Source organism: Faecalicoccus sp. LCP19S3_E2, from assembly GCF_052121255.1.
Classification (GTDB): Bacteria; Bacillota_I; Bacilli_A; order Erysipelotrichales; family Erysipelotrichaceae; genus Faecalicoccus.
Genome location: NZ_JBQKEP010000006.1, coordinates 57,672 through 115,342, shown reverse-complemented (window position 1 = coordinate 115,342; position 57,671 = coordinate 57,672). Strand labels below are relative to the sequence as shown.

Genomic DNA, 57,671 nt, shown 5'->3' with positions numbered 1-57,671 from the left:
TACGGTTCGAGAACTCAGACCAAGCCTAGGGGCCGGCTTTATCGTTGCCTTGACCGGTAAAGTATTGACCATGCCAGGACTCCCAAAACATCCAAGTGCATTAGATATGGATATTGATAAAAACGGAAAGGTTACAGGTCTTTTCTAAAAAAAGTAAGTCAAGAGAGTGCAAGGAGAGCGTATATATCGTATGATATGCGCTCTTTTTATTTGTTTAAAGCATTAAAAGTGAAAAAAGAATTGTACCCCCCTAGATTATGTTAAAATATGTGTAAATGATGGTACATTCGTTGCCATAGCTTGTGCCACGTTAAAAAAGACCCTATAAATATAAGTGTATAACTTATTTTTTATTTAATAATCACATAATCTAGGGGGAGCGATCTCGATTTCATATATAAATAAAGAAAGGATGGTTTTATGCTAAAGCATGTAAGGCGAGGAGCTGCATTGATTTTATCCATGGCAATGTTTATACAGTTAGGCATAGGCAATAACTATATTACGTTTGCCAGTGAAGAATCACAGACTCCAGAACAAACCCAGGAAGAAAGTGGAACGACCACACCAGAAACGACTGGGGAAGTGCCGGAAGAATCCAGTGATGATTCAACAGGTACACAAGAAAGTACAGAGCCAACACCGGAAACAGGAAATAACGAAGGAACGGTTCCTGATAATGTGGCAGCAAGTACTTTAGTAGTGCAATTTGTGAATGAGGACAAGACAAACATTGATGTGAATCAATATCCGGATAGAGAAATTGCATTAACAGGGTTGTATGTGAATAATCCTTATCAATTGGAATTTAATGATCATCAGATCAATACAGAAATCGAAGGATATACACTTTCAAAGATTGTAGATGCCAATGATGCACAGAAAGAATATCCTTTAACAACAATGGAACAAGGATATGTTGATATTACTCTGTCACAAAATATAACTAAATTACAACTGGTTTATACAAAGAACCCGGAACCAGTACAACAACCGGATAATAGTCAGACAGAAACAGTAAAAGAAGAAACTGAATCTGAAGAAGTTTCAATGCCAGAACAAGTTCTTTCTGCAGTAGCTAGCGATGGGGCAACAATTACAATCATGGCTCCAGAAGGATCTGTTCCTGAAAATTCTACAGTTGTTGCGGAACCAGTAGAAAATGATAGTGTTGCGCAAAGTATTGAAGATGCTCTTAATGAAGAGGACAAAACATTAAATGAATACAAAGCTTATGATATTACTATCCTAGATAAAGATGGAAATGAAATTCAACCAGAAAAAGATGTACAAGTTTCCATTACAGGTGTAACAGTTTCAGGAGAAGAAAAAGCAGTATTTCATATTGATGATTCTAATAAAGTAGAAAAAGTTTCAGATACTAGTGTTGGACAAACGACTTTATTTAATGCGGAAAGTTTCTCGATATATGTAGTAGCTGGCTTAAATGAAGGTATTAGTGAAAGAACTATTTCAACCAGTACAAAAGAAATACGTGTAGGTGAAACTATTAGGCTAACAACAGATCAAGATTCAAGTCGATATGACCATAAATGGACTATTAGTGATGCATCAGCACCTATTAACAACCGAGTTGTCAGCCTTTCCAACGAAAGTAGAAATGGTGTAACTGTAACTGGTAAAACAGAGGGCGTTGTTACTGTTACACATGAATGGGGACGTAATTTCTTTGGATGGCGCAAAGAAGGTTCTGAAACAATAACAATTAGAGTAAGCGGCGTGGTCGAAGGGAACAATCAATCATATACAGTCTATGTTTATAGTTTAATTCCAGGGAAAGACATTGATTCTGGCGAAGCACCAGATTTAATTTGGAATGGAATGGGAAAAGAAACGGTCACAGGAGTACTGTCACCTGATAGTTATGCAAACGCATCGATTATACCATCAGGAACGTATACTTATACACCGCCTGCAACTTATCCAAATATTGAGGTAAATGGAAAAACTTATACATATGATCAAGAAGGAACAACAATTAACACATATTCCATTGAAATTATTAGATTGGTTACTGCTGGAGGAGCAAATCCAGGAAATAATGGATATAACGACAGTGTAGAAGAGAATATTCCTACGTTTCATTTAGATACAAGAATTGTCTTACATGATGAAGAAAGAATGCAGGTAGGTTTCCATATTAAAGCACCTGGACAAAATGAATTTGTTGTAGACGAAGAAACAAACAGATATTATGATGTTGGAACATCAGAATCTGATATTACAAAACCTGAGGTTGAAGAAAACGTCACACTAGCTGATGGAACACAATGGAAATTCGATGGATGGTACAAGAATGAAGACTGTACAATACCTGCAAATTTTGACGGAACACTAACTCAAAATCAAGACTACTATGGAAAATATGTTCAAGTAGGAGAATATAAGGTACAGTACAATGATAGGAACGAACTTTACAATTTTGGAGATGGTACAGAAAATCCTGAAATAGTAAATATTAATGATGGTTATGTAGTTAAAGGCAGTGATGCTATACATGATCAAAGTAATAAACATATTCTTGTCGGTTGGATTACAGAAGATGGATTAAAAAAATTTGGGTTTGGTAATGGAAATATAGTAATCAATAAAAAGGCTCTTTATGATCAGGTTTTAGAATCAAGTCATTTTAGAGCATTTGGAGAGACCTATAAAGACAATGTCAAAAATGGGAAAACTATTAATCTTTATGCTATATGGGCACTGGAAAGCATTGTTCAAGCTAAAATAACTGTTGTATATCATGGAAATGGAAATACAGGTGGTAGTGCTCCTACAGATAATCAAACATATTATGCAGACCAGATTGTTACTTTAAAGGGAAAAGCTGATCTTGAGAAAACTGGATATACCTTTAAAGGATGGTCATTACTAGAAAATGGAGAAGTCATTGATGGAAATACAATTGATTTGTCCAAAATACAGTCAATACAAGAAGGCGCACAAATATTAAATCTCTATGCACAGTGGACACCGGCCGAAGGTACAGCATATAAGGTAGAACACTATAAAGTCAATGCGGAAGGCACAAGTGCCACATTGTTCGACACCGAAAATCTGACGGGAACTACGGAACAATCAGTGAGCGCAACACCGCAAACGATTAACGGTTATACCTATAAGGCTGATTTTGATCAGAACGGTATGAAGACCGTAGCTAGTGGCACGATCGTTGGTGATGGAAGTCTTGTCTTGAAACTGTACTATACACCAAATGATGATCAACTGAAGTATGATGCCAATGGTGGAGAAGGAACAATGGAACCGACCGAAGGCAAAGTCGATCAGGAAGTTACAGTAGCCGAGAACACATTCACAAGAAAAGGTTACAATTTCGCAGGTTGGAAGACAGCTGACGGAACGAACTATGATGAAGGATCGACCTATAAGTTGACAGCGAACGATGATATTCTCTGTGCACAGTGGACACGTGATTTATCAACTGTCACTGTCACACCATACGAGGGTGCTTATGATGGTAAAGGTCATAATGTAACGGTTAATGGTACTATTGATGGTGACCAGGTAGAATATTCTATTGATGGTACGAACTATACTGATAACTTATCATTTGTTGATGTAACAGATGGTGAACAGAAAGTTTATATTCGTGTAACAAATGGAGATCAAAGTACAGTTGCAGAAAGCTATGTATTAATTACACCAGCTCCTGTTACTGTTAAGAGTGGTTCTGCTAAGAAGGTTTATGACGGAACTCCATTAACAAATACCAAAGACACTACAATTACTGGTTTAGTAAATGGAGAAAAGGTCACATTAACAACTACAGGAACTATTACTAATGTTGGTTCAGTTTCAAATACAGTAACTGTAGATTGGGGTAATGTAAAAGAAACTAACTATACTGTGGATTATAATCTTGGTACATTGACGGTAAAAGCTCAAAGTATCGATCCTAGTGATCCATCCTATTTAAATGTAAAAGTTAATAAACCTGAAAATAAGGTTTATGATGGTAAGGATCATAAATGGATTCCAGAAGTTACATTAGAAGATGGTACTCCATTAGTTGAAGGTACAGATTATACAGTTACTTACAGCACTGAAAACTTTAAAGATGTTCAGAAAATTAAAGTAACAATTGAAGGTACTGGAAACTATAGTGGAACAGTAACACGTAAATACAGAATCACACGTAAACCAATCACTGTTACTACAGACAGTGCAATCAAGGTTTATGATGGTAATGCATTAACTGCTGATGGACGTGTTGAAGGTATCGTTGATGGTGAAACGTATGGATTTGTAATTACGGGTACACAAACCGAAGTTGGTTCATCTAAAAATACATACAAGATTGAATGGACAGGTTCAGCTAAAGAAGGTAATTACAAGATTGATGAAGATTTAGGTACATTAACTGTTGTTCCACAATCTATTGATCCAGAGGATCCAACAAAACCGGAAGATCCTGATCAACCAGTTTATGCAGGTATTACAGTAAATAAACCAGAAAACAAAGTTTATGATGGTCAAGAACATAAATGGACACCAACTGTAACTTTATCAAATGGAACTGTATTAGATCCTGAAAACTATGAAGTTTCTTATGATACAGAAGACTTTGTAAATGTTACTGGTAAGATTACTGTTACGATTACTGGTACTGGAAATTATGCAGGTACAGTAACGCGTGAATACCAGATCACACCACGTGCTATAACAATCACTTCTGCTGATGATACTAAAGTTTATGATGGCACTCCATTAACAAATGGAAATGTATCAGTAACTCAAGGAAGCCTTGTATCTGAAGAAGATATCACATTCAAGGCAACTGGATCACAAACAGAAGTAGGAAGCAGCGCTAATACGATTGAAGTGACTTATGCCAATGAGCAGATGGAAAAGAACTATGAAGTTATATTGGATGAAGGAACTTTAACAGTAACCGAGAAACCAGCTGGTTCAGATTCTGATGAAGATTCTGAAAGTACAGATGGTGAAGATACCGCAACATCTACAAACGTAGGTATCTTCGCATCACTGGCTACTAGTGCTTTAGCTGGACTGGGAATCTTAGCTGCATTAAAGAAAAGAAGAAAAGACTAATCACTTCTTTGAATGAGGATGAGAGCTAAATGCTTTCATCCTTTTTTATAAGGTGATTATGAATAAATGTAAAATTAAGTCATTAAATTATTGAATATTGTAAGCGCTTGTGCTATTTTATGTATGTAGACATGTTACTAGTTCGACTAGGCATTAGCTCAATGAAGACATTGGGCTTTTTTTATTTCTTGGTAATATGTGTTGACTACCTATTCAGAAAGGAGAATATATGAAATGCAAAGATTTTATAGTTCTTAAAGCTTTGAACCATAATGCTCTATTATGTGAAGCTGTGCAAACAAAAAAACAATATGTCTTTTTTGGAAAAGGAATTGGGTTTAAAAAAGGAGAAGGTGATGAATTTAAATATACAGATAATGTAAAAGAATCTTTGTTAGTTTTATCTTCAGAAGAATCGCTTCAATATAATCATTTAATTAATATGGTGGATAATAAAAAACTTGTAGATTTAGTACAAGATTTAGTCTATGAGGCTAATAAATTCTTTGATGGAAAAGTAAATGCTAAATTGAATCTTACTTTGTTAGATCATTTGAATTTTGCGTTAGAAAGACAAAAAAATAAGATTGTTATGAATTATCCATTTTTAAATGAACTGCAATTTATATATCCTAAAGAATATAAATTTTCGCTAAAAGCATTTAATTATTTAAATGACCAATTAAAGGGAACAGCATATTTCGAAGATGCTGAATTAGGTTTTCTTGTGTTGCATATTCATGCAGCTATAACAGATACTAAAGTTTCTAAGGTGTTATTAAATAATGAGATTTTATATGAAGCTACTAAAATCATAGAAGATTCTGTAGATGATCATATTGATAGAAAATCTATTTATTATGCACGTTTCACCAAACATTTAGAATATGCGATTCAACGATATAAGAATGGAATACAACTACAAAATATTCTTTTAGATAACATTAAAGACACATGTAAAACAGAGTATGAAATTGCACACAGAATCAATTCATTATTGAAAAGGAGATATAGAATTGATCTAGATGAAAATGAAATAGGCTATCTTACTCTACACATTTATTATTTAAGAAATAGAAAAAACCAATATTGAACAAATAATATTGGAGGAAATTATGAAGGAAAAATTACAACAGTTTGGGAAAGCAATGCTTGTACCGATTAGTTTGATTGCTTTGTCTGGATTGTTTTTAGGCCTTGGTGGTGCTCTGACAACAGAGCTAACGATGACATCTCTTGGAGTAAATTGGGATTGGTATTCAACTTCTTTCCTATTTGACTTTTTCTCGGTTATTAAAGGATTAGGAAGCGTTATCATTGGCAACCTTGGGCCATTATATGCTGTAGGTTGTGCGTTTTCATTATCGCGAAAAGAAAAAGGATGGGCAGCATTTTCAGCACTAATTTGTTATTTTGCAATGCTAAATACTATGCAGATTTTGTTAAATGCCCAAGGGATGGCTGCTAATAATACCAGTGTTGACGCACTGACAGCTTCCGGATTGACAGCTATTGAAGCAAGTAAAATTGCAGGCTTATACACAACCAATCTTGGCTTTTTCTGTTATAACAGTGGAGTGTTTGGAGGTATTGTTGTAGGGTGCTTAGTTGCTTGGATAACATCTAAATTTTATAATACAAAATTACCGACTGTATTATCTTTCTTTGCGGGTACACGAACTGTACCAATTATTTCATTAGTATCAGGTGGAGTTTTAGGAATTCTGTTCTTTTATATTTGGCCAACCATCGGAGGATTCTTTACGAATATAGCTGGATTTGTTTCAGAATCTGGTTTAGTAGGGACATTTGTATACCGATTTATAGATGAATGCTTAGTTCCTTTTGGTATGCATCCTATTCTATCAACACCTATGAGATGGACTGAATTAGGTGGAGTTTCTATGGTTGATGGAGTTAGGGTTGTCGGAAATTCAGCTATCCAATTGGCACAACTTGCTAGTCCAGAACCTGGCAAGCTTCTAGTACGTGCCTTTATGGGAGGAGCAGGAATCATTAATTTTGCGTTATATCCTGGCGAGGCATTAGCAATGTACCATTGTGCGAAGAAAGAAAATAAAAAGAAAGTGGCAGGCTTACTAATTCCTACTATTGTTTCGACAACTTGTTTCGGAGTTACTGAACCAATTCTGTTTACATTCTTGTTTACTGCTCCATGGTTATATTTCTGTGTTCATGCACCTTTAGCAGCTCTGGGAGAAGTCGCTTGTGAATTTTTCAAAATTTCAATTTTTCAAGGAAATATTAAAGACTGGATTCCTTGCTTCTTGCGTCCAGAAAAAATTTATATTTTACCATATTTATGGTTAATGCCAATTTTCTTTATTGCTGCATACGTACTATTTAGGTTTTTTATTCTCAAATTTAATGTTCCTACCCCAGGTAGAGAAGATGATGTCGATGAAGAAGATATTCATTTGATTTCAAAAGATGAATACAACCAAAAAATAGCTGAAAAGAAGGCGCAGGATTCTATTAATCTTGAAGGCAATGCTGATAATGGAGATAGTGAAGATATTCAGTTGGCGAAGGGTATTGTCCAAGCGTTAGGTGGAAAATCAAATATTTTAGATGTTGATAACTGTATTTCACGATTACGGATAGTAGTTAAAAATGGAAGTTTGGTAGCTCCTGATGATGTTTTCAAAAAGCAATTAAAAGCTCTGGGGGTTGTACATATGGGAGAAAAAGCAATTCAAATTATCTATGGCCCAGCTGTCGCAGGTGTAGCAGCTGATGTTCATGACGTTTTGGGAATATAAATATGGAAATAGAAGGATTTTTTACTAATGATAGAACACAAGTTATCCATCATACATTTCCTGTATTTCAAAAAAAATCTATTCATATTGAGATTTTAGAAGGTGTTTTTGAACACATTTTAATTATCGTAAAGGATCCATCTCATAAAATTCGCGCGGTTTTGACATTTAAGTCAAGAATTAAGTCTAATGTTATAACTGCTGGGGAACGAGAAAGTTCAAATAGCACTGTACCAGGCATACTTGAAAATGGTATATGGAGTTTAGATATTGTAAGAACTTACCAAGTTTCAGGAGATTATAAAATCGCCATAAATTTTGATATGGGGACTTATTCATCTGAATCTTTTAATCCAATGGCACAGAAAATGGAAATTATAAAAGACCGGAGAATAGGATGGTTTAAAGGGGATCTACATATGCATAGCTATTATACAGATGGACGAGCGTCATTTGAAGAAATAGATAAAGCATGTAAATCTCAAAATCTTGATTTTATTGCAGTGACCGACCATTCAATATTCACAACTAAGTACTTAGAATGCTCATATTTGGTCATCCCGGGGACTGAAATCACCTGGGATGATTCAGGGCATTACAATTGTTGGGGACTAAATCAATTTATAGATTATGGATATTATTTAAACAAAGGGAAAGACTTTGATTCATCTCTAGACTTAATGTTTAGTGATCTATCATCAAAAGACTTAATTTTAAGTCAAAATCATCCATTTCCGTTTGGATGGTCATTAAACCATAACTTTAATTTATCAAATATAGACACTATTGAAGTAATAAATGCACCTCATTTATTTCCAGGAGAGGTAGACAATAAAAAAGCAATTTGTTTATTTGATTACTTATGGCAGAATCATATTTTGCTATATGCGGTAGGAGGAAGTGATGCTCATAAGAAAAATTACTTCGACGAATATCCTATTGGAATCCCAACTACAAAAGTGTATTGCGAAGGTCTTTCTATTCGGAATCTACTAAATGGGATTAAAAGAGGTAACAGTTTTATTGAATGTAATATGGACTTTGAAATTAATTATAAAACTGGAAAAAAATTTAAAGATACTGTCTTGCCGGGAGATCTCATTTCAGGTGAAGTTTTGATTCAAGCGAGAGCCAAACAAAAAGTAACATGGAGAATCATAAAAAATGGAAAAATTTTCCTGTCAAAAGAATCAAAATTTATTTCTGAAAAGATTGTTGTTAAAAAAGACGAATACTATAGATTACAGGCAGATGTAGAAGATGAAATAGTTTTATTTGTAAACCCAATACATAATATTGAGCATTCAAATAAGAATGTAATGTTTCAGGACATCTTAAAACAATTTTATAAGGTGGTGGACAGTTGGCATACATAACAAGTTTTCAAGTTGAATTATTATCCAGAGTGGTTTTGGCTGCTGTCTGTGGGGCTTGTATTGGATACGAGCGAAGAAACCATTATAAGCCTGCGGGTGTAAAAACACATATGATTGTTGGTTTCTCATCTGCCTTAATAATGATAGTCTCAAAATATGGATTTGACGATTCCAATAATTTTGATGCAGCTCGGGTAGCTGCACAAGTGGTTTCGGGAATAGGTTTTATTGGAGCTGGTATTATTTTTAAAAAAGATATGAGCGTACAGGGACTGACAACAGCAGCTGGAATTTTAGGAACATCGGGGGTTGGTTTGTCTTTAGGATCTGGCATGTATACAATCGGGATTTTAGGCACAGCAATTTATATGATACTTTGTCAATTAGTACAGAATATTGATAAATTTCAAAATGGCATCCAAGACTCTTATAACTTATATTTCGATTCGAGTATCTCTATGAATGAGGCAATTAACTTTTGTAAAAATATAAAGATTGTTGCTTATTCTATAGCTCTTTTAGACAAAAATCAGGTTAGATTAGAAGTATCTCTGGTGTTTGACAATAAAAAGCAGGAACAATTTTGGGAAGAATACATAATGTCTTCAAGAAAAGTATATAAGATTGATAAATATTAAATCTGAAAGGAATAATTACATATGAAAAAAATCAAAATAAAAGGTTGGAAGAATGGAAAGCAGATTTGGATTGAGCCAAGCAATTTGTTTTTAGGATCCGCTGATTTTCTTCGTCCGGATAATATGGATCAAGTTCATGCGATGTATGATGAATTTTTAAAAAAAGGTGGTAATGCGATTGATACAGCAGAACATTATAGATGGGCTGAACCTGCAATCGGAAAGTGGATTGAGGAAACAGGTCGACGAGATGAATTAATTATCTTTACAAAGGGCTGCCATCCAAAAAGAGAAGCAAGGGATGTAAAACGTGTTAATGCCAAATGTATTCGAGAAGATATTGAGCATAGTTTGGAAACAATGCATGTAGATCATGTAGAATTATTTGCTTTACATCGCGACGATGAAAGTGTATCAGTGAAAGAAATCATGGATGAATTGAATCATCAAATTGAGATTGGACATATTTATGCTGCCGGTGTTTCTAACTGGAAATTAGATCGAATTAAGGAAGCGAATAATTATGCCAAAGAAAATGGGTTGCATCCTATAACATTTAATTCACCAAATCTGAGTTTGGCAAAACCTATGCATCCTCGTTGGCCGGGCTGCGTATCCGCAGATGAAGAAATGGTCAATTGGCACAAAGAAAATGATATTGCTTTACTTTCATGGTCTAGTCAAGCTGGGGGGTTCTTTTCCGGGCGTTTTACTCGAGATCATTGTGATGATGAGGAAATCCGTGATTGCTTCTATAATGATGAAAACTGGGAACGCTATGATAGATGTATTGAATTAGCCAATAAAAAACAAAAAAGTCCGATTCAGATAGCTTTAGCCTGGGTATTGAATCAACCATTTAATATTGCGGCTGTAATCGGGCCGGAAAAATTAGAAGAATTAGATAGTTCGATAGAAGGTAGTGAAATCATTCTTTCTCAGGATGAAGTTAAATATTTAAATTTAGAGGTGGATCATTATGAGTAAGCTGATTTGTCAGCTTTATGGATTTCGTAATGAAATAGCGAAAGATCCATATGATTGTTTTAAAAAGATACATGAAATAGGTTTTGACCAAGTACAGTTAGATGGAATGAGAGGACATTCCCCACAAGTGATTAAAGATGCTTTGGATAAAGCAGGATTAACTGTCAGCAGCATGCATATAAAACATCAAAGATTTATAAATGATGTGGATGGAATCATGGAAGAAGGAGATTTATTTCAATGTAAAGAAGTTTATTTGAAATACATTGAAGATGAATTTCAAGTGGAATATGGTTATAAGTTTACAAAATATGCTTTGATGAAAGCTGCGAAAGTTTTGATTGAACATGGATATGAAGTAGGCTTTCATTCTCCGGAGTATGATTTTAATACCGTAGTTGATGGAAAGAAAGTTATGGATTATATCTGTGAAGAAAATCAGGGAATTCAAATTCATCCCGAACCTGATACGTATTGGTTAGGTGTTGCAGGAGTTGATCCACTAGCTTACTGTAAACAGTATGCAGGTCGCATTTTAACATTGCACATGAAAGATATTGATACATCAAAAGACTTGATGGATATGCATGAAAACTTAAGAGAGTGTGGCAAAGGAAATGTTGACTTCCGCTCTTTAATGAAATGGGGCCTGGAAAACAATGTTCGATCATTTGCGATAGAGCAAGATTATTCCAAAATTGGAATGTACGAAAGTATGAAGCAATCCTATGAATATTTAAGGAAAATAGAAAAAGAATTAACAGCTGAGGCGGTGAGATAATGTTTTCTTTTTTAAAAAAAGAATCTGGGATTGAAGTTAAAGCACCTGTAAACGGAGAGATTTTTCCTATTGAATCAGTGAATGATCCTGTCTTTTCGGAAAAAATGATGGGAGATGGAATTGCTATAAAGTATGCAGGAGGCGATGTTGTAGCGCCTGTCACTGGTAAGATTACTTCTGTGATCTTACCAAGCTGTCATGCTTTTGGTATTCGTTGTGAAAATGGTTTAGATGTTTTGGTGCATGTTGGTTTAGATGTAGTAAAGCTTAAAGGAGAAGGTTTTCAGCTTTTAAAAAAGAAGGGTGAAATGGTTCATCAAGGAGAAGCCGTTATTAAAGTGGATTATGACCTGTTAAAAGATAAAGGATTGGATTTGATTACTCCTATTGTAATTACGAATTCTAATGAGTTTTTATTGAATCAAAAAGCACAGGGACAGGCTGAATCAGGTAGAACAAATTTGTTTGTTGCGCAGAAGAAATAGAGGATAAAAATGAAAATTGTTGTTGAAAAAGATTATGAATCCATGAGTAAAGCGGTTGCTGATCATATCATTGAAACGATTAAGAAAAAACCGAATGCATTGATTGAACTTCCTGGTGGAGATACACCATTAGGAATATTTAAAGAATTAGTGAACGCTTCAAAAACAAGAAATGTTGATTTTTCAAAATGTTTCTTTGTATCACTTGATGAATGGGAAAATCTTGGATATGAAACTAAAGGAAGTTGTAAGCAGACATTATTTGATTATTTATATAAGCAGCTTCCTATTGATTTAGAAAAACAAGTTTGCTTTTTTGATGGTAAAGCCGATTTAGAAAAAGAATGTCAAAGGGTGGATCAGTTTATTTTTGATCATGGAAATCTAGATTTAGCGGTATTGGGTATCGGTATGAACGGTCATGTTGGCTTTAATGAACCGGGTGTCGATGAGAATCAATATTGCACGATTGTACCATTGGATGCTGTTACACAATCTGTTTCTATCAAATATTTTGGTGAACAACTTAATGTTGCACATGGCATTACTTTAGGTTTTAAACATTTTTTAAATGCGAAAGAAGTAATATTGATTGCAGATTCAGAAAGAAAAGCAGATATAGTACAGAAAGTAATTGAAGGACCTTTAAAAAATGAAGTTCCGGCAAGTCTAATACGTAAAGTAAAAAACAGTACCATTTATTTAGATAGACAAGCTTCGAAAAAATTAAAACATCAAAGCCTGGAAGCAGGTTACTGATTCATGCAGGCCTAAGCTCAGTGATTCTTTCATTGGGCTTTTTCTACAGTTGGGAGGAAATATGAAATATTTAAATATAGATGATAAGAGATCATTAGATCTAGTTTGTCTTGGGCGATTGACGATTGATTTGAATCCAATATCTAGTGAAGGGTTTAAACCTTTAAAAGATGTCCATAAATTTGAAAAGTATGTGGGTGGTTCACCGGCAAACATTGCATGTGGAATTACACGTCATGGTCTTAAAGCTGGATTTATTGGAAGAGTGTCTGATGATCAATTTGGAGATTTTGTAGTGGAATATTTTCAAAAACAAGGAATTGATACGTCTCAAATTAAAAGATGTCAACATGGAGAAAAATTAGGATTGACGTTTACGGAAATGCTTTCTAGTACGCAAAGTAGCATTTTAATGTATAGAAATCAGGCAGCTGATCTTCAACTCTGCGTGGATGATATTTCCGAAGAGTATATTGCTTCGGCAAAAGCATTATTGATTAGTGGAACATCTTTGGCTGCATCGCCAAGCCGAGAAGCGGCATTAAAAGCGGTTATGTTAGCCAAAAAGACAAAAACACCTATTATATTCGATATTGATTATCGGGAGTATAATTGGTCATCTAAAGATGAAATCTCCATTTATTATTCTATGGTTGCCAAAGAAGCTGATATTATCATGGGATCTAGAGAAGAATTTGATTTAACAGAAAGGTTGATTCAAATAGGAAATACAGATCATCAAAGTGCAGAATATTGGTTACATCAAAATGCAAAAGTTGTTGTTATTAAACATGGCAAAAAGGGGTCCAATGCTTATTTGACAAATGGTGAATCTCATGCGATAAAGCCTTTTCCAGTAAATTCTCGTAAAGGATTTGGTGGAGGCGATGGGTATGCTTCAGCTTTCTTATATGGTGTATTTAAAGAATGGAATCTTTTAAAATGCTTAGAATATGCAAGTGCCCAGGCTAGTATGATGGTTCGTTCGAATAATTGTTCTGTTGATTTACCAACAATTGAAGAAGTAAAGTCTTTTATTCTGGAAGAAAAAAGAAAATACGGGGAAGATGTTGTAGATTGTAAGGAGAATGAATTATGCCAAGATTGACAGTTGCACAAGCAATAGTAAAGTTTTTAGATAATCAATATGTTGAACTTGATGGAATTCAATATAAATATGTGGAACGATTTTTTACCATTTTTGGACATGGCATTGCTGTTGGGCTGGGAGAGGCCTTAAGTCGCTCCAATCACTCGATTAAAGTCATGCAAGGACGTAATGAACAGGGTATGTGTCATGTTGCTATAGGGTATGCTAAACAAAAAAATAGATTAGGTATAATTCCGTGTGCCTCCAGTATTGGTCCCGGAGCTGCTAATATGGTCACTGCAGCAGCTACTGCAACAGTGAATCATATTCCTCTATTGTTGTTTCCGGCAGATACATTTGCTTCTAGACAACCGGATCCGGTTCTTCAGCAGTTAGAGTGTCCACAGGATCTTAGCATTACCACAAATGATGCTTTTAAGCCGGTATGTCGATATTGGGATCGTATATCTCGTCCGGAGCAGTTGATGACAGCGATGATTCATGCTATGCGAGTTTTAACAGATCCTAGAGATACGGGTGCAGTTTGTATTTCATTGCCACAGGATTGTGAAGGGGAAGTATATGATTACCCAGAGTATTTTTTTCAAAAAAGAATACATAGAATAACTCGTCAAGCTGCTGTTCAAGAAGAGTTGCAAGATGTGATAAATGCTATACTCAAATCAAAGTATCCTCTTGTGATTGTTGGTGGTGGAGTTCGCTATTCTTTTGCGGGAAAGGCAGTAGAGGATTTTTGTCAAAGCTTTAAAATTCCATTTGGAGAAACGCAGGCAGGAAAAAGCACATGCCATAGTAATCATAAATATTGCTTGGGAGGTATAGGTGTTACAGGAACATCCGCTGCTAATCAGTTGGCGCAAAAATCAGATTGTATTATTGCCTTGGGAACAAGATTATCAGACTTTACTACATCTAGTAAGTGGCTATTTCAAAACCCAGATGTTCAGATTGTAAATATAAATATCAATCGGTTTGATGCTGTGAAAATGGACGCAAAATATGCCATTGGCGATATTAAAGTGGTAGTTGAACAGTTAAGTGAAGCCTTAAAAGAAAAGAATTATCAAAGTATGTATGATTTTGAAATAGAGAGGGCAAAAAAGGAATGGGAAATAGAAGTTCAAAAATTAAAGAATTATAATTACAATGCCTATTTTGAGCCATTGATTAAAGACAGAGATCCTCGTACTATTCACGAATTTGTCCAATTGACAAAAGGAGTATTGACTCAAACATCTGCTATTTTAAAAATTCGTGATGAGATAGATTCAGATGCTGTTTTAATAACAGCAGGAGGCTCTTTACCAAGTTGTTTACAAAGATTATGGACAACAGATGCAAGAGATTCCTATCATGCTGAATATGGGTATTCTTGTATGGGCTACGAGTCGGCCGCAGTTTTAGGAGCAAAATTAGCTTCTCCATCTAAGGAAGTTTACACATTGGTTGGGGATGGTTCTTTCCAAATGCTTCATAGTGAAATCGCAACAGCTGTTCAGGAACAAGTTAAAGTGAATATTCTTGTTTTTGATAATTGTGGATTTGGATGTATTAATAATTTGGAAATGACCCATGGTATAGACTCTATTGCAACCGAATTTCGTTATCGTAATGGGCAACAGTTATCTGGAGATTTGATTCCTGTAGATTATGCGAAAATTGGCGAGGCTTTTGGTTTTAAAACATACACGGTACATAATCTGGACGAATTGGAATTGGCCTTAAGAGATGCAAAGAAACAAAAATCATCGGTTTTAATGGATCTTAAGGTTTTACCGAAGACGATGACAGATGGTTATGATGCTTGGTGGAATGTGGGTTTGGCTCAATATTCTGAAAAAAGAGAAGTAGTGGAATGTTGGGAAAATGATGTAAAAAAAGGTAGAGAACAGGCTAGAAAGTATTAGGAGGTTTTTGATGAAAGTATTTGGCTATCCAACATTTGATAGTAATGGCGAAATGATATTGACAACATACGAAAATGAATATTCACATATGAAAATGGATATTCGTGTATATAAATTGAAAGCAGGAGAGAGAAGAAAATTTGGAACAGATTTTGAAGAAGTCGCAGTACTATTATTGAAAGGAAAAGGTTGCTTTTTGATTGAAGGGAAACGATATTCTATTTCTAGGAAAAGTGTTTTCTTGGAAGGCCCATATGCAGCACATATCGCAAAGGATAATGAGATAGAAGTGATGGCTGAGTCTGAAATGGAAATACTAGTGCAAAAGACAAAAAATGATAAGAGATTTTCTTCTAAAGTGTATACACCTAAAGATATTGTATGGGCCTATTCATCTAAAGGTAAGTTCGGTAATGTGGCGAACCGTAGAGTTAATACTATTTTTGATTATGACAAAGAACCTGACAGTAACATGGTATTAGGTGAAGTGTTAAATGATCCCGGAAATTGGTCAGGATATCTTCCACATAGGCATAAACAACCCGAATGTTATTATTTCTTGTTTGATCATCCAGAGGGGTTTGGGGCCAGTTTTGTAGGAGATCAAGTATTTAAAAGTGTAAATCATAGCTTTTCGGCTATTCCTGGAGGAGAGCTGCATCCGCAAGTTTCAGCTCCGGGATATCAAATGTATACATGTTGGATGATTCGGCATTTGGATGGAAATCCTTGGCTTCAAACGGATCGATGTGAAGATGAGGCATTTACTTGGCTACATGATTCTTATTATGATGAAACTACAAACTCATTTCAGAAGGAGGAATAACTATGGCACGAGAATTTATTGTACCGGCAAGGATTATTTCGGGGCATCACGCATTGGAAGAGGCTTGTATTCAATTGGGGCATAAGGCGTTGATTGTAACCGATCCTATGATGGTTCAATTGGGAAATATAGAAGTACTTATAAAAAAATTGAAACAAGACCAAATATTATATACAGTATTTGATCAGATTACCGGAGAGCCTACGGATATGATGATTGAGGCAGGAGTACAGTTTTATAAGGATAATCATTGTGATTTTTTAATTGCGTTGGGAGGTGGTAGCGCAATTGATTCAATGAAAGCAATTGGGGCTATGGTTACAAATAAAGGGAAGATTACGGATTACTTGTATAATGAAATTAAAGAAAACACACCTCCTATGATTGCGATCCCTACAACAGCAGGAACAGGATCGGAGGCAACACAGTTTACGATTATTACGGACACAAAGAATGATATAAAAATGCTTCTTCGAGGGAAGACCTTAATTCCTGATTTAGCAATTATCGATGCTCGATTCTCAATGACGGCTCCTAAAAAGGTTACAGCCGCAACAGGATTGGATGCGCTTTGTCATGCTTTGGAGTCTTATACTTCAAAATTGGCGCAACCCTTATCTATGTCATTTAGTATCTCAGCTTTAAAACGAATTTTTGAATATCTTCCTGTTGCTTATCAAAATGGAACAAATATTGAAGCTAGAGAACAAATGTCACTAGCCGCTTTAGAAGCAGGAATTGCTTTCAACAATTCTTCAGTAACCTTAATTCACGGTATGTCTAGGCCTATTGGAGCTTTATACCATATTCCTCATGGTTTGAGTAATGCAATACTTTTGGAAAAGTGTATGCAGTTTGCGATATGTGGTGCTTATCAACGCTTTGGTGATTTGGCAAAAGAAATTGGTATTGCTTCATCTATGGATTCAGATCAGAAAGCGGCTGAGAATTTGTTGAACAAGGTAAAGGAACTGGTTTCTTTATGTGAAATTCCAAGCTTGCGTGATTACGGAGTATCACCGGACAATTTTTTTAAAAATATTCCCAAGATGGCAGAAGATGCAATGAATAGTGGATCACCGGCAAACACATTAAGAGATTGTACGATTCAAGACATTGAGGCGTTATATCATCAAATCATAAATGATTAGAATTCATATAGAATCTATTGAAAATTAGGTTCCGGTATGTCAAAATAGTAATAACAAGCATGTTACTACTTTGTAGGCATTAGCTCAGCTCATTTTTGAGTTGGGCTTTTTAACATTTAGGAGGTTGTGTAATGAATTTTAGACAAAGTTTAAATGGAACTTTGGATTCCAATAGAACAATTAACAGATATGATAAACTGAATCAGAAGACAAAAGCTATTAGAAAACAATGCTGGAAAAGATTGCTGTATTCTTTATTTTTAGGAAGTTTCTTAACTATTTTTTTTAACTTCATTACCTCAGTGGTAGGTTATGGAGATGCTATGAGAAGCTTAGCATGTACAGTTATACAATATATTTTAATTATTTTTATCAATAACTTGATGTTTTCTTCTTTTATGAGTTGCATAAGCCAAAAATGTAAAGAATCAGTTTTTATCCATTATATTCACTTTTTAGTTCCACAGTTGGTTTGTGGATTAATTTTAACAGTAATTCAAATCATCATTACAAATTTATTAAGTACATTTGCTTTTTTTGATTCCCACATTTACATAGTAATCTCCTTGATTATATCCTTATATTTTACTTTGATGAACGCAATGGTCTCCTATCAAATTTTTAAGGAAGAAAAATCAATATCAACGATTCTAAAAAAAGCTTTTCAAATTTTAAAAAACTATTGGAAGGAACTATTTCTTTTGTCTTTAATGTTTATCACGTGGTCTTTTTTTGCGAATATTATAGTGTCCCAATTAATTTATGAAGTAATGCAAAGTGTGAATTTTACTGGTAATGTGTTTCATGTACTTCTTTATCTTCATGAATATTCTCTATTATCAATTGTTGTTTTGTTTTATATAATTAACTTTTTATTTGGAGGCTTTTTGGAAATTAAGGTGTTGTTGGCAGCTGCTTTTTTAGTAAATAATAGTGATTAGTGTTTAGATATTAGTTTGTAATCCTTTTTAAGCAATCGAACATAAAGATAATTTCCAAGTTTAGTCAATCTACGCATTTAATTAAGGTGCGATTTAAAGGTTGACTTTATCTCTTAATTAAATAGAATCTAAATTGAGTCAGATTGTGCTGTTAATAGCTAATATTTGCGAAAATGATAAATTAAAATGGAGTTTCATAATATGGAATATGTAACTGAAAAAATAATACGATATGTGTTATCACAAAATGAATTTAAAACAGCCAAACAAATAGCTGCCAATATAAATGTATCTGAAAGCTCAGTAAAACATAATATAGCAGAGGCAAAAATGATTCTTTCAAAAGTCGGTGGCAAATTATTATCAGTTCCGGGTAAGGGCTTTATTCTTGAGAGTAGTTCATCCGATATAGAAATACTAAAAGATGAAGTGTTTAAATTAATTAATCAATCCGATTCTTACGTATATAGGCAAAATTATATTTTGAACATTCTTTTTATGAAAAAGTCCAATTACACAATCCAAATTTTCGCTGATGATCTAGGTGTAAGTAGAAATACGATACTATATGATTTAGAATCTATTGAAAAGTGGTTAGACTTTTATAACATTAAATTAATGCGAGTGCGAAATTTTGGCTTAACAGTAGAAGGCGATGAGTTTGACATTCGCGAAGCTATTATGGATAGCAATAAGCAATTAATGGAATTTACAAGTATTGATATAGATAGACCTGACAATTTTGATTTACGCATATCCAAAACTTTTTTTAATTATTTTAGTAAATTTTATTCAGATTCAAATTTGTATAATTTACAAAATTTATTAAAGAAAGCAGAAGAAAGACTAAACACACATTTTGCAGATGCATCGTTTATTCAATTAATCGAATATTTAGCAATTTTAAAGCGAAGAGTGAACGAAGGAAACATTATTGTCAAAAAAAATATACTTAGTAAGTATAAAAGTAGTTATGTAGAATATTCAGTTGCAAAAGATTTAATATATACTTTATTTCCTATTACAGATAAATTTTTAACTATGGAAATTCATTGTCTTGCCATACAATTTACCTTATACGGCTGTTATGATAGGGCGAGCCGTGGAGTTTATGAAGAAGAATATTATATTGGTTTAGCAGTTACATTATTAAAAAACATACAAAATGTTGCGCAAATTGAAATGTCTTTGACAGATGATATGATTACAAATATTGCTAATTTATTCATTAAGAAGCAAATTCGTGAGAGTTATCAGCCAGTTCCAAATAAATATTTGATTAATGATATTAAAACAAATTTATCGAGTATATATGGTGTTGTACTAGCGAATATGCGGCTTATGGAAGATAGTTTTCATTTTACTGTAAAAGACACAGATGTAGCATATATAGCAATGTTGATTGATAATGCAAAAATTGAGAAGAAAGAACTGGTCAAAACATTGTTTATCACTTCATTTGATAAAAATATATCTGTATATTTAAAGAATAAAATTGAACGAAATGTGCATAATATCTCTATCATAAAAATTATGGAATTTGAAGATTATAATGTTGAATCTTTTAAAGATTATGATTTAGTTTTAACCACTGTTCTAATGGACAATCAAACGCCAATAAAAATTTCCAGAAGAGTAGATCAAGTAGATTTAGATAGAATACAAAGAGCAGTAAATGAAAAAATACAAAACAGATATAGAATGACGATATATAAGCAGTCGCTTTTTGACGAGAATCTCATTCTTGTTAATCACATATTTAAGAAAAAAGAAGATGCAATTAAAGCTGGTTGTGCACTTTTAGAAAAATTTAATTATGTTACTAAAGATTTTTATAATGTCTTAATTGAACGTGAAAATATTGTGCCGACTACCATTGGTAAAGGAATTGCAATGCCACATGGATTTAAGAAAGGTGTTTTGAAAAGTGGTGTTGCCATCATAAAATTGAAAAATCCGCTTGAATGGAATGAAAAAGATAAAGTGGATTTAATTTTTATATTTGCTATCAATCTTGATAATCGTAAAGAAGTGATGACTTTGTTCCAAAACTTTTACAGATTGGTCAGTGAAGATGGGAATTTAATCAATATTAAAAATTCTACAACATCGGCAGAATTATTGGAGTACATCAAAAATGCAGAGTAAGAGATATGGTGAATTGGCCATATCTTTTTTTTGTATGAGAACTCGTGCAAAATCGGGATTTATGAGCTATGGCTGAATTACATATTGTTTTTTAAAATGAAGATGTAAATAAAAGCGCTTTTAAAAGAGATTGGAGGTATAAGATGGACATAACATTTGGAGTAGACAGCTTTATTTGGACAGAAAACTTTTTAGAGAAGGATCTCTGGGTAATAAAAAAAGCAGAAGAATTAGGATTTAAAGTAATAGACTTTGCCATTGCTCATCCAGAAACATTCCCAACCGAAAAAGTAATTGAAGAATTGAAAAAAACAAGTTTAATCCCTGTCACTACCACAACTTTAGATGATCAAAGAAATCTTCTTTCAGAAGATGCTCGTATTCGGGAAAATGGCGTTAGATCCATGAAGTTACTAGTAGATATTAATAAAAAATTAGGAAGTAAAATTCTTGGAGGAGTCAATTATGCCGGATGGGGATGCTTATCCGGAAAACCAAGAACAAATGAGGAATGGAGCAACTCAGTTAATGCAATGAAAGAAATTTGTGAATATGCACTTCAAGTATATCCGGATTTAAACATTTGTGTGGAATGTGTAAATCGATTTGAAACGCATTTTTTAAATATTGCTGAAGACGCGGTTCAATATTGTAAAGATGTAGGAACATCAAACATAAAAGTACATTTAGATTGTTTTCATATGATTCGAGAAGAAAAAAGTTTCTCAGGCGCTGTCAAAACCTGTGGAAAGAAATATCTGGGATATGTGCATGTTAACGAAAATGATAGAGGCATTCCCGGTACTGGATTAGTACCTTTTCCTGAATTGTTTAATGCATTAAAGGAAGTAGGGTATGAAGGTCCTTGTACCATCGAAAGCTTTGATCCAAGTTTTAAAGAACTGAATTCCAATTGCGCAATATGGAGAAGCTTTGCTCCGACTGGAGAAGCTTTAGCCATAGAAGGCTTAAAAAATTTAAAAGAAATTGCTAGTTCAATTTAAGGGAGGATAAGAAAAATGTTAGTAAATATGAAAAAAATATTAGAAGATGCTGAAAAAGGAGGATATGCAATAGGTTGTATTAATACGCCGAATGTCGAAACTCTTAGAGCAGTTATTGGCGCAGCTGAAGATTTAAATGTCCCAATTATTATTGATCATGCGCAGGTTCATGATTCATTGATTCCAATTGAAGAGATTGGTCCGAAAATGGTTGAATATGCTAAAAAAGCAAAAGTACCAGTATGTGTTCATTTGGATCATGGAAGTGATTATAACTTTGTCATGAGGGCTATTCGTTGTGGTTTCACATCAATTATGTATGACCTTAGTGCTCTACCTTTTGAAGAAAATATGGCTAAGTTAAAAGAGTTTACTAAAATTGCGCATGACTTGGATATTACTGTAGAAGCAGAATTGGGGATTATGACATCTACGGAAGAAGACTCTCATGGTGGAGTTACAACTGGATGGACACATGAAACAATCAAAAAAACTTTTACAGATCCTGAACAAGCTGCTGAGTTTGCAAGAAATACAGGTGTAGATGCTTTAGCGGTATGTTTTGGAACCGCGCATGGAATTTATGCAGAGCCACCAATCCTAGATATTGAAAGAGTGAAAGCAATTCGCAAAGCTATGCCAAAAGAAACTAGAGTTGTTATGCATGGCGGAAGTGGTGTAGATGCTGACCAGGTTCAAGCTGCAATCAGTGCCGGATGCTCTAAAATTAATTACTATTCTTATATGGCCAAAGCTTGCAGCAAGCATGTGTATGAAGAATTGGAGAAGAAGAATGGAAATGCATTTTGGCATGAAGTTCAAGAAGATGCGTATGAGTTCATGAGAGGATATGCAAGAGAGGTGTTAACTGTATTTAAAAATGGGAAGTAGTTATCATGAATAAATTATGTCTTTCGCAAACACTTGTTAAAAATGCAGTTGTTCTTGACCATGAACCGTTTCATAGTAAAGAAGAAATGTTTGAGATGATGGCTGATAAGTTTTTGGAGGCGGGAATTATTTCAAATAAACAGTCTTATATAAATGCACTTGAATATAGAGAATCTATCGGGTCAACTTATATGGGAAATATGATTGGGATGCCACATGGAAAGTGTGATGAAGTACTAAAGTCTGGAATCGGATTTTGCCGTTGTAAAGAGCCGTTTGTTTATGAATCTCATGGAGAGTCTGGAGAAGTAAAATATATTTTTATGTTAGCTATACCAGGTTCGCAATCAGGCGAAGAATATATGCGTGTGCTGGCTAATCTTGCAGGTTTATTGGTTCATGATGATTTTCTTCAAATTCTTAGCAAGTGTACTGATTACGATAACTTAATAGAAAATATCGAAAACTATAATAAATGATTGAAAGAAAGGACAATAAGTATGAAAGTAATTGCCATTACCTCTTGTGCAACGGGTATAGCACATACTTATATGGCTGCTGAAGCTATAAAAAAAGAATGCAAAAGAAGAGGATATTTGTGCAAAGTGGAAACACAAGGTGCATTAGGAATTGAAAATAAATTAAAAGAGTCAGATATCGAATCTGCAGATTTGATTGTTTTTGCTAATGATGTGGGTATTACTAAAGCAGAAAGATTTAATACATATAAAGATAAAATCATAAAAGTTACGCCACATGAAGTAATAAAAAATCCAAAGATTATTTTTGGAGAATAGAGTTTAGGAGATAATATATGAAAAATACTTTACAGGAGATTAAAGAATCCCTTTTAACTGGTGTATCATACATGCTTCCATTCGTAATTTCTGGAGGTATCTTGATTGCAATTGGATTTTTGATTGGTGGTTATAATATTCCAAACGATGTAGCGCAAGGCGGAAATTTTGCTTCAACAATTTTTTGGTTAGGGAAAGCTGCTTTTGGATTAATGGTACCTATTCTTGGAGCGTTTGTTGCTTACTCTATTGCTGATAAGCCAGGAATTGCAGTAGGAATGGTCGGCGCATGGATGGCAACGGACCCATGGGGCCTAGGTCAAGCTTCTGGTTTTCTTGGAGGATTGTTAGCAGGTATTATTGCAGGATACTTGACTAATCTTTTGAAGAAAATTCCGGTCCCTGCTTCTCTTCGCTCACTATTGCCGACTTTAATTATCCCTGTTTTGGGTGTAGGAATTATCGGTCTATTAATGTATTACGTAATAGGATGGCCTATTGCAGCTTTAACAGGAGCATTGACTGATTTCTTAAATAATATGGGAACAGGAAATATGCTTATTTTAGGAATTGTTCAAGGTTGTATGTTAGCTTTCGATATGGGAGGTCCTTGTAATAAAGTCGCATATGCATTTGCTTTAGCGGCGATGGATACAGGAAATTTTATGCCTATGGCTGCTAACTTTATCGGATCTATGACTCCACCTTTAGGATTGGCAATTGCTATTCTTGTATCAAAAAACAAATTTAATGACGCTGATAGAGCGGCAGTACCGGGTTTAATTGCAGGTGCTTTAGCGATGATTACTGAATTTGCTATTCCATTCGCTGCTGCTAATCCTTTACAGGTAATTCCTTCTTTAATGGCTGGTTCAGCTGTTGGATGTGCTTTATCTTATATGTTTGGATTAACTATGCAGGCGCCTCATGGCGGGTTATTTGTTATCTTTGCATTAAACAATATTATTTTGTTCTTAGTGGCCTTGTTAATAGGCGGCTTAGTTACAGCAGGTGTTTTGTTGCTATTAAAAAAGCCAGTTGATCAAAGTATTGAAGATTAGTTGAAAGGAGATTCGTTATGGCAAAATTAGTTGATATTTTAGAAAAATTTCCGTTTGCACCGGAAGATAAAAAACCTATATTGATTCATAAATGGGAGTATTCTACTGCTCTTTATCCACCTAATGATGCAACTACATCAGATAATACTTTTACATTAATATCTACAGATACATTTATGTTGGGTATATATGAATTAGGTCCCGGAGGTGTATTTGCTCCACTAGATATTCATCCTGGAGATGAATCATATTATATTCTTGATGGTCCTGTTGTTCAAAGAAGTGGAAATGGACAATTTGCTTATTTGGAAAGAGGAGAAGGTTTGTTTATGCCAGAAGGTGCATGGCATTGCTGTCATAATTTTTCAGATAAAAAGACTAGAATTTTATATTTTATTACACCTAAGGCATGGAGCGAAGAAATTCCACCGGCAGTTATACCTTCTGATGAGGAAACTAAGTTTTATAAAGGTCCAAACAATGACAAGTTGCCAAATATGAGAGGAAAAATCAAAGATATTTCCAGACAAGGATGTACCGATGATATTGGGCATTGGCCTGTTGATGCCAAGGAAGCTAGAGAAACAGGTGCCGTTTATGGAGTTCGGGACTTTGAAAAGTTAAATAATATTCATGGAACAAAACACCCAATGCTAATGCGTTTTATAACGAGTAATGATTATGGGCACTTTGGTGAATTTATTTTACCTGCGGGTGGATATGGCCCTAGATGCTCAGAACCTGATTCTCATGAAGGGGATGCTGCGTTGTTCTGTATTGACGGTCCAGTTACGGTTAATTTAACAGATTTAGAAGAAAGCTTTGTACTGGAAAAAGAAGAAACATTCTTCTTGCCGGCTGGTACAAGATATCAACTTGTAAATTTTGAAAGTGAACCTTGCAAAGTTGTATTTGCGATTACAAAACTATAGTTTTTTAAGAGAAAGGTAAGGTTCCTTTCTCTTAAAATTTTTAAACAGGAGGAAAAATGAAAATTGCTATTGGATGTGATGAAGCTGCTTATAAGTTTAAAGAAACAATCAAACAATATTTAGAAAATAAGGGCTATGAAGTTAAAGATGTTGGGGTATATAATGAAGAACCTTCTTTATATGCAGATACTGCCGAAAGATTGTGCAAAGAAATTACAGCAGGTGCGTGTAAAAGAGGGATCCTATGTTGTGGTACAGGAATCGGCATGGCGATTACTGCTAACAAGATTCCGGGTATTCGCGCAGCGGTAGCTCATGACATGTTTTCATTGGAAAGAATGATCAAAAGTAATGATTGCCAGGTGTTATGTATGGGAGCGCGAATTATTGCACCTCAATCTGCTGAATTACTATTGGATAGATGGCTGGAGATTGAATTTAAAGATGGTCCAAGTACTCCAAAAATCAATAGAATCATGCAAATTGAAAAACGCTATCATCATTAAAATTTGAATTATGTATGACCGAAAATATTTAATGGAAAGGTGTTTATGTATGATGATTGTGTATTTGGAACTATGGAAATATATAGGATATATTTATAAAAAAAGCGCAATCACCGTCCAAAGTCGAAAGCACTTCATGAATGGATTCCTTTTAAATCCAATCTTATTTTAACACTATGAAAGAGAGAATGAACTATGCAAAGAATAATCAATGATCCTAATCTGGTTGTGGAAGATATGCTGGAGGGGTTTTTAAAATGTCATAAAAATTTGGTTCATGTGTCTAAAGAAAATCCAAGAGTTATTGTATCAAATTTTGTCAAAGATAAGAAAAAAGTCGGAATTGTAACTGGGGGTGGAAGTGGACATAAACCAGCGTTTATTGGCTATTGTGGAAAGAATATGGTGGATGCCGTTGCAGTCGGTGAAATTTTTTCCAGTCCAACCGCAAAGAGCTTTTATGATTGTATCAAAGAAGTGGATCAAGGCATGGGAGTAGCCGTACTTTATGGAAATTATGCCGGCGATAACATGAATGTCAAAATGGCTAAGGAACTGGCCGAAGATGACGATATTGAGGTTAAGACTGTAGTGGCTAATGATGATGTAGCCAGTGCTTCTAAGAAGGATATTCAAAAACGGAGAGGAGTTGCCGGAGAAATCTTGATGTGGAAAGTCGGTGGCGCTAAAGCAGCGCAGGGTGCAACTTTAGAAGAAGTCATCAAAGCTTCTCAAAAAGCCATTGATAATACTAGAAGTGTTGGAGTTGGACTTTCCCCTTGTACAATTCCTGCAAATGGAAAACCGAATTTTGAAATTAAAGAAGGAACGATGGAGTTTGGAATCGGACATCATGGAGAGCCGGGAATCAAAGTTGAACCACTATCGGATGCAAAGGGAATGGTTGTTGAAATGGTGCCTCTAGTATGTGATGATATTCCATATCAGGAAGGTGATGAAGTTGTGGTGTTGGTTTCAGGGTTAGGAGCTACACCGGTTATGGAACAATATATCTATTTTAATGAGGTAGAGAAACTGTTGAAACAAAGAGGTCTTAAGATCTATAAATCCTATGTGGGAAATTATTTCACATCTTTGGAAATGAATGGAATCACATTGACGTTGATGAAAGTCGATGAGGAATTGAAAGAATGCATGGATATGGAAGTAGAAACCATGGGGCTGACTCAATTGGGAGGAAAGTAGAATGGAATATGTATTAAATGAAGATAATGCTTGTATTGTAAAAGAAATTATACAGGCCATTCACAACAACTCGGTATATTTAAGCGAAATTGATGGTGAGACCGGAGACGGTGATCATGGAGTCAACATGAATAAGGGCTTTTTAATGGCTGATGTAAGAATCAAAGAAGATGATAGTTTTTCGGAGGCTTTGAAAAAGTTAGGAAAGACATTGGTGATGGACATCGGAGGCAGCATGGGGCCTATTTATGGGACATTCTTTTCAAAATTAAGTCGAACATTGAAAACAGAGGAAAAGATAGATGCCAAGCTTTTTGAAGAAGCTTTAAAAAATGCAGAAGAAGGATTAATGAATCTGGCTGGTGCAAAACCCGGAGATAAAACTTTGGTGGATACCATTGTTCCTGCCTATGAATCATTCAAAGAAGCCCAGGAAGCTGGTAAAGGCTTTAAAGAATGTCTGGAAGCTTTAAAAATAGGAGCTGAACAGGGAAAAGAAAGTACAAGAGATATGGTTGCTAAATTAGGAAGAGCCTCCAGACTTGGAGAAAGAAGTAAGGGACACCTTGATGCAGGTGCTACTTCTTGTTGTATTATTCTTCAAATCATGGCAGATGGAATGATCAAGAGAATGGTGGAATAATGTTTTTGTCGAGAGGTCACAAAATGTGTGGCCTTTTTATTGGTTGGTGAGTTTCTGAATAGTCTAAGGATTATTCTAAACTTTAATGAAAAAATAAAGAAAAAGAGCCTCCTTACAAATTCGTATGTGGTCCGAAAACTACAACGAAAGATGTAAGGAGGTCTTTTATGTCACAGTATACTGATGACTTACACAGTTTATCACATACGAAATGGGCTTGAGATATAATAGGGATACAGAGAAAAAAGCTTGATAATTCGGGGCTTTCAGCACTGTATCCCTATTTTAAGAATCATAGAAATATAATAAAATATTGTAAAAGGAGGCTTCTATGAGAGCGAAAAATATTTCAAGTCAATATATAACTCCTTCTGCTTACAAAGAAGGTGAGAATAAATGAGATGGGTAATAAAAATAATATTGTTTCCAATCAGTTTGCTGCTGAGTATCCTCACAGCCTTTCTGACATTTATACTTGGCATAGGAACAACTATTCTGTATTTCTTAATGCTGATGTGTATAGTTGCTGCAATAGGATCATTTATGCAAAAAGATATATCACTTGGCATTGAAGCATTAGTATTAGGATTTTTGTTAAGTCCTTATGGAATACCGATGGTTGGAGCAGCCGTTATAGCATTCATTCAAGGAATCAATGAAGCAATAAAATCAATCTAAAAAAATTCATAAAAATGGTTACCAAAGGCGATAGATAAAAACTATCGTCTTTTTCTTCGCCAATTTTTAAGGAAGGGAGGTGAAGCGATGGACTTTGACTATTTCTATAACAGAGAAGCGGAAAGGTTTAATTTCTTAAAAGTACCGGAGATATTGGTTGATGGAGAAGAATTTAAAGGATTATCCGCTGAAGCAATTATCCTTTATTCAATGCTTCTTAAACGAACAGGAATGTCTTTTAAGAATAACTGGATAGACAAAGATGGCAGAGTATTTATCTATTTCACAGTTGAAGAAATTATGAAAAGAAGAAATATCTCAAAGCCAACTGCCATAAAAACATTAGATGAGTTAGATAGTAAAAAAGGAATTGGACTGATTGAACGGGTAAGACTTGGTCTTGGCAAACCGAATATCATTTATGTCAAAGATTTTATGAGCGTATTTCAGGTAAAAGAAAATGACTTTCAGAAGTTAAAAAATTTTACTTCAGAAGTAAAAGATGTTGACCTCAGAAGTAAAGAAAATGAACTTCAGGAAGTTAAAAATCTTGACTGTAACTATATAGAGAATAATAAGAGTAAGTATAGTAAGAGAGAATATAGTTTTAGTGAAAACGGGCTTGGAACATTTCAAAATGTGTTTTTAGCTGCTGAAGATATATCCGATTTACAAATCATAATGAACTCACAACTTGAAAATTACATTGAACGCTTGTCGGCATATATCAAAAGTACCGGCAAGACATATAAAGACCATAAGGCAACAATCCTTTCTTGGTTTTATAAAGATCAGGGAAGAAGCAAAGAAGTGAAAATATCAAATATCCCTACATGGGAAGAATATGATAAAGGAGAACACCTATGATGAAAGAATTAGAAAAAGTAATGATAGAGGATGTAGAGTATTCTTACGATCCTGAAAAAGAATATATCAAAGACGGACACGCCTTTTGTAAAGTCTGCCATGAAAGAAAAGATGGAAAAGTGATGGAGTTCTTTGATAACAAGATGATATTTAAGATTTCTTGCAAATGCGATAGAGATAGAGAGGCAAGAGAAAAAGAAAGACAAAAGCAGATGGAAATTGAACGATTAAAGAGTAGCTGCTTTAACTCGATTATTCAGTGGTCATACACCTTTGAAAATTATCAGGGAGAAGAAAATCAAAGCTTTATCATTGCTAAAAACTTTGTCAAAGACTATGAGGAGATGAAAAAGGAAAATATCGGACTTCTCTTTTATGGCTCGGTAGGAAGTGGAAAGACCTATCTTGCCTGCTCCATTGCAAATAGCCTTATTGAACAGTATCAAATAGGCGTTAAAATAAGAAATTTTGCACAGATTATCAATGAGCTGCAAAAGGGAGGATTTGATTTTGATAAGAACGCATATATTGAATCTCTTGTAAATACTTCCGTTCTTATCTTGGATGACTTGGGAATAGAAAGAGATACAAGCTATGCTAAAGAGCAGGTATATAACATTGTCAACAACAGGTACTTAAAACAGAAACCGACTATCTTTACCACTAACCTTTCCTACGACACAATCCAAAACTGTAAAGACAGCGTGAAATATCAGAGAATCTATTCAAGGATTATAGAGATGTGTATTCCTGTTATGGTTGTAGGAGAGGATTTTAGAAAAATCATTCAAAGGGATAAGTTGAATCGGAATAAGGACAGATTGCTGAATGGAGGTGAGAGAACTTGATTAATGAAGAAATAGCAAGAAAAACGCTGAATATGGAAGTTAAAGCTGCTAAAGTAACAGGAAAGCTAATTCTGAACTTGTTAAAGAAATTGATGAAAGAAGCAGAAAAACTTGGGGGACTTGAAAAACTTGTAAATAGCAACGGAAATGAAGTAAAGCTCAAAGATATGGTAAAGAAAGGTCAGCTTGAAGAAATTCCGGTTGAAGAAGCGGAGCTTAAGGAACTGAAAAAAGAACTTAATCGGTATGGTGTTAAGTTTTCAGTGATGAAGGATAAGGAAACAGGAAAATACTCTGTATTCTTTCAAGCGAAAGACATGAAAGTGATGGATAAAGCCTTTAAGCACGCATTAGCACAGTCTGAAAAGAAAACGGAAAGGAAAGAATCTATTCACAAGAATATTGAGAAGTTTAAGGAAATGGCTAAGAACTCTGTTTCCAAAGATAAAGTCAAGAATAAACAAAAGGAGCAGAGCCTATGATAGATAAAATATTAAAGGACATCAAAGGCTTATTTAAGGTGCAGGATAAGGCAAAGTTTCTAAAGCAAAACATTCCCTATCTTGCATTTTTCTATTTAGGAAACATCTTTGCCCATCATGTGAGAAGCTATACCGGTGGTGATGTCATAGATAAAATCTTTCAGGGAATATTAGAACTTAATACCATGAGTTTTCTTCCAAGCATTCATCCGGTGGATGTAATCATAGGAGTCGGAGTGGCTGTACTGATTAAATTTATTGTCTATACCAAAGGTAAAAATGCTAAAAAGTTTAGACAGGGGAAAGAGTATGGCTCAGCAAGATGGGGAAATAAGAAAGATATTGAGCCATACATGGATGAAAAGTTTCAAAACAATATCTTGCTTACCCAGACAGAACGCCTAACTATGAATGGTAGACCGGCTAATCCAAAGTATGCTCGTAACAAAAATGTACTTGTAATCGGTGGATCAGGAAGTGGTAAGACAAGATTTTATGTCAAACCTAACCTTATGCAGATGCACTCGTCATATTGCGTAACTGATCCGAAAGGAACGATAGTCCTTGAGTGCGGTAAGATGCTTGAAGATAACGGATATGAGATAAAAATCCTAAATACCATCAACTTCAAAAAGAGCATGAAATACAATCCTTTTGCCTATATCCGTTCTGAGAAAGATATTCTGAAATTGGTGCAGACAATCATTGCCAATACTAAAGGTGAGGGAGAAAAAGCAGGTGAGGATTTTTGGGTCAGTGCGACTTGTTCGTAGGCGGTAAAAAGCCTACGCATAAACTGTTAGTGGTTTATGAACTGATAATTCGATAGGTGGAATGACGGGGTAACGCCCTGAAACGCCTAGTCTTGATGGACATGCGTCGATTGTAAAGGTTGGGGTGTGAAGCTCCGTGACAAAGGCTGAGAGTAGCCGTAAGGAACTGCCATAAGTTCTACGAAAGTGTCCCAGAGGTGGGATGTGCTACCTATAAGCCGAGACTCTATAAAATATCTATGGTTAGAATGTTTGCCTTGGCGGGCAAGCTGACGAATCTGCGAATGTACGGTTCTATAAGAAGACCATGTAGAAATACATGGGTACGTTAAAGCGTAGTTGGTGTGGTTTAGTAGAAATTTACCCTCCGAACAACCATATTGTGTTACAGGCACAATCATAGCCAACAGGACTATGGCAAGAGACCTAAGGATATATATGCACAGATAGAATTATCGGAACAAGGAAAGGTAACGGGTCTTCAAAAGAAGATTTTCTGACGAAGAACAATAAGCAGATTAACCGTTGCTGAAAGGTTGAGACCGAACCGTTGATAGCTCCTGTAATAGGAGAAGTAGGAATGGTCTCTAGTCGGTTGTAATAAACAGGCATTATTCAGTCCGAGATAAGGATTCGAGTAAGACCAAAAGGGTCACTTTCAAAAAAGGAGGTGATGCCTTATGCCAAAGAAAAGTAAAAATCTATGTGTAGATGATCTAAGACATGCTGAATATTATGGTATGCAAGAAACTTTTGATGAACTCTATCAAAAGAGTAAAAATGGCAAAGTGTTCAAAAACCTAATGGATTTGATTCTTAGCCAGAACAACATCTTACTTGCCTACAGAAATATCAAAGCAAATGGAGGAAGCTACACAGCAGGAACAGACGGAAAAAACATCACGGATATTGGGAGCAAATCTCCTGATGAGGTGGTGGAGAAAGTGAAGTTTATTGTCACAGGGAGTAAGCACGGGTACAGAACAAAATCTGTAAGGCGTAAAGATATCCCAAAGCCAAACGGAAAAACACGACCGTTAGGTATTCCGTGTATATGGGACAGGCTGATACAACAATGTATTAAGCAAATATTAGAACCCATATGTGAAGCAAAGTTCAGTAACAATAGCTATGGTTTCCGACCAAATCGTTCGGTGGAACATGCTATCAATCGAACTTATACCATGTTGCAGAGAATGAACTTGCACTATGTGATTGAGTTTGACATCAAAGGATTCTTTGACAATGTAAATCACAGCAAGCTAATTAAACAAATGTGGTCGCTTGGAATACAAGACAAAAGACTGATTTTCGTCATAAAGCGGATACTGAAAGCGACAATTAAAATGCCTGACGGCTCACTTATAGAACCGCATAAAGGCACACCGCAAGGTGGAATCATATCGCCACTACTTGCCAACATTGTTCTAAACGAACTTGATTGGTGGGTAGCAAGTCAATGGGAAGAAAATCCCATAGCGGTAAGTCGTGGAAGGTACAGAATCATTGGAAAAACAGAAGTGTTTGACAAAAGCCATGGATATAGGCTGATGAAAAATACAAATCTAAAGGAAATGCACATCATCAGATATGCAGATGATTTTAGGATATTCTGTCGAACCAAAGAAGAAGCTGTAAAGACAAAGGAAGCCGTTACAAAGTGGATTGAAGAAAGGCTTAAACTTGAAGTATCACCTGAAAAGACAAGGATTGTGAATACTCGTAAGAGATGGTCTGAGTTTTTAGGGTTCAAGATTAGGGTTAGGTCGAAAAGCCATAAATATGTGGTGCAATCAGCAATCTGTGACAAAAAGGTTGAAATTGAAACAGATAAGTTAGTGGAACAGGCAAAGAACATCGCCAAACCAAGGGAAACGAAAAGCTGTCTTTCAGAAATTCAGCTGTTCAATTCCATGGTGTTGGGGATTCAAAATTATTATCAGCTTGCCACCTGTATCAGTATTGATTGCAGAAATATCCACAGGCGAATTATGACCGTTTTAACCAATAGGCTTAATACGGAAAAGGGTTGTATGTTAAAACGTGACGGTGGTACTGTCATAGAAGCGGAAAAAGAGAGATTTGGCAATTCCAAAATGATTCGATATGTTTCAGGAATTGACCAGATGATTTATCCAATTGCATACATTAAAAATAAGATACCGATGGCTAAAAAGTCGGCAGTTTGTAGTTATACTTCCGATGGTCGGGAACTGATTCATACTGAACTTAATATAAATAAAGCAATTATGAAGGGTTTAAGAGAACAGCTCCCTAAAAGCCACAGTACAGAATACTATGATTGCAGAATATCATTATTTTCTGCACAAAAAGGGAAATGTGCTGTTAGTGGAGAAGAGTTTATAAATGTAGAAGACATAGTCACTTGGCTAAAAACACCTAAAAAATTAGGTGGATACGAACGCTACAAAAACATGACTTTGATTCACAAGAAGTATCAATCATTATTAGATGAACAGCCCCTATCTGAACTAAAAGCCTTAACTAAACAACTTAAAACCACTAAAAAGATGATGATTAAAATTAATAGTCTGCGAGAGCAGGCAGGTCTGTTAGCAATAGAATAATACAAAATTTTATTTGGTGACTGATTAAATGTTTGTGAAAACAATCGATGGGACGCCGGATGCGGTGAAAGTCGCATGTCCGGTGTTAGTCGGGGGAAAAGCTGGAGATTATATCAAAGGCTTACCTATCGAAACAAGCGGAGAAGCTCTACTATACAGCACTTATCGGATATATCTTCTATGAAGCTCCAAGAGAAGAAAAGAACTTTGCAACACTCCTCGATATGATAGACGCTTCCGAAGTCAGAGAAGATGACGAAACCTATATGAATCCGATAGATAGGCTCTTTGAAGCACTTGAAAAGAAAGAACCTACACACTTTGCAGTAAAGCAATATAAAAAATATAAATTGGCTGCGGGAAAAACAGCGAAATCTATCCTTATAAGCTGCGGTGCAAGGCTTGCCCCATTTGATATTCAGGAGCTAAGAGACTTGATGAAAGAAGATGAACTGGAGCTTGATACACTGGGAGATAGAAAGACAGCACTCTTTGTTATTATCTCCGATACCGATGATACCTTTAACTTTGTAGTGTCTATTATGTATTCACAGTTATTTAATCTGCTTTGCGATAAGGCGGATGATGTATATGGTGGCAGACTTCCTGTTCATGTAAGATTCCTCCTTGATGAGTTTGCAAACATCGGCTTAATTCCAAAGTTTGAGAAACTTATAGCAACAATCCGAAGTAGAGAGATTTCAGCGAGTATTATCTTACAGGCACAATCTCAGCTAAAGGCGATATATAAGGATAATGCCGATACCATTGTGGGTAATTGTGATAGTACCTTATTTTTAGGAGGAAAAGAAAAAACAACATTAAAAGAGCTTTCCGAAACGCTTGGTAAGGAAACCATAGATTTTTACAATACATCGGAAACAAGGAGCAATCAAAAGAGCTTTGGACTTAACTATCAAAAAACAGGCAAAGAGCTGATGAGTCAGGATGAGATTACGGTCATGGATGGTGGAAAATGTATCTTTCAGCTTAGAGGTGTCAGACCTTTTCTTTCAGATAAGTACGATATTACAAAGCACAAGAACTATAAGCTGCTTGAGGACTATGATAAGAAAAATTTATTTGATATAGAAAGCTACATGAAACGGAAAGGAAAAGCAAAACTGAATAGGGAAACAGTTATTACAAGAATGCAGTAAGTCTACAAAATAGATTTGCTGCTTTTTTATGCAAAAGTAAGGAGGCAAGATGATAAGGATCAGAAGTCCCACTGAGTAAAAAACTAAATAGTATGAGTATAGCGATTGGAAAAGTAATACTTCCGGTCGCTTTTTTTATTGAAATGAAAAGGAGAAATTTTTAATGAAGCAAGAAATGATTAACATCAATGCCAACTTAGTGGCAGAACCTACTTTCTCAAGTTTTGAAAAAGAGGGTGAAGAAGTAGAAGTTGTAAACTTTACGCTTGTAAAGAAGTACGGTAAAGGCAAGGGGTACATCAATTGTGCAGCCTATGGAGAAAAAGCGGATAAAGCAAAGGACTTTGAAAAGGGCGATTTGATTCATGTATTCGGCTACTTTAAGAAGCGTGAAAAAGAGGGAAAGACTTACAAAAATTTTGTAGTGAAGTCATACAACAAGATTGAAAAGAAAGAAGAAAATGAGGAGGAATAAATTATGGAATTTTTCGCACAGGCAGTAAATGTATTAAAGATTTTAGTTATGGCAGTAGGTGCAGGACTTGGAGCATGGGGCGTTATTAACCTGATGGAGGGATATGGTAATGACAATCCCGGAGCGAAATCTCAGGGCATAAAGCAGGTCATGGCTAATTAGAGGTAATCAAAAGAGGAAAGGAAAAGCACAATCCAGACGGAACCGGCGATATCGTCAAGAAATATTTGTGGATTAGCAAGAAACCTGATATAATGGGGGCAAGCGCCCATCCGGGGCAGAAAGGCAGGGAGAAAAATGCACATCAGCTACAAACCGCTCTGGCACACGCTGATAGAGCGAAACATGAGGAAAGAAGATTTAAGGCTTGCCGCTGGCCTAACCACAAATATGATTGCCAATATGGGCAAAGAAGGAAAACACATCAGCATGGACACGCTGGCACGAATCTGCGAAACGCTGGATTGTGGCATTATGGACGTGATTGAACTGGCCAGTGACGAGCCTTCCGCCACAAGAGGGAACGATAATGGAAAAACTGAAAGAAAGAATCACAGAGAACGGCATTGATTATATTCTGGTAGGCGATTATTATATCCCGGACTTGAAGCTGCCGGAGGAAGACCGCCCTATCGGACATTATGGGCGGCTGCACCGGGAATATCTGAAACAGGAACATCCGGCATGGTACAGTTCCCTTATCCTAACAGGGAAATTATGGACGTACCTTGCCGACCTGAACGAGCAGGCGGAGGAACGGCTTGACTTAATCATAGAGCAGATGAAAGCCACCGAGGGAGTGACCGAGGAACTGAAAGCCCGGAACCAGCTTGAATGGGTAGGGCGGATGAACAATATCCGAAACCGGGCAGAGGAAATCATAAAAAGCGAATTGATTTATATTTGATTGGATATGCAAAGGCCAGCCGATTACCGGCTGGTCTTTCTAATCTTCCCTGCGCTCCAATACCGCCCGAATCATGGCAGCGGCGATTTCCTGCTGGCTGGGCGAAGTGCTTTCCCACAACTCTGCCAGTTCCCGTATATCACTGACCTCATTATCTCCCAGCGCATCCCGCAGCAGATAATCCGGGGAAATTTTCAGTGCGTTGCAGATATTGATAAATACAGGCAGGCTGGGAACCTTTGTCCCGCCTTCAATCTGCCGGAGATAGGTTGCGTTTATACTGCATAATTCTGAAAGCCTGTCAGCCGTGAATCCCCGGTCTTTCCTCACCATGTTGATACGTTTGCCCAATCCTTTTGTTTCCATAATGCCCACCCATTTCATAAGCTATTAGCATTTATTTTGTTCACTTTTAGACTACATCACACATAGGGATTGCAATAGCTTCTAAAAGACTATATAATATTAGCCAATAGACTATAAGCTATGAAAGGGGAACAACAGAATGAAACTGAATTATTTTAGGGACAAACTTTTTGATTTACTGAACGACAGCGAAGGGATGGGGATTGCCGACCTGAACGCAGACGAGCAGAACAGCCTGCTCACTGTCAGGACAGAGGATGGGGATGTATTTGAAATCGTATGCCGGCAGGCGGCGGGGAAGGAGGACGGATGGACGACCGTAAACTGACCGTTTATAATGGGCGAGGTGCTTTCAAAAAATCGCCGCCGCAGATTCTTTTACAGGGAAACTGGCTGGAACAGGCCGGTTTTTCCGCTGGGGATAAAATTACCGTGAAATGCCAGCAAGGGCGGCTTGTTATCACGAAGAATGAGCCGGAATCAGATACCGAAGCGGAAAGTTGACAAACATAGAGGTTTTGAATGAATTTTTGAGGAAGCCTATTCCATCTGGAAGGACATTGTAATATAATAAAGCCAGAAAAATCGGGAGTTGTGGAGGTAATTATCAATGAGAAATGTTTACGATAATAGTGAATTTTTTGCCGCATATGCGGAAATGGGAAGAAGCAAAGACGGTCTGAAAGCTGCTGGAGAGTGGCATCAGTTGCAACCGTTATTCCCTAACCCGGATAAACCGGAAAAGTCTATTTTGTAGTTCCCCCTTTTGTGTTATTCTAAAGAAAAAGGGGGATTTCTATTATGTTACTTACAGATAAATACGCTGATAAAATTTATGGCATCATTACCTGTTATGATCGCATGATCATCCAGGGATACATCCCAAACTGGAGCCATGCTGATGCAATGACCACATATATGAAGACCAACGACATCCGCATTTTTGATTATTCTGATTTCTCACAGCCCCTTACAGAGCAGGTTCGGCAGAATGCGGATAGGATTGCTTCGGAAAACGGGATTGAAATTGAGTTCATACGCAAACTCCATGCTTTCCGCAAAGATGACCGTATCCAGAAGATCATTTCTGAAACCGGAAAAACAGAAGGCCTCGTCCATATCTTTTCTGCCATGGAATGCTGCAATACTTACAGACCATGGCATGATAAAACAACAGGGAAGACTTTCTTAAAGTTCGATCAGAGCAAATGTCTCCATTACTATTTTTATTTTATTGACAAAGAACTTGGCCTCTGCTATCTGCGCGTCCCAACATGGCCGCCTTTCCGCCTTCAATTTTATATGAACGGGCATAACCTTCTTGCCCATAAACTGGACAGGAAGCAGATTAGTTACCGTATGCACGACAACGCCTTTCTGGAAATTTCCGATATAGAAACGGCCCAGAAGCTTTCCGACCGGATTAACCCGGAAGATCTCCACAAGGTTCTGGATGTCTTTGCCAAACGTTACAGCCCTGTCCCTGAGTCCCTTGGGCTTGGCTATACATGGACGGTCCAACAGATTGAATGTGCAACGGATATCATGTTCAAAAAGCCTGAATATCTGGAACCCCTTTACGATGAAATCATCCGCACTGCGATATTTACGGTAAAGCCAGATGATATCGCCACATTCCTCGGACAGCGTATCACTTATAACTGTATCAAAGAAATCGGAACTAACTATAACCAGCGTATTCCCGGTACGAGAATCAAACACCATATGGGTGATGTATCCATTAAAATGTATGATAAATTCGGCTGTGTCCTGCGGATTGAAAGTACCTGCAATGACATCAGCACATTCCGTGTGGAGCGTGAAGTTCAGCACAAAGATGGAACTGCCAGCGTTCAGAAAGCGCCTTTGAAAAAGAGTATCTACAGCCTGTACCATCTGTTCGCAATCCTGAAATCTGCGAACCTCCGCTATCTTGAATTTATTTCATCTTTTGATGACCACAGCAGCGGAAAAAAGAAGCTGGATGAAGTCAGCCGCCCGCAAAAGGAGAAGGAACGTTCTTACCGTGGATTTAACTTTTTTGATTCCCGCGATCTGTCCATCCTGGAAGCCATCAGCAGAGGGGAATACATGGCCTTTGGTATGCAGGGGAAAAATATCCGTGAACATCTTCCTGAAATCACGCCGTCTGCGATGACAAGGATTTTTAAACGGCTCAGGCTTCATGGTCTGATTGAAAAAATACCCGGTTCTTATAAATATCTGATCACTGCCCTTGGCAAAGAAATCATTGCGGCCGGTTTAAATGTAAAGAATCTGATCCTTGTTCCAGCGTTGGCGTCTTAAACTAATGCTAATTTGCTATGGGTGAAATTTTGCCATTTTGCGTAGAAAATCATTCATAAGTGCCTAAATTACAGGGAAAAAAAGTTTTGGATTTAGGATGTGGTTACGGTTGGCATTGCAAATATGCCGCACAAATGGGAGCTACTGAAATTCTTGGTATTGATAGTAGTCAAAAAATGATTGCAAAAGCAGTAGCTGATAACTCTGATGACAAAATCAAGTATAAAGTTTGCGGTGTTGAAGAATACATTTATCCTGAAAATACTTATGACCTAGTTGTTTCTAACCTGGTACTGCACTATATCGAAAATTTAGCTAATGTTTATCAAAAGGTGTATTGCACATTAAAAGTAGGTGGGTATTTCCTATTCAATATTGAACATCCGACTTTCACCGCAGGTGTTAATGAGGATTGGATTTATGATGAAAATGGGAAACCTAAATATTGGCCAATCGACAATTACTATTACACAGGCGAAAGAGAAACCAATTTTCTTGGTCAACGAGTAATTAAACAGCACCACACATTAACGCAGATATTGAATCCACTTATAAAATGTGGTTTTCAAATTGAGGCTATTGAGGAAGCAATGCCTCCGGCAGATATGATGGATATGCCGGGAATGTGTGATGAAATGCGTAGACCTATGATGTTGTTGGTTAAGGTTAAAAAGGTTTAATAAACAACTTCCAGTTTATCAAGCCACGTTCTCAACTAAATACCACCAGCACAAAACCGCTGCCACATGGAAACATACACAACCATGCAACAGCGGTTTTTTATTTCCGTTTTTTTCTCTGGCCGACATAGCTTTTGAAGAATTTCGATTTTTCAAGGATATGTACAAGTTGCCGGAACTCCACATCAGACAGCTTGTTATAATTGATACCCAGCCGCTTGCAGTAAAGCGCAGCCTGTTTTTCAAGAGGGCTTCCCTTGAAATTTGCAACATCCTCTAAGTCCTGTTTCAATTCTTCGGCAATGGTAGTCGGTGGCGCACTCTCACTGTCAGACTTGTGTGCAGCACGAATATCATGGACGATTACGCTTATATCATCCTGTATCATGTGGCTGAAATATTCGTCATCCTCAATGTGTGCGGCCTGTAAAATCCGCAGGTACGGGTCATCTTCTCCGGGGCGGTAGCGTTCTATAATTTCATGCCGGACAGTATCGACAAGGGAGTTGAGGTTCTGAATCTGCATGGAAGCAATCCCATCCACATAAACCTCAATATCAGCCAAAAACTTTATAAAGTCCTTGTGGGTGGCAAGTTCGCACAGCAGACGGTTGTTAATCCGGCCACTTTTCAGAAGCGCAACCATTTCGTCATTCAAATGCAATTCTGTTAAAGGCGTGTTGACCTGCTCCCTGTTTTCTGTCCGGCATAACAGATAATCAATGGACACTCCATAGAAATCCGCCAGCGTGATAAGGTTGCCATGATTGATTTCTTTATTGTCCTTAGATTCATAGCTGGCAAGGGCAGATTTTGAAATCTTTGTCAGTTGTGCCAGTTCTTCCAGATTTAATCCTTTTTCCTTGCGTAAATCCCAAAGGCGTTCCTGTATGGTAGTCGCTCCTTTCATGTGCGCACGCTCCTTTCCAGCGGCTGCTTCCCTGCCGCCTGACTGGATTATACCATACTTTCCACAATCGTGGAAATTTCCGATATTTGCCCTTAATTCCTTTTTTGTGGACATACGGCACAAGGCTCAAAAATGTTCTATGATACAGGTAGTTCATCGATGGATTATTCCAATCGAATGACCGGCCTGTATGGGATATGCTCCCCGGCGATGTAGCGCAACGACTTCCGTCAGGGAAACGGAGGAACCCTGACCGCAACGAGCGTACCAAGGAGAGCGAAACGCCGCCAAAGACGGGGGCAGGAACGACAGCAGAGGGAACCGGCAAAATGAACACCGAAACGATACCGAAACACAACAATTTCACGGGGCATAGTCTGCCCTGCCCGTAATACTAAGGGGGATTTTGGGGCGGCTCTGCGGCTGTATTTCCCCTGAAAATCGCCCCGAAACGATACACAAAAAACCACTATCCGCCCATTCCGGCTGTTACTGCTGAATCGGGCGGTTTTTCTATGAAGGAGGCATTATGCCGAGAATGTCAAAAAAACGGAAGAAAGAGCTTGCTTTTTTCCTGAATGACCGGGGCGCAGAAGCTACAACGGACTCTGCCGGAAATGCCAGCATGAGTGCAAGCAGAGTTTCCGGGCTGTCATGATTGACTGCCCCCGTTACCTATCCAAACGAGCCAAAAGGAGGACACCACCCAATGAATTGTGAATTTATGATAGCCAGTACACCCCTGCCGCCCTGTATGCCGCTCCCAAAGGCAATGCTCCGACTTCCGGTCAGCAATACAGCAAAAGTCATGTACGCCCGCCTGCTGGATGAAATCCTGACAAGGGGAACCGAGGACAGCAACGGGATTCTGTTTATCCGCTTCCCCGTCATGGAGATAGCGGCTGCGCTTTCCCGAAGCCCTCAGACCTGCAAGCGTTCCCTGAACGAGCTGGAACAGGCCGGGATGATCATGCGTGTCCGTCAGGGAATCGGGGAGGTCAGCCACATCTATATCCTGCTCCCCAGGGAGGATGCTGCCCATGAATGAGAAGCTGGAAAAACTGAATCAGGAGATTGAAAAGACCGAAGCAAGGCTGCGGCGGGCGCAGCATAAGGAGAAAATGCTGGAACACCAGATAAAGACACTGAACCGGAAGGAACGGACGCACCGGCTCTGCACCAGAGGGGCAATGCTGGAAAGCCATCTCCCCCACCCGGAATCCGTGACGGACGAGCAGGTCAGCACCATCTTGAAGGTACTGTTCCACCGGGGCGACACGAAGCGGCTTGTGGCACAGGTTCTTACCGAAAACCGGAAGGAGGACACGGAATGAAATTTTCAAAAAGCGAGCTGGATATTATCTACCAGTATGCCGCACCGACCAAGGCGGAAACCCTTGCGGGCATGAAAGAAATCGTGCCGGTGATAAAGGACTTACTGACAAAGGCAATCGTGGAGAACGCCATCCGAAAACTGGAAAAGATACCGGAGCCGGAGTGCAGCCGGTTTGTTGCCGCCACAAAAGCCCGGTTCCTTGCAGAGCGTGACAATTCCATCCGCCAGCGGCTTGCGGCGGCAAAGGCACAGGAGCCGATTTTGCAGGGGCATGACCTGTCAGGAAAGGAACGGTTCCACCCGGAAACCCGGCACATGATTACGCTGGAAGTACAGAAGCAGTGCTTTGTCGGTTTTAAGGGGGAGCGGTTCCGTTTCTTCCTTTCCGATGAAGGCTACCGGAACGCAAAGCGCAGCGAGCAGGAAGGGGAAATCAAGATAAAAAGCCATGCCGCCGTTGTCGCCGGGAATCTCTATCCTGACAAGAAGCCCCGACAGCAGGAACGATAAAAAAGACTGTTCCAGAATCAAAGTGCGCCGGGCGCGTCTTGATTTTTGAAGGGAAGTTTTAACGTGGACGAGCTGGGCGCGTTCACGTTGACAGCTTTCGAAGTGACAAGCTGGAAAATCCCCCTCTGAAAGAGGGCGCAATTATACACCACTTCGGGAAGTGGTGCATTGCGCCCTGCCGGGGGCGTCCTGCGGACAGCAGATGATTTCCGTAGATTTTCAATCTGCTCCAATCATCACAGGGGAAGTTACCCTTCCCCTGCGCTGGCTTACGCCAGCTACCCCTTTGTGGACTTGCCGCCCGGAATTATCTTGCGTTGCAAGTTGTTTCCATCTGACAAGTTTGCTGAAATTCGGCTATACTTTTTTTATGAGATAGCGTATAATGGAGCCGGTGACAAATCGGAGTTTGGAGGTGAGAATATGACAGCGCATATGAGATTAAGATAACACCGCGGGTTATGTTGCGGTGAATCCGTATTGTATAGCTCGCTTATTGGGCAAGTAATGTAATAACGGAGGGAATAATGAATAAAATACTTAGATTTAGTGACAGTGAAAAAGTTTTTCAATGTCCTATATGTAAAACAGATTTAAAATTGAAACAAAAAAGTTTATTTTGTTCTAATCATCATTGTTTCGATATTTCAAAAACGGGTTATGTGAACTTTGCTGTAGGAACAAAATCTTCAAAACATTATAGCAGAGAGACTTTTCAAATTAGGCGGGAGGTTTTAGAAAAAGGCTATTATTCACATATCCTGAATGAAGTGGTGCAGCTTATAAAAAGCTTTAGCAGCATTGATACAATACTTGATATTGGCTGCGGTGAAGGATATTATTCAAAGCAGATAAAAGAAGTATCAGGTGATAAAGAAATTATTGCATTTGATATTTCTAAAGATGCTGTTCAGCTTGCAGCAAAAAGTGATTTCAGTAATTCTATCAAATGGTTTGTGGGAAATTTGGAAGAAATGCCCATAAAAGACAAAAGGATAGATTGCATATTAGATATTTTTACTCCTGCTAACTATTCCGAATTTAACAGAGTTTTGAAAGAAGGCGGTTATGTAATTAAGGTAATTCCGGGAAATGCTCATCTTAAGGAGCTTCGAGAGACGGCAAAAGAACAATTGAAAAGCAATCAATATTCTAATGCGGCTGTCGTAGATTATTTCCAAAAGAAGTATTCCGTTGTTTATCACAAGAAAGTTTCAGCAACGTATACAATGACATCCGAGGAAATAAAAACCTTTGCGGATATGACTCCACTACTGTTTTGTGTAAATAAAGATGGAATAGATTTAAAAAAAACAAAAGAAATCACTATTGATGCAGAGATATTTGCAGGGAAATTATAAATTCAATTTCAATTTGTCGAATTGACAAACTATTAAAAAATTAAATAACCCGCCGCCCATCAACGGCACACCCAAGCAGGAAATCTGAAAAGGTATCCTGCTATTTTTTTGCCCCGAATCCGGGAGAAAGGAGGACGTACTCTTGCCATGCCCGCATTGTAAAATCACCATCATCAAGCGGAGCAACAATGAATCCGCTGTTTCTGCCGCCGCCTACCAGAGCGGCGAGAAGCTGTTCTCTGAATATGACCAGGAACAGAAATACTATCCCTACAAGAACGAAGTCACCCACAAAGAAATCATGCTCCCGCCCCATGTGCCGCCGGAGTTTGCAGACCGCAATACTTTATGGAACTCAGCCGAAGCGCAGGAAAAACAATGGAACTCCCAGCTTGCCCGGAGATTCGTGCTTGCCATCCCAAGGGAAATCCCGCCGGGACAGTACGCCGACCTTATCCGTGACTACTGCCGGGAGTTTTTTGTTTCCAAAGGCATGATTGCCGACTTTGCCATCCATGACAAGGGGGACGGCAACCCACACGCCCATATCCTGCTCACCATGCGGGCGATGGACGAAAAAGGCAAATGGCTCCCCAAGAGCCGTAAAGTGTACGACCTTGACAAGAACGGGGAGCGCATCCGGCTTGCGTCCGGCAGATGGAAAAGCCATAAGGAGAACACAGTAGACTGGAACAACCGGAAGTACGCCGAAATCTGGCGGCAGGGATGGGCGGACACGGCCAACCGCTATCTGGAAGCCAATGACCGCCCGGAACGGCTTGACCTGCGCTCCTATGCCCGACAGGGGATTGACCAAATCCCTACCGTCCACATGGGAGCGGCCGCCTGCCAGATGGAGAAGAAAGGAATCCAGACCAACATCGGCAATCTGAACCGGGACATCAAAACCGCCAACCGGCTCATGCAGTCCATCCGGCAGATGGTACGGAGCCTAAAGGGATGGCTGTCTGACTTAAAAGAGAAAAAGGCTGTATTACTGGAAGCATTGGAGCAGGCGAAGGAGCCGACACTCCCGGAACTGTTATTCCGGTATCTGGAACAGCGGAGTGGGGAACGTGCCGACTGGACTTCCAGAGGGAAGCTGAAAGGAACCGTTGCCGATTACAATAAAGTGCAGGCGGCGATGGACTTCCTGCGGAAAAAGGGAATCTCCACCGTGGAGAGCCTTGACACCCGGCTGGATGAAATCGGCCAGACCGCTGTTTCCGTCATGGGGAGCATGAAAAAAAGCGAGAAGCGGATAAAAGCCATCAATACCATGCTCTCCTACATTGACAAATACGAAGCCGCCAAGCCAGTCCATGCGGAGTATGCCGCCATCGGCTGGAAGAAGAAAAAGGAGAAGTTTGCGGAGAGCCACCGGGAGGAACTGGACGCTTATAATGCCGCCATCCGGTATTTGAAAGCCAACCTGAAAGGCAATTCCTACTCCCGCAAAGATTTGGAAGCGGAACGGGAACAGCTTGCCGCCGCCCTGCCCGGACAAAAGAAGGAACTGGAAGCGGTTCAGGCAGATGTGAAGGTGCTGCGTGACGTGCGCCACTGGCTGAATCAGGTTTTGCCATCCGAGCAGTACCGCCAGACCGCCGAGCCGGGGAAGAAACCATCCGTACAGGAGAGCCTGAAAGGGCGGCAGGAACGCATCCGGCAGGAGCAGGCAGGGAAACAGAAGCCGCCCCGGACACAGAAACAACAGAATATGGAACTTTAAACAGGCACTTGTTTTGTGATTTGAAATCGCTGGCAGGTGCCTTTTTCATTATCAGGAGGGAACGCCTATTGAACGTATTTGAAGCCGTGAAGCAGTCCGTCACCACAAGGCAGGCTGCGGAGCGTTATGGAATCAAAGTAAACCGGAACGGGATGTGCGTCTGCCCGTTCCACAACGATAAGAACCCAAGCATGAAGGTTGACCGCCGCTTTTACTGTTTCGGCTGCGGAGCCACCGGGGACGTGATAGATTTTGTTTCCCGGCTCCATGGTATCAGCAGCAAAGAAGCCGCCCTTATGCTGGCACAGGACTTCTCTATCCCTTATGAGGATGGGAGGAACGGCAAAAAGCAGCCCATAAGGCCACGCTTGCGAAAAGAAACGGAGGAACAGAAATTCAGGCACATGGAGCGGCACTGCTTCCGGGTGCTGTCCGACTATTACCATCTCCTGCGCCGCTGGAAGGAGGAATACGCCCCACGCCAGCCGGATGAAGCGTGGAACCCCCGGTTTGTGGAAGCCCTGCAGAACATGAGCCGGGTGGAATACCTGATGGACGTGCTTCTCTCCGGGGACATTCAGGAGCGGGCGGCGCTTATCACAGGACACGGAAAGGAAGTGAGGAACCTTGAAAGACGGATGGCAGAATTTACCGCCCCAGATACGGCAGGAAACAGCGAACATGGCAGACAGCGCAGAGCCGCCCCGGAGCGTTGAGGAAGTAAAGGCTATGCTGGAAACCACCGAAAAAGGCGGTTTCCGCAACAGCATGAGCAACTGCCTGACCGTGTTCCAGTGCGACCCGCTCCTTTCCGGGGCGGTTGCCTACAACCTGCTGACCGACCGCACCGATATTTTAAAGCCAATCGGCTACAAAAGAACTGCCGGAAGCCCCATGACCGACACGGACATGAAATATATCCGGCTGTATCTGGAAAAGACCTATGGCCTGACAAGCGAGAAAAAGATACAGGACGCCGCCGCCCTTGCCGCCGATGAGAACAGCTACCACCCTGTCCGGGATTATTTAAACGGCCTGACATGGGACGGAACCGAACGGATACGCTCCTGCCTGCGTCACTTTCTGGGAGCCGGTGAGGACGAGTATACTTTCCAATCCCTGCGCCTGTTTTTGTTGGGAGCCATCCACCGGGCATTTTCCCCCGGCTGCAAGTTTGAAGTCATGCTCTGTCTGGTGGGCGGGCAGGGAGCCGGGAAGTCCACCTTCTTCCGCCTGCTGGCAGTCAAAGACGAGTGGTTCTCCGATGACCTGCGGAAGCTGGACGATGACAACGTATACCGCAAACTCCAAGGCCACTGGATAATCGAGATGTCGGAGATGATTGCCACCGCAAACGCCAGGAGCATAGAGGAAATCAAGTCATTTTTGAGCCGCCAGAAGGAAGTCTACAAGATACCCTATGAAACCCACCCGGCAGACCGTCCAAGGCAGTGCGTGTTCGGCGGGACATCCAACGCCCTTGACTTCCTGCCCCTTGACCGTTCAGGAAACCGCCGCTTCATTCCTATACAGGTATGCCCGGAACAGGCGGAAACACACATTTTAGAGGACGAAGCCGCTTCCAGAGCCTATCTGAATCAGGTATGGGCGGAAGCGATGGAGATTTACAGGAGCGGCAGGTGGAAGCTGACATTCAGCCCGGAAATGGTGCGCCATTTAAAGGAACACCAGCGGGACTTCATGCCGGAGGACACCAAGGCCGGTATGATACAGGCTTTCCTTGACAGCTACCCCGGCGATACCGTCTGCTCCAAACAGCTTTACAAAGAAGCCCTGAACCATGACTTTGACGAGCCGAAACAATGGGAGATACGGGAAATCAACGAGATAATGAACCAGTGCATCACTGGCTGGAATTATTTCTCCAACCCCCGGATGTTTGCCGGGTACGGCAGGCAGAAAGGATGGGAACGGGAAAACGCACGGACAGAACCGGCAACGGACAGCGGCAACGGGACGGAAAAAATCCCGGAAGGATTTACGCCGGTGCCGGAACAGATGGAGCTTCCATTCTGAAAAAATCCGGGCAGGGACAGCCCGTTGCACACTCCGTTGCTATCCCGTTGCCGACCCGGTTGCCGGGAAAAATCCCGTAACTGCGGGCTTTTCTCCCCTTTAACAACCAAAGCAACAGAAAAATAAAAGAAAAAGTATAAAATAACCCAGCCGCCAGACAAGGATTAGTTCCAAGGTTTTTTGAAGCCCGTTGCCGGACTTCGTTGCCGCTATCCCCTGTCTGGCTGTTTTCATGTATGGAGGACAACTGCCTATGGCGAAAAATAAAACAGAGATTCATGTCACCACAGTATTTGACGGCGAACTGGATGCTACGGACGTTTTCGTGAGCCTTATCGCACAGAAACACACCAGAAAAACAGATAAAGAATATCTTGCTAAAACACAAGAAATGAGATATAATAAAGACGAGGTTCAAAGTGACCGTGTTCCGTCTGGATTGTGTGGGTAAACGGTTATGATGAACGGATTAGATTATGACGTGATTGGCACGGCGCTTGCCGGGGGATTCCGGGCAGCTATCTATTGCAGGCTCTCGAAAGACGATGACCTTCAGGGCGAGAGTGCCAGCATCGCAAACCAGCGGGATATGCTGGAAAAGTTCTGTGAAAAGCAGGGATGGGAGGTTGCGGCAGTCTATCAGGACGACGGCTTCACCGGCCTGAACATGGAACGCCCCGACCTGAAACGGATGTTGAAGGCCATTGAGCGGAAGCAGATAAACCTTGTCATTACGAAAGATTTATCAAGGTTAGGGCGGAACTACTTGCAGACCGGGCAGCTTATCGAGGACTTCTTCCCAAGGAACGGCGTGCGCTATATCGCCATGAATGACGGTATCGACACCATGCGGGACAACAATGACATTGCGCCATTCAAAAATATCCTGAACGAGATGTACAGCAAGGATATTTCCAAGAAAGTCCATTCTTCCTATGTCCTGAAAGCGCAGAAAGGCCAGTTTACCGGCTGTCTTGCCCCTTTCGGCTACCGGAAAGACCCGGAGAATAAAAACCGCCTGCTGGTAGATGAAGAAACCGCCCCGGTTGTCCGGCTGATTTTCGGGTATGCGCTGGACGGCCACGGCCCCAACTACATCCGGCGCAGGCTGGAGGAAGAAAAGCACCCCTGCCCCACATGGTGGAACCGGAAACGTGGGCACCGGAACATCCGCACCAAATGGGAGAAGAAAGACCCGGAGAATGGGAAATATATTTGGGATTTCTCCGTTATCAAAGAAATCCTGATGAACCCCGTCTACACCGGTGCAGTCGCTTCCCAAAAGACCGAGTACCGCTTTAAAATCGGCACTATCCGGGACAAGAAGCCGGAGGACTGGATTGTGGTGGAAGGGACGCATGAGCCGCTGGTAGACAAAAAGAGTTTTGCCATCGTGCAGGAAAAGCTGAAATCCCGCCAGCGGCCGGGGCAGTCCGGGGAGCCGAGCCTGTTTGCCGGGCTTCTCAAATGCGGCGAGTGCGGAAAGTCCCTGACTGTCCGCTACACCAATGCCAAGCACCCCCAAAGGATTTATTCCTGCAAGACTTACAATGCCTTTGGGAAACAGCACTGCACCCAGCACCGGATTGATTATGACACGCTCTATGCCCTTGTGCTGAATAAAATCCGGGAGTGCGCCGCCGCTGCCCTGACCGACAGTGAAGCGGTGGCCGGGCGGCTGACCGACACCTGCGAAGCCGAGCAGAAAGGCCAGAGGGAAGCGATGGAGCGCACCCTTGCCAAAGACGAGGAACGGATTGAAGTGTTGGAAAAGATGGTGCTGCGGCTCTATGAGGACATGGTTGCCGGACGAATCACAGACGCAAACTTCAATCTCCTGCTGGAAAAGACGCAGAAGGAACAGGCGGAATTAAAGGCAAAAGTCGAGAAAGGCAGGAAGCACCTTGCCGATGAAATCCGGCTTGCCGTGGACGCAAGGCAGTGGGTGGAATCCATACAGGAATACCGGGACATCACCGAACTGGACGCTTCCACCTTAAACCGCCTGATTAAAGAAATCGTTGTCCATGAAACCATAGGCAGCGATAAGACAAGACACATTTCTATCGAAATTCATTTTAATCTCAAACCCATACCGGAAGTGGAGCAGGTCACAGGCTGACCGCTCCCCGCTCCGGGGAGGTTCTTTAAAAACTCCATATATATTTCTTGACGTGCCGCCGCCCGCCAGAAAGCTGTATTGTTCCTACTAATTGGGGATAACACAGTTGATGGCGGGAGGAGGTATTGTTCTTATCGGACTTAAGCTGATTCCGCTTCTTGCAAATGTACTCAAGTAAGAAGAAAAGGAGAGCTTAGATGTTTGGAATATTCGACAAGATAGAAGAATTCTTTAAGGAGCTTCTACTGGGCGGTATCCAAGCAAACTTAGAGTCAATGTTTCTTGACATCAACGACAAGGTTGGTGCAGTTGCAACAGATGTAGGAAAAACGCCTATGGGATGGAACGGAGATGTATTTGCCTTTATCAAAAGTATTAACGATTCCGTCATTATTCCCATAGCGGGACTAATTATCACAGCAGTCCTTTGTATCGAGCTTATCAACATGGTAATGGAAAAGAACAATATGCACGATACGGATACCTTTGAATTTTTCAAGTACATCATCAAGATGTGGATTGCTGTGTGGTTAGTATCTCATGCCTTTGAGTTTTCAATGGCGGTCTTTGATGTGGCACAGCATATGGTAAATAAGGCGGCAGGGGTGATCAACACCTCTGCCACCGTTTCCGGAGATCAGATAGTGGCGATGATGGATACCCTAAAAGAAAAGGGACTTGGAGAGCTTGTCATGATTCTCTTTGAAACCTCCATCATAAAAGTTGCCATACAGGCAATTTCCATAGTAATTATGCTTGTGGTTTACGGAAGAATGTTTGAGATTTATGTTTATTCATCGGTTTCAGCCATTCCTTTTGCCACAATGGGAAACAAAGAATGGGGGCAAATCGGCACAAATTACATCAAAGGACTATTTGCACTTGGACTACAAGGACTCTTTTTAATGGTTTGTCTTGGAATTTACGCAGTATTAGTTAAGACGATTGAAATAACAGATATACACACAAGTACCATGACGATACTTGGATATGCGGTTTTGCTGGGGTTAATGATGCTAAAGAGCGGAACACTGGCCAAAAGCGTATTAAATGCACACTAAAAGAAAGGAAAGATAGTATGAACAAAAGAAAAACAGTATTTACAGCAGTAGTGATTGGAGCAGGCATTATGGCGGTAATTGACAGAATCAGACTTCATAACAAAGTGGATGAATTGGAAGAAAGAACAGAGGACATCGGTCGCTGCCACAATGACTTTTGCCTAATGCAGGAAAGATATAACAAAAATACAGATGAACAGCTTGCAATTATTCAGGATGAAATCGGATCTGTATATGAACACTTTGAGGAGCTGTCAAAGGACAAAGAAGATGGGAGGTAAGCTATGGCGTATGTACCAATACCCAAGGACTTAAAGAAGGTTAAGACAAAGGTAGCATTTAACTTAACGAAAAGGCAGCTCATAGGATTTACCATTGCAGGACTTGTTGGAATACCGGTCTATTTATTTATGAGAAAGGTAGTACCAAACGATATAGCTGTCATATTTCTCATTGTGTCAACACTTCCAATCTTTTTCATCACACTTTTTGAAAAGGACGGACTGACCTTTGAGAAATATTTTAAGCATATCTACCTTCATAAGTTTTATCAGCCGGGTAAGAGAGTGAGAAAGGAGGTTTACCTTGAACAAGAAAAGAAAAATTCAGCAAATAAAACTCACGCAAAACGAAAAGGCATTAAGAAGTCAAAAACAGGACTTAAAGAAAAATAAGGGAAAGATTAAAAAAGACAGTAGTATACTTGACCTTATTTTTAAGAAAGAGCCGAAAAGATACACTGTTGAAGATACCATTCCCTATCTTAGACTCTTAAAAAGCGGGATATGCCAGCTTGATGAAAAGCACTTCAGTAAAAGCATAGCCTTTCAGGACATTAACTATCAGCTTGCTTTAGATGAAGATAGGGATTTGATTTTTAATCAGTTTGCAAACTTTCTAAATTCCTTTGATCCAAGTGTCAGCATTGAGTTTTCCTATATCAATCAGCTTGGACGAAATGAAGAAATGAAATCGGCAATTCAGATACCGGATAAAAAAGACGGTTTTGATGATATACGACTTGAGTTTAGAGAGATGCTAAAAAGCCAGATTGTAAAGGGAAATAACGGACTGAAAAAATCAAAGTATGTAACCTTTACAGTAGAAGCGGATAATTTAGAGCAGGCTACATCAAAACTTGAAAGACTGGAGATAGATATACTATCTAATCTCAAAAGCATGGGGGTAAGAGCTGAAAGCCTTACCGGAGAAGAAAGACTAAAGATACTTCACGATATATTAAATCCGAATAAGACCTTTGAGTTTTCCTACAAAGACCTGAAGAAAAAGGAAAGTACCAAGACATATATCGTGCCTGATGAATTTAACTTTATACCTTCAAGGTATTTTAAGTTTGGGAAGTTTATCGGAGCAACAAGTCATTTTCAAATCCTTGCAAGTGAGCTTTCAGACCGTATGTTATCGGAGTTTTTGGATATTGATGATAACATCAATATATCTTTTCATATTAAGGCGATTGACCAGTCAGAAGCCATCAAGATGGTAAAACGAAAAAACACCGATATTGATAAGATGCGAATTGAGGAAAACAAGAAAGCTGTAAGGTCAGGCTATGACATGGACATTCTTCCAAGTGATTTAATTACTTACGGAGAAGATGTAAAAAGTCTTTTAAAAGATTTACAGACAAGAGATGAGCGTATGTTTGTTGTAAGTATTGTCTTTATGAATTTTGCAAGGACAGTGCAAAAGCTCGATAACACCATAGCTCAGATAAGCTCCATTGCAAACAAGCATAACTGTAAATTGAAAAGACTTGACCATACGCAGGAACAAGGTTTAGTGAGCGTGCTGCCTCTTGGGGTAAACAAGATTGAAATAGATAGAGGGCTAACTTCATCATCAACAGCAGTCTTTATGCCATTTACCACAGAGGAACTTTTTATCAACTCAAGTAACAGTCTGTACTATGGACTAAATGCTTTAAGTCATAACCTGATTATGGCGGACAGGAAGAAATTAAAGAACCCAAATGGGTTAATTCTTGGAACTCCCGGAAGCGGTAAATCCTTTAGTGCTAAAAGGGAGATGGCAAATGCGATTTTAGTAACGGATGATGATGTGATTATCTGTGATCCGGAAGGAGAGTATGGAAACCTTGTAAGGCAGTTTAAGGGAGAAGTCATTAAGGTCAGCAGTAAATCAAAAGACTACTTAAATCCCCTTGATATAAATATGAACTATGGGGATGGGGATGCACCGCTTAAAGACAAGGCGAACTTCATTATGTCTATGCTTGAACTTGTAGTTGGAGGAAGCGGACTTACAGCAGAAGAAAAGTCGGTTATAGATAGGTGCCTTCCTAAAATCTATGAAAAGTATTTTGAAAATCCGACTCCTGACAATATGCCGATTCTTCAAGACCTATACGATATGTTAAAAGGGCAGGAAGAAAAGGTCGGTAAGAAGCTGGCAACAGAGATGGAGATATATGTATCAGGCTCACTTAATGTCTTTAATCATAGGTCAAATGTGGACTTAAATAAGAAGCTGCTTTGCTTTGATATTAAGGAGCTTGGAAGCCAGCTTAAAAAGATCGGTATGCTTGTTATTCAGGATCAGGTGTGGAATAAGGTATCGCAAAACAGAGGAAACAAGGCTACAAGGTACTATATAGATGAGTTTCACTTGCTGTTAAAAGATGAGCAGACAGCTTCATATTCGGTAGAGATTTGGAAGCGTTTTAGAAAATGGGGAGGAATCCCGACTGGTATCACGCAAAATGTCAAAGACCTACTTATGAGTAAGGAAATTGAAAATATCTTTGATAATACGGACTTTGTCTTAATGTTAAATCAGGCTTCGGGAGATAGGGAAATACTTGCAAGGAAACTTAAAATCTCACTTCCGCAGCTTAGATATGTTACGAACTCCAATGAGGGCGAGGGACTACTTTTCTTTGGAAATACCATTGTGCCTTTCCTTGATAAGTTTCCGAAAGATACAATTCTTTATCAGAAGATGACTACCAAGCCTGAAGAAGTGAGGTAGCTTATGGATGGGAAGCTGAAAAAAGATTTTAGAGAAAGGCATAAGGCAAGCCTTGAAAGGGAGATGCTTAAAGCTGAAACAAGCTCTATACCTGAAGAAAGTAAGCTAAGGCATAGCGATGATTACAGAGGAAAAATCGTCCATGATAAAGACAGATTTCAGGATAAGGTGCATGAAAAGGTCAGTAAGAGAAATACAAAAATTGAACCAAATGGAAATACATCTAAAAGAAATGCAAAGTATAGAGCTTCTGATAAGGGAAGTGTAAATGAAGCAGGAAAGGCTGACTATGATCCTTTAGGACAAGACCTTGATAACGATGGAATCATAGACAGATACGATAATGATTTTAGGGACAGCGACTACTTTGAATCAACCTATGATGTAGAGGATAATCTACCTCAAAAAGAAAAATCATTAGAAAATCAATCTAAAAATCATAAGGCTCAAAAGAATAAGTATAAAAGGAAAAACTATTCCGAAAGCCTCTATACAAGAAAAAAGGACGATGTACCAAAAGAGAATAAGCCTGAAGGTAAAAAGACGGGGAAAGATGTTGCAGGCGAAAAAGAAAATATCAGCTTATCAAAAGACCAAAAGAAAAAGGTCAAAAAGGATATGGTAAAAGTATCTGCCCTGTCAGGGCTTGCCAAAGGAAGTGAAACCGTAAGAGATTACCTTTCTCATGGAAGCGATGAAAACAAAGGCGTAGAAGCAGGAGAAAAGACGGCGGACGCAAGTTCCAAGCTCATTCATGGTATTAAGAGATACTCAGATAAGAAAAGAGCTAAAAAAGGATATGACCTTACAAATAAGGACTATAAAATCAGAAAGCGTAAATCCAAGTTAGAGTTTCGTGATGCCAAAGAGGAATTGAAAAAGACAGATGAGTATAAAAGAGCAAGTGCCTATAAAAGATTTCAAAAGAAAAATCAGGTAAAGGCAGCAATTTCTCGTGAGAATAAGTCAAGACTTAGAGATCGGATTAAAGAGGGACTTATCGGAACGCTGAAAAGCTCAAAGGATATGATTATCCGAAAAGCCAAAGGACTTATGCTTATCTTCATAGGTATCATTATCTTGGGAACTTTTGTGATTAACTTTGCAGGAACGGGCATGACAGGATTTATGAACTCCACAAGCTCGGTTCTTACAACAAGCTATTTATCAAAGCCAAATGTTCTAAGTGAAATCAATCAGAAGTTTTCTGCTATGGAGAGTGAGCTTCAAAGTGAAGTTGATCATGTAGAAGAAAATTATCCCGGATATGATGAATACATCTTAAATAACACAGAGTACATCGGTCATAATGTCCATGAGCTTTTATCCTATATTACATCAAGATGCGGAGAGGTAAAGAATGTATCGGAAGTAGAATCCATATTAAAAGAATTGTTTGAGTCCATGTATGACCTTGAATACAGGGAAGAAATTGAAATCAGATACAGGACAGTTACAGAAACCTATACCGATGAAGATGGCAATGAATATACCGAAAGCCACGAGGAACCCTATGAGTACAAAAAACTCATTGTAACGCTTCATAAAAAAGAGATGGATAGCATTATCCGACAGGTCTTTGCAAACTATCCAGATAATCTAAAGCATTATGAAGCCTTATTCCTTGCACAAGGAAATATGGGAGAAGTCTTTGGTAATTCTGACCTTATTAGTTCAAATGGAGGTATCGGCGGTGGAAAAGAGTATGAGGCATCTACGGAGGTTCAAAAGAAGATTGTTAATGCTGCATATATTACACCATCTCCGGGTGCAGGCTGGTGTGCCATGTGGGTATCGCAAGTTTACCAAAATGCGGGACTTGGATATATCGGAGGAAACGCCAATGATATGTATCGAAACTATACCTTTACATCAGACAGGTCAAAGCTAAAAGTAGGAATGCTTGTGGCGGTAGAAAGCAGCAGTAGCGGAAGCACAGCCGGACTTACCTATGGTCATGTAGGTATTTACATCGGAGATGGAAAAGTGATTGATAACATCGGTTATATAAGAGTAACTACTTTAGATGATTGGATTGCGACTTTTTGTCAACATCATCCGGTAGGTTTCGGTTTTCCGCCAAATGTAAACAGTTAAGGAGGGAACAATGTGAAAAAAGAACTAACAGCAATTAAAAATAGAATAAAGAAGTTAAAGGATAAAAAGGCTCTGATTGATGAAGAATTGGAGCCTTTATTTATTCGTGAAGAAGAACTTGAAAACGAGGAAATCATAGCCATTTGCAGAAAGAACAACATCACAATCAGTGATTTGATGGCAAAGGTAAATAGAGAAAAAGCAGAACTGAAAAAGGAGAGGACAAATGAAAACCAGTTTGAAAAAGAATAATAAATTTTGGACAGCAGCACTTGCAGTAATTATAAGTATTAGCTGCATTTTAGGACTTTGGACAGTGGTGTATGCTCAGGAGCAAAAGTCGGAAGCTCCTACCAAAAATGAAGCTGTTCAAACGGAAGTTGAAGTAAATGTAAAGTATATCTTTGAAGATGAAAAGGTCTTTAAGGAAGAAAAGATTAAGGCAGAGAAAGGACAGCTTCTTGATAGTGGCGATCTTCCAATGCTCCCTGATGATATGAAATTTATTGATGAATTTCTATTCTATGAAGTAAAGGGCGATGGTAATGATGAGATTATCCGTAAGGTAGCAAAGACTGAGCTTAAGGATAAACAAACGCAAACGGAAGAAGAAAAACCAAAGCAGGACGCAAGCACTCAGACGGAAGATAAAAAGACAGAGGACAAGAAAACACAGACAGAGCTTTCTAAAGACGATATTTCCAAAATGGAAAAAGAGGCTAAGGAACTTCAGGAAAAACTTGATAAGTTAAATGGCGAAATCAAGAATAAAGATAAGTTGAGTGATAAGCAGAAAGAAAAAATTAAAGACCTTGAAGATGAGATTGAAAGTCTGAAAGAAAAAATGAAGAAAGATAAGGGAAATCAGGACTTATCAGAAGATATGAAAAAGGAAATAGATAAGCTGACGGAAAAGGTGAAAGAGCTTGAGAAAAAGGCTTCTGAAACAAACAAAGCTCCTGTAACATCGCAGTCAATTACACCGATTAGTCCTATTTCCGGCATTAAGACAAGCTCAGGCATTTCTCCTCAAACACCACAGACTTCTGTAAGTAGTTCCGGTAAAGGTTCATCTGATACAGTAAGCTCAGGTAATACTACAAAGGATACAAGCAAAACAGAAGTAAAGGAGAAAGAAAAGGAAGTTCGTTATCCCAATAAGCTCACAGCAAAAGCACCTGCTAATAACAGCGGTCAGGATTCATCTATGGACGGTACAAGTAAGAGTGTAAATACCAATAAGGGTGTGGCTTCTACTCCATCAAAGGCAAGAGCTTCCGTTACGGAGAATAAGGATAATGCGAATAAGGATTATCCGATTCATCATGGAGATAG

At 38.8% G+C, this 57,671-nt stretch carries 59 protein-coding genes and 3 pseudogenes (2 of these 62 cut by a window edge); 60 read left to right on the top strand and 2 right to left on the bottom strand.

Going from position 1 to position 57,671, the window contains the following annotated elements; genetic code table 11:
- The 37 genes and pseudogenes from ACTQX6_RS07405 to ACTQX6_RS07225 form a co-directional block, all read left to right on the top strand.
- Positions 1 to 148: the final stretch of a formate--tetrahydrofolate ligase gene (locus ACTQX6_RS07405; protein WP_441657398.1), read on the top strand. The gene continues 1,523 nt to the left of window position 1, outside the view; 148 of the gene's 1,671 nt are visible here — the last part of the coding sequence; the start codon falls outside the window, past its left edge; it ends in the stop codon at positions 146 to 148.
- A gap of 272 nt (positions 149 to 420) precedes the next feature.
- On the top strand, positions 421 to 5,094 hold the full coding sequence (locus ACTQX6_RS07400; RefSeq protein ID WP_441657397.1) for an InlB B-repeat-containing protein: 4,674 nt from the start codon (positions 421 to 423) through the stop codon (positions 5,092 to 5,094).
- Between the two features lie 229 nt (positions 5,095 to 5,323).
- A complete protein-coding gene (locus tag ACTQX6_RS07395) occupies positions 5,324 to 6,187 on the top strand; it encodes a PRD domain-containing protein (protein ID WP_272002454.1) in 864 nt (287 codons plus the stop codon).
- A gap of 22 nt (positions 6,188 to 6,209) precedes the next feature.
- Complete coding sequence (locus ACTQX6_RS07390; RefSeq protein ID WP_441657396.1) at positions 6,210 to 7,877, top strand: PTS transporter subunit EIIC; 1,668 nt, start codon at positions 6,210 to 6,212, stop codon at positions 7,875 to 7,877.
- Between the two features lie 2 nt (positions 7,878 to 7,879).
- Positions 7,880 to 9,253 (top strand): CehA/McbA family metallohydrolase, encoded by a 1,374-nt coding sequence (locus ACTQX6_RS07385; protein ID WP_441657395.1) that lies wholly within the window; start codon positions 7,880 to 7,882, stop codon positions 9,251 to 9,253.
- A complete protein-coding gene (locus ACTQX6_RS07380) occupies positions 9,241 to 9,891 on the top strand; it encodes an MgtC/SapB family protein (RefSeq protein WP_441657394.1) in 651 nt (216 codons plus the stop codon). Before ACTQX6_RS07385 ends, ACTQX6_RS07380 begins: the two co-directional genes overlap by 13 nt.
- A 21-nt stretch (positions 9,892 to 9,912) precedes the next feature.
- Positions 9,913 to 10,878 carry an aldo/keto reductase gene (locus tag ACTQX6_RS07375; protein WP_272002466.1) on the top strand — a complete coding sequence of 322 codons (966 nt, stop codon included), beginning with the start codon at positions 9,913 to 9,915 and terminating at the stop codon, positions 10,876 to 10,878.
- Positions 10,871 to 11,659, top strand: coding sequence for a sugar phosphate isomerase/epimerase family protein (locus ACTQX6_RS07370; RefSeq protein WP_441657393.1), 789 nt, complete (start codon positions 10,871 to 10,873; stop codon positions 11,657 to 11,659). The genes ACTQX6_RS07375 and ACTQX6_RS07370 overlap by 8 nt, the downstream gene beginning before the upstream one ends.
- Positions 11,659 to 12,144, top strand: a complete 486-nt coding sequence (locus ACTQX6_RS07365; RefSeq protein WP_441657392.1) for a PTS sugar transporter subunit IIA — start codon at positions 11,659 to 11,661, stop codon at positions 12,142 to 12,144. The genes ACTQX6_RS07370 and ACTQX6_RS07365 overlap by 1 nt, the downstream gene beginning before the upstream one ends.
- 9 nt (positions 12,145 to 12,153) lie before the next feature.
- Entirely contained in the window at positions 12,154 to 12,903 is a 750-nt protein-coding gene (locus ACTQX6_RS07360) for a glucosamine-6-phosphate deaminase (protein WP_441657391.1), read from the top strand.
- Positions 12,904 to 12,964: 61 nt separating this feature from the next.
- Positions 12,965 to 14,011, top strand: coding sequence for a 5-dehydro-2-deoxygluconokinase (gene iolC, locus ACTQX6_RS07355; protein WP_272002478.1), 1,047 nt, complete (start codon positions 12,965 to 12,967; stop codon positions 14,009 to 14,011).
- On the top strand, positions 13,999 to 15,921 hold the full coding sequence (gene iolD, locus ACTQX6_RS07350; RefSeq protein ID WP_195222578.1) for a 3D-(3,5/4)-trihydroxycyclohexane-1,2-dione acylhydrolase (decyclizing): 1,923 nt from the start codon (positions 13,999 to 14,001) through the stop codon (positions 15,919 to 15,921). Before iolC ends, iolD begins: the two co-directional genes overlap by 13 nt.
- Before the next feature lie 10 nt (positions 15,922 to 15,931).
- Entirely contained in the window at positions 15,932 to 16,747 is an 816-nt protein-coding gene (locus ACTQX6_RS07345; protein WP_229035664.1) for a 5-deoxy-glucuronate isomerase, read from the top strand.
- Between the two features lie 2 nt (positions 16,748 to 16,749).
- The gene (locus ACTQX6_RS07340) at positions 16,750 to 17,898 is read left to right on the top strand and encodes an iron-containing alcohol dehydrogenase (RefSeq protein WP_195222580.1); all 1,149 of its coding nucleotides are present in this window, start codon (positions 16,750 to 16,752) and stop codon (positions 17,896 to 17,898) included.
- 131 nt (positions 17,899 to 18,029) lie between these two features.
- Positions 18,030 to 18,839 (top strand): hypothetical protein, encoded by an 810-nt coding sequence (locus tag ACTQX6_RS07335; protein WP_272002491.1) that lies wholly within the window; start codon positions 18,030 to 18,032, stop codon positions 18,837 to 18,839.
- A gap of 201 nt (positions 18,840 to 19,040) precedes the next feature.
- Positions 19,041 to 20,987 (top strand): BglG family transcription antiterminator, encoded by a 1,947-nt coding sequence (locus ACTQX6_RS07330; protein WP_272002494.1) that lies wholly within the window; start codon positions 19,041 to 19,043, stop codon positions 20,985 to 20,987.
- Between the two features lie 143 nt (positions 20,988 to 21,130).
- Positions 21,131 to 21,991, top strand: a complete 861-nt coding sequence (locus tag ACTQX6_RS07325) for a sugar phosphate isomerase/epimerase family protein (protein WP_195223155.1) — start codon at positions 21,131 to 21,133, stop codon at positions 21,989 to 21,991.
- Positions 21,992 to 22,006: 15 nt separating this feature from the next.
- Positions 22,007 to 22,882: a class II fructose-bisphosphate aldolase gene (locus ACTQX6_RS07320; protein WP_195223156.1), complete on the top strand. Its 876-nt coding sequence runs from the start codon at positions 22,007 to 22,009 to the stop codon at positions 22,880 to 22,882.
- Between the two features lie 5 nt (positions 22,883 to 22,887).
- Positions 22,888 to 23,361: a PTS sugar transporter subunit IIA gene (locus tag ACTQX6_RS07315; protein WP_195223157.1), complete on the top strand. Its 474-nt coding sequence runs from the start codon at positions 22,888 to 22,890 to the stop codon at positions 23,359 to 23,361.
- A 21-nt stretch (positions 23,362 to 23,382) separates the two neighbouring features.
- Positions 23,383 to 23,679 carry a PTS fructose transporter subunit IIB gene (locus ACTQX6_RS07310; RefSeq protein WP_195223158.1) on the top strand — a complete coding sequence of 99 codons (297 nt, stop codon included), beginning with the start codon at positions 23,383 to 23,385 and terminating at the stop codon, positions 23,677 to 23,679.
- Positions 23,680 to 23,696: 17 nt separating this feature from the next.
- The gene (locus tag ACTQX6_RS07305) at positions 23,697 to 24,740 is read left to right on the top strand and encodes a PTS fructose transporter subunit IIC (protein WP_195223028.1); all 1,044 of its coding nucleotides are present in this window, start codon (positions 23,697 to 23,699) and stop codon (positions 24,738 to 24,740) included.
- A gap of 17 nt (positions 24,741 to 24,757) precedes the next feature.
- Positions 24,758 to 25,672: a cupin domain-containing protein gene (locus ACTQX6_RS07300; protein WP_195223027.1), complete on the top strand. Its 915-nt coding sequence runs from the start codon at positions 24,758 to 24,760 to the stop codon at positions 25,670 to 25,672.
- Positions 25,673 to 25,728: 56 nt separating this feature from the next.
- The gene (locus ACTQX6_RS07295) at positions 25,729 to 26,178 is read left to right on the top strand and encodes an RpiB/LacA/LacB family sugar-phosphate isomerase (protein WP_168966446.1); all 450 of its coding nucleotides are present in this window, start codon (positions 25,729 to 25,731) and stop codon (positions 26,176 to 26,178) included.
- Between the two features lie 195 nt (positions 26,179 to 26,373).
- A complete protein-coding gene (locus tag ACTQX6_RS07290) occupies positions 26,374 to 27,384 on the top strand; it encodes a dihydroxyacetone kinase subunit DhaK (RefSeq protein ID WP_441657390.1) in 1,011 nt (336 codons plus the stop codon).
- Position 27,385: 1 nt separating this feature from the next.
- Entirely contained in the window at positions 27,386 to 28,027 is a 642-nt protein-coding gene (dhaL, locus tag ACTQX6_RS07285) for a dihydroxyacetone kinase subunit DhaL (protein WP_272007615.1), read from the top strand.
- A gap of 396 nt (positions 28,028 to 28,423) precedes the next feature.
- Positions 28,424 to 28,705, top strand: a complete 282-nt coding sequence (locus ACTQX6_RS07280) for a CD1845 family protein (protein WP_141604759.1) — start codon at positions 28,424 to 28,426, stop codon at positions 28,703 to 28,705.
- Positions 28,706 to 28,792: 87 nt separating this feature from the next.
- A complete protein-coding gene (locus tag ACTQX6_RS07275) occupies positions 28,793 to 29,572 on the top strand; it encodes a replication initiator protein A (RefSeq protein WP_441657389.1) in 780 nt (259 codons plus the stop codon).
- Positions 29,569 to 30,420, top strand: coding sequence for an ATP-binding protein (locus ACTQX6_RS07270; protein ID WP_141604757.1), 852 nt, complete (start codon positions 29,569 to 29,571; stop codon positions 30,418 to 30,420). Before ACTQX6_RS07275 ends, ACTQX6_RS07270 begins: the two co-directional genes overlap by 4 nt.
- The gene (locus ACTQX6_RS07265; protein WP_004819983.1) at positions 30,417 to 30,902 is read left to right on the top strand and encodes a PcfB family protein; all 486 of its coding nucleotides are present in this window, start codon (positions 30,417 to 30,419) and stop codon (positions 30,900 to 30,902) included. Before ACTQX6_RS07270 ends, ACTQX6_RS07265 begins: the two co-directional genes overlap by 4 nt.
- Positions 30,899 to 31,663 (top strand): annotated as a pseudogene (locus ACTQX6_RS07260) (type IV secretory system conjugative DNA transfer family protein); the annotation flags it as partial. The gene ACTQX6_RS07265 and the pseudogene ACTQX6_RS07260, both read left to right, overlap by 4 nt.
- Positions 31,664 to 32,355: 692 nt before the next feature.
- Positions 32,356 to 34,263 carry a group II intron reverse transcriptase/maturase gene (gene ltrA / locus ACTQX6_RS07255; RefSeq protein ID WP_441657388.1) on the top strand — a complete coding sequence of 636 codons (1,908 nt, stop codon included), beginning with the start codon at positions 32,356 to 32,358 and terminating at the stop codon, positions 34,261 to 34,263.
- A gap of 28 nt (positions 34,264 to 34,291) precedes the next feature.
- Positions 34,292 to 34,447, top strand: coding sequence for a hypothetical protein (locus ACTQX6_RS07250; RefSeq protein WP_441657387.1), 156 nt, complete (start codon positions 34,292 to 34,294; stop codon positions 34,445 to 34,447).
- Positions 34,398 to 35,423 (top strand): annotated as a pseudogene (locus tag ACTQX6_RS07245) (VirD4-like conjugal transfer protein, CD1115 family); the annotation flags it as partial. The gene ACTQX6_RS07250 and the pseudogene ACTQX6_RS07245, both read left to right, overlap by 50 nt.
- Before the next feature lie 163 nt (positions 35,424 to 35,586).
- Complete coding sequence (locus ACTQX6_RS07240; protein ID WP_141604754.1) at positions 35,587 to 35,898, top strand: single-stranded DNA-binding protein; 312 nt, start codon at positions 35,587 to 35,589, stop codon at positions 35,896 to 35,898.
- Positions 35,899 to 35,901: 3 nt separating this feature from the next.
- On the top strand, positions 35,902 to 36,060 hold the full coding sequence (locus tag ACTQX6_RS07235; protein WP_441657386.1) for a Maff2 family mobile element protein: 159 nt from the start codon (positions 35,902 to 35,904) through the stop codon (positions 36,058 to 36,060).
- A 135-nt stretch (positions 36,061 to 36,195) separates the two neighbouring features.
- Positions 36,196 to 36,468 (top strand): helix-turn-helix domain-containing protein, encoded by a 273-nt coding sequence (locus tag ACTQX6_RS07230; RefSeq protein WP_022621317.1) that lies wholly within the window; start codon positions 36,196 to 36,198, stop codon positions 36,466 to 36,468.
- On the top strand, positions 36,428 to 36,805 hold the full coding sequence (locus ACTQX6_RS07225) for a TnpV protein (protein WP_046921242.1): 378 nt from the start codon (positions 36,428 to 36,430) through the stop codon (positions 36,803 to 36,805). The genes ACTQX6_RS07230 and ACTQX6_RS07225 overlap by 41 nt, the downstream gene beginning before the upstream one ends.
- Positions 36,806 to 36,844: 39 nt before the next feature.
- Here the strand turns inward: ACTQX6_RS07225 and ACTQX6_RS07220 are convergent, their stop codons facing one another.
- Positions 36,845 to 37,171 (bottom strand): helix-turn-helix domain-containing protein, encoded by a 327-nt coding sequence (locus tag ACTQX6_RS07220; protein WP_044478901.1) that lies wholly within the window; start codon positions 37,169 to 37,171, stop codon positions 36,845 to 36,847.
- A gap of 139 nt (positions 37,172 to 37,310) precedes the next feature.
- On the opposite strand from ACTQX6_RS07220, the gene ACTQX6_RS07215 reads away from it, so the two are divergent.
- The 5 genes from ACTQX6_RS07215 (at position 37,311) to ACTQX6_RS07195 (ending at position 40,158) form a co-directional block, all read left to right on the top strand.
- The gene (locus ACTQX6_RS07215) at positions 37,311 to 37,499 is read left to right on the top strand and encodes a hypothetical protein (RefSeq protein ID WP_046921241.1); all 189 of its coding nucleotides are present in this window, start codon (positions 37,311 to 37,313) and stop codon (positions 37,497 to 37,499) included.
- A complete protein-coding gene (locus ACTQX6_RS07210; protein WP_046921240.1) occupies positions 37,481 to 37,675 on the top strand; it encodes a SymE family type I addiction module toxin in 195 nt (64 codons plus the stop codon). Before ACTQX6_RS07215 ends, ACTQX6_RS07210 begins: the two co-directional genes overlap by 19 nt.
- Before the next feature lie 106 nt (positions 37,676 to 37,781).
- Positions 37,782 to 37,928: a hypothetical protein gene (locus tag ACTQX6_RS07205; protein ID WP_191979432.1), complete on the top strand. Its 147-nt coding sequence runs from the start codon at positions 37,782 to 37,784 to the stop codon at positions 37,926 to 37,928.
- Between the two features lie 44 nt (positions 37,929 to 37,972).
- The gene (locus ACTQX6_RS07200; RefSeq protein WP_046921239.1) at positions 37,973 to 39,478 is read left to right on the top strand and encodes a MarR family transcriptional regulator; all 1,506 of its coding nucleotides are present in this window, start codon (positions 37,973 to 37,975) and stop codon (positions 39,476 to 39,478) included.
- Positions 39,479 to 39,537: 59 nt separating this feature from the next.
- The gene (locus ACTQX6_RS07195; RefSeq protein ID WP_046921238.1) at positions 39,538 to 40,158 is read left to right on the top strand and encodes a class I SAM-dependent methyltransferase; all 621 of its coding nucleotides are present in this window, start codon (positions 39,538 to 39,540) and stop codon (positions 40,156 to 40,158) included.
- A gap of 100 nt (positions 40,159 to 40,258) precedes the next feature.
- On the opposite strand, the gene ACTQX6_RS07190 is transcribed toward ACTQX6_RS07195, so the two are convergent.
- Positions 40,259 to 41,182, bottom strand: a complete 924-nt coding sequence (locus ACTQX6_RS07190; protein WP_441657709.1) for a helix-turn-helix domain-containing protein — start codon at positions 41,180 to 41,182, stop codon at positions 40,259 to 40,261.
- A 415-nt stretch (positions 41,183 to 41,597) separates the two neighbouring features.
- On the opposite strand from ACTQX6_RS07190, the pseudogene ACTQX6_RS07185 reads away from it, so the two are divergent.
- From ACTQX6_RS07185 to ACTQX6_RS07100, 18 genes and pseudogenes are all read left to right on the top strand, one after another.
- Positions 41,598 to 41,788, top strand: a pseudogene (locus ACTQX6_RS07185) (hypothetical protein).
- Positions 41,778 to 42,116, top strand: coding sequence for a MarR family transcriptional regulator (locus tag ACTQX6_RS07180; RefSeq protein WP_044478897.1), 339 nt, complete (start codon positions 41,778 to 41,780; stop codon positions 42,114 to 42,116). The pseudogene ACTQX6_RS07185 and the gene ACTQX6_RS07180 overlap by 11 nt, the downstream one beginning before the upstream one ends.
- Positions 42,109 to 42,402, top strand: a complete 294-nt coding sequence (locus tag ACTQX6_RS07175) for a DUF3847 domain-containing protein (RefSeq protein WP_044478895.1) — start codon at positions 42,109 to 42,111, stop codon at positions 42,400 to 42,402. The genes ACTQX6_RS07180 and ACTQX6_RS07175 overlap by 8 nt, the downstream gene beginning before the upstream one ends.
- Positions 42,399 to 42,914, top strand: coding sequence for a DUF5720 family protein (locus tag ACTQX6_RS07170; RefSeq protein WP_441657385.1), 516 nt, complete (start codon positions 42,399 to 42,401; stop codon positions 42,912 to 42,914). Before ACTQX6_RS07175 ends, ACTQX6_RS07170 begins: the two co-directional genes overlap by 4 nt.
- A 527-nt stretch (positions 42,915 to 43,441) precedes the next feature.
- Positions 43,442 to 44,275, top strand: coding sequence for a methyltransferase domain-containing protein (locus ACTQX6_RS07165; protein ID WP_002592690.1), 834 nt, complete (start codon positions 43,442 to 43,444; stop codon positions 44,273 to 44,275).
- Positions 44,276 to 44,417: 142 nt separating this feature from the next.
- On the top strand, positions 44,418 to 46,007 hold the full coding sequence (gene mobQ / locus ACTQX6_RS07160) for a MobQ family relaxase (RefSeq protein ID WP_044478890.1): 1,590 nt from the start codon (positions 44,418 to 44,420) through the stop codon (positions 46,005 to 46,007).
- A gap of 68 nt (positions 46,008 to 46,075) precedes the next feature.
- The gene (locus tag ACTQX6_RS07155) at positions 46,076 to 46,723 is read left to right on the top strand and encodes a CHC2 zinc finger domain-containing protein (RefSeq protein WP_044478888.1); all 648 of its coding nucleotides are present in this window, start codon (positions 46,076 to 46,078) and stop codon (positions 46,721 to 46,723) included.
- Positions 46,689 to 48,044 (top strand): virulence-associated E family protein, encoded by a 1,356-nt coding sequence (locus ACTQX6_RS07150; RefSeq protein WP_072853254.1) that lies wholly within the window; start codon positions 46,689 to 46,691, stop codon positions 48,042 to 48,044. Before ACTQX6_RS07155 ends, ACTQX6_RS07150 begins: the two co-directional genes overlap by 35 nt.
- Before the next feature lie 253 nt (positions 48,045 to 48,297).
- A complete protein-coding gene (locus ACTQX6_RS07145; protein ID WP_070470237.1) occupies positions 48,298 to 48,495 on the top strand; it encodes a hypothetical protein in 198 nt (65 codons plus the stop codon).
- 6 nt (positions 48,496 to 48,501) lie between these two features.
- Positions 48,502 to 50,166, top strand: coding sequence for a recombinase family protein (locus ACTQX6_RS07140; RefSeq protein ID WP_441657384.1), 1,665 nt, complete (start codon positions 48,502 to 48,504; stop codon positions 50,164 to 50,166).
- Between the two features lie 91 nt (positions 50,167 to 50,257).
- Positions 50,258 to 50,344, top strand: a complete 87-nt coding sequence (locus ACTQX6_RS07135) for a Maff2 family mobile element protein (protein ID WP_441657405.1) — start codon at positions 50,258 to 50,260, stop codon at positions 50,342 to 50,344.
- A 19-nt stretch (positions 50,345 to 50,363) separates the two neighbouring features.
- Entirely contained in the window at positions 50,364 to 51,227 is an 864-nt protein-coding gene (locus ACTQX6_RS07130) for a VirB6/TrbL-like conjugal transfer protein, CD1112 family (RefSeq protein WP_441657383.1), read from the top strand.
- Positions 51,228 to 51,244: 17 nt separating this feature from the next.
- Positions 51,245 to 51,508 carry a conjugal transfer protein gene (locus ACTQX6_RS07125; protein WP_441657382.1) on the top strand — a complete coding sequence of 88 codons (264 nt, stop codon included), beginning with the start codon at positions 51,245 to 51,247 and terminating at the stop codon, positions 51,506 to 51,508.
- A gap of 3 nt (positions 51,509 to 51,511) precedes the next feature.
- On the top strand, positions 51,512 to 51,901 hold the full coding sequence (locus tag ACTQX6_RS07120; RefSeq protein ID WP_441657381.1) for a PrgI family protein: 390 nt from the start codon (positions 51,512 to 51,514) through the stop codon (positions 51,899 to 51,901).
- The gene (locus ACTQX6_RS07115) at positions 51,813 to 54,239 is read left to right on the top strand and encodes a VirB4-like conjugal transfer ATPase, CD1110 family (RefSeq protein WP_441657380.1); all 2,427 of its coding nucleotides are present in this window, start codon (positions 51,813 to 51,815) and stop codon (positions 54,237 to 54,239) included. The genes ACTQX6_RS07120 and ACTQX6_RS07115 overlap by 89 nt, the downstream gene beginning before the upstream one ends.
- A gap of 3 nt (positions 54,240 to 54,242) precedes the next feature.
- Positions 54,243 to 56,336, top strand: a complete 2,094-nt coding sequence (locus ACTQX6_RS07110; RefSeq protein WP_441657379.1) for a CHAP domain-containing protein — start codon at positions 54,243 to 54,245, stop codon at positions 56,334 to 56,336.
- A 12-nt stretch (positions 56,337 to 56,348) separates the two neighbouring features.
- Positions 56,349 to 56,588: a hypothetical protein gene (locus tag ACTQX6_RS07105; protein ID WP_024379019.1), complete on the top strand. Its 240-nt coding sequence runs from the start codon at positions 56,349 to 56,351 to the stop codon at positions 56,586 to 56,588.
- A protein-coding gene (locus tag ACTQX6_RS07100) for a CD1107 family mobile element protein (protein ID WP_441657378.1) crosses the window boundary here: on the top strand, positions 56,563 to 57,671 show its 5' portion. Its footprint extends 442 nt past the window's final position; the window shows 1,109 of its 1,551 coding nt (coding positions 1–1,109); it begins with the start codon at positions 56,563 to 56,565; its stop codon lies beyond the right edge, outside the window. Before ACTQX6_RS07105 ends, ACTQX6_RS07100 begins: the two co-directional genes overlap by 26 nt.

Coding starts and splice junctions, on each gene's coding strand:
- iolD (WP_195222578.1), top strand. CDS start 13,999: ATGCCAAGATTGACAGTTGCACAAGCAATAGTAAAGTTTTTAGATAAT.
- ACTQX6_RS07140 (WP_441657384.1), top strand. CDS start 48,502: ATGATGAACGGATTAGATTATGACGTGATTGGCACGGCGCTTGCCGGG.
- ACTQX6_RS07110 (WP_441657379.1), top strand. CDS start 54,243: ATGGATGGGAAGCTGAAAAAAGATTTTAGAGAAAGGCATAAGGCAAGC.
- ACTQX6_RS07270 (WP_141604757.1), top strand. CDS start 29,569: ATGATGAAAGAATTAGAAAAAGTAATGATAGAGGATGTAGAGTATTCT.
- ACTQX6_RS07230 (WP_022621317.1), top strand. CDS start 36,196: ATGCACATCAGCTACAAACCGCTCTGGCACACGCTGATAGAGCGAAAC.
- ACTQX6_RS07200 (WP_046921239.1), top strand. CDS start 37,973: ATGTTACTTACAGATAAATACGCTGATAAAATTTATGGCATCATTACC.
- ACTQX6_RS07375 (WP_272002466.1), top strand. CDS start 9,913: ATGAAAAAAATCAAAATAAAAGGTTGGAAGAATGGAAAGCAGATTTGG.
- ACTQX6_RS07225 (WP_046921242.1), top strand. CDS start 36,428: ATGGAAAAACTGAAAGAAAGAATCACAGAGAACGGCATTGATTATATT.
- ACTQX6_RS07310 (WP_195223158.1), top strand. CDS start 23,383: ATGAAAGTAATTGCCATTACCTCTTGTGCAACGGGTATAGCACATACT.
- ACTQX6_RS07320 (WP_195223156.1), top strand. CDS start 22,007: ATGTTAGTAAATATGAAAAAAATATTAGAAGATGCTGAAAAAGGAGGA.
- ACTQX6_RS07175 (WP_044478895.1), top strand. CDS start 42,109: ATGAATGAGAAGCTGGAAAAACTGAATCAGGAGATTGAAAAGACCGAA.
- ACTQX6_RS07305 (WP_195223028.1), top strand. CDS start 23,697: ATGAAAAATACTTTACAGGAGATTAAAGAATCCCTTTTAACTGGTGTA.
- ACTQX6_RS07145 (WP_070470237.1), top strand. CDS start 48,298: ATGGCGAAAAATAAAACAGAGATTCATGTCACCACAGTATTTGACGGC.
- ACTQX6_RS07315 (WP_195223157.1), top strand. CDS start 22,888: ATGAATAAATTATGTCTTTCGCAAACACTTGTTAAAAATGCAGTTGTT.
- ACTQX6_RS07190 (WP_441657709.1), bottom strand. CDS start 41,182: ATGTCCACAAAAAAGGAATTAAGGGCAAATATCGGAAATTTCCACGAT.
- ACTQX6_RS07205 (WP_191979432.1), top strand. CDS start 37,782: ATGAGAAATGTTTACGATAATAGTGAATTTTTTGCCGCATATGCGGAA.
- ACTQX6_RS07235 (WP_441657386.1), top strand. CDS start 35,902: ATGGAATTTTTCGCACAGGCAGTAAATGTATTAAAGATTTTAGTTATG.
- ACTQX6_RS07400 (WP_441657397.1), top strand. CDS start 421: ATGCTAAAGCATGTAAGGCGAGGAGCTGCATTGATTTTATCCATGGCA.
- ACTQX6_RS07300 (WP_195223027.1), top strand. CDS start 24,758: ATGGCAAAATTAGTTGATATTTTAGAAAAATTTCCGTTTGCACCGGAA.
- ACTQX6_RS07170 (WP_441657385.1), top strand. CDS start 42,399: ATGAAATTTTCAAAAAGCGAGCTGGATATTATCTACCAGTATGCCGCA.
- ACTQX6_RS07165 (WP_002592690.1), top strand. CDS start 43,442: ATGAATAAAATACTTAGATTTAGTGACAGTGAAAAAGTTTTTCAATGT.
- ACTQX6_RS07390 (WP_441657396.1), top strand. CDS start 6,210: ATGAAGGAAAAATTACAACAGTTTGGGAAAGCAATGCTTGTACCGATT.
- ACTQX6_RS07275 (WP_441657389.1), top strand. CDS start 28,793: ATGGACTTTGACTATTTCTATAACAGAGAAGCGGAAAGGTTTAATTTC.
- iolC (WP_272002478.1), top strand. CDS start 12,965: ATGAAATATTTAAATATAGATGATAAGAGATCATTAGATCTAGTTTGT.
- ltrA (WP_441657388.1), top strand. CDS start 32,356: ATGCCAAAGAAAAGTAAAAATCTATGTGTAGATGATCTAAGACATGCT.
- ACTQX6_RS07340 (WP_195222580.1), top strand. CDS start 16,750: ATGGCACGAGAATTTATTGTACCGGCAAGGATTATTTCGGGGCATCAC.
- ACTQX6_RS07345 (WP_229035664.1), top strand. CDS start 15,932: ATGAAAGTATTTGGCTATCCAACATTTGATAGTAATGGCGAAATGATA.
- ACTQX6_RS07280 (WP_141604759.1), top strand. CDS start 28,424: ATGAGATGGGTAATAAAAATAATATTGTTTCCAATCAGTTTGCTGCTG.
- ACTQX6_RS07290 (WP_441657390.1), top strand. CDS start 26,374: ATGCAAAGAATAATCAATGATCCTAATCTGGTTGTGGAAGATATGCTG.
- ACTQX6_RS07385 (WP_441657395.1), top strand. CDS start 7,880: ATGGAAATAGAAGGATTTTTTACTAATGATAGAACACAAGTTATCCAT.
- ACTQX6_RS07325 (WP_195223155.1), top strand. CDS start 21,131: ATGGACATAACATTTGGAGTAGACAGCTTTATTTGGACAGAAAACTTT.
- ACTQX6_RS07395 (WP_272002454.1), top strand. CDS start 5,324: ATGAAATGCAAAGATTTTATAGTTCTTAAAGCTTTGAACCATAATGCT.
- ACTQX6_RS07330 (WP_272002494.1), top strand. CDS start 19,041: ATGGAATATGTAACTGAAAAAATAATACGATATGTGTTATCACAAAAT.
- ACTQX6_RS07215 (WP_046921241.1), top strand. CDS start 37,311: ATGAAACTGAATTATTTTAGGGACAAACTTTTTGATTTACTGAACGAC.
- ACTQX6_RS07240 (WP_141604754.1), top strand. CDS start 35,587: ATGAAGCAAGAAATGATTAACATCAATGCCAACTTAGTGGCAGAACCT.
- ACTQX6_RS07365 (WP_441657392.1), top strand. CDS start 11,659: ATGTTTTCTTTTTTAAAAAAAGAATCTGGGATTGAAGTTAAAGCACCT.
- ACTQX6_RS07335 (WP_272002491.1), top strand. CDS start 18,030: ATGAATTTTAGACAAAGTTTAAATGGAACTTTGGATTCCAATAGAACA.
- ACTQX6_RS07150 (WP_072853254.1), top strand. CDS start 46,689: ATGGCAGACAGCGCAGAGCCGCCCCGGAGCGTTGAGGAAGTAAAGGCT.
- ACTQX6_RS07250 (WP_441657387.1), top strand. CDS start 34,292: ATGTTTGTGAAAACAATCGATGGGACGCCGGATGCGGTGAAAGTCGCA.
- ACTQX6_RS07120 (WP_441657381.1), top strand. CDS start 51,512: ATGGCGTATGTACCAATACCCAAGGACTTAAAGAAGGTTAAGACAAAG.
- ACTQX6_RS07295 (WP_168966446.1), top strand. CDS start 25,729: ATGAAAATTGCTATTGGATGTGATGAAGCTGCTTATAAGTTTAAAGAA.
- ACTQX6_RS07210 (WP_046921240.1), top strand. CDS start 37,481: ATGGACGACCGTAAACTGACCGTTTATAATGGGCGAGGTGCTTTCAAA.
- dhaL (WP_272007615.1), top strand. CDS start 27,386: ATGGAATATGTATTAAATGAAGATAATGCTTGTATTGTAAAAGAAATT.
- ACTQX6_RS07130 (WP_441657383.1), top strand. CDS start 50,364: ATGTTTGGAATATTCGACAAGATAGAAGAATTCTTTAAGGAGCTTCTA.
- ACTQX6_RS07180 (WP_044478897.1), top strand. CDS start 41,778: ATGAATTGTGAATTTATGATAGCCAGTACACCCCTGCCGCCCTGTATG.
- ACTQX6_RS07125 (WP_441657382.1), top strand. CDS start 51,245: ATGAACAAAAGAAAAACAGTATTTACAGCAGTAGTGATTGGAGCAGGC.
- ACTQX6_RS07370 (WP_441657393.1), top strand. CDS start 10,871: ATGAGTAAGCTGATTTGTCAGCTTTATGGATTTCGTAATGAAATAGCG.
- ACTQX6_RS07360 (WP_441657391.1), top strand. CDS start 12,154: ATGAAAATTGTTGTTGAAAAAGATTATGAATCCATGAGTAAAGCGGTT.
- ACTQX6_RS07220 (WP_044478901.1), bottom strand. CDS start 37,171: ATGGAAACAAAAGGATTGGGCAAACGTATCAACATGGTGAGGAAAGAC.